Genomic DNA, 55071 nt, shown 5'->3' with positions numbered 1-55071 from the left:
AGAATGGCGAAAGCCTGTCCGACGTTGCAAGGTTGGACACGATGGTGACCGTCGTCGATGCCGCCAATCTGCTCGCCGATTACGCCTCGGCCGATTTTCTCGCCGACCGCGGCGAAACCGCAGGCGACGGGGACAACAGGACGATCGTCGACCTGCTGGTCGAGCAGATCGAATTTGCCGATGTGGTGGTGCTGAACAAGATCGGCACGGCAAGCGAGGAACAGCGCGACGCCGCGCGCAAGATCGTCGTCGGCCTCAATCCGGATATCAAACTGATCGAGGCGGATTTCGGCAAGGTTGCGCTGATGGAGGTGCTCGGCACCGGCCGTTTCGACATCGGGAGGGCCGAGACCCATCCGCTTTGGTACAAGGAACTGCACGGCTTCAGGGATCACGTGCCGGAGACCGAGGAATACGGCATTCGCTCCTTCGTTTATCGCGAGAAGCGGCCCTTCCATCCGGCAAAATTGCAGGCCTTTCTCGACAGGACATGGCCGGGCGTGGTACGCGCCAAGGGCTTCTTCTGGCTGGCGACGCGGCCGCACCATGTCGGCGAGGTCAGCCAGGCGGGCGCGATCGTCCGCACCTCCAAGATGGGCCTGTGGTGGGCTTCTGTGCCGCGCGAACAATGGCCCGAGGAACCCGGCTTCATCAGCGCCATCGGCCCCTATCTCGACCCCGTCTGGGGCGACCGCCGCCAGGAAATCGTCTTCATCGGCACTGACCCGATGGACGAGGCGTGGATCAGGAGCGAACTCGACGCCTGTCTGGTGAAAAGCGATGCCTTCACACCTGAACTCTGGCGCAACCTGCCCGACCCCTTCGCCAGCTGGAGCCGGCAGGCGGCATGAAGGCGACAGCGATCAAACCCTATCGCTGCGTCTGCGAGGAATGCGATCCATTGCCGCCGATCGAGGGGCTGCATCCGTTGACGCATGAGGCTGCCGATGAGCCGGGGCGTAAAGCAAGGGGATTGCTCGGCATTATCGCGGAGCGGGTGGTGCCATGCAGGCGGGGGTGATGAGGAGATGCTGGAGGATTGGAAAGGCGTATCACCGCTAAACACCATGCCTTTCCTTCCGGCAGCCTCGGCGTGCTTGGCACCCCCTCTGGCCTGCCGGCCATCTCCCCCAAGGGGGGAGATCGGCACGAGGCTTGACCATCGCTCCCTCTCCAACGGCATCGACAATCACCACTTGAGTTGCTTGGGGAAGCCGTCGCGCCCAGCCGATCTCCCACCTGTGGGGGAGATGGCCGGCAGGCCAGAGGGGGCCACACGGCACGTCCTCTCCTCTCTCCCCAAAACCGGAAAGGACGGCCTCCGCCGCCCTCATCCATTCCCAATCAGCGTCCGACGATAATGCTGGAGATCACCCCGCTGGTAACGCCGATCAGCAGGAAATCGTTGTCGGTGCCACCCAGCGATAGCCGCGGGGCGGAGGCGCCAAGTGGTAGCGGCGATAGTCGTTGACGTCGCGAAACTGGCGACGTTCGCGGGCATTGACGCGATATCCCTTCTTCCAATGCGGTCGCACGACGGTCTTTTTGACAATCACCTTCTTCTGGACGACGACAGGCGGGCGGCGAAAATCATCCGCGCTGGCTTGGGAGGCGATGATCGGCGAGAGAAGGAAGGAAGCGGAAAGAAGAGCTTTTTCATGTGGGGTTCCTCATGTCGGGCGCAGGATCAGATGCATGCATGGTTGGCCTCATATCTTAGTTCAATCTTATGCATTCCAGCGAACAGCCCTTTTCCCAACACGACGCAATCCACGCATTAGCTCCGAAGATGGGATTCGATTTTCTGCGGAATTGGGCGCAGATTCAAATGACGGAGCGTTGCTCCGCGCCTTCGCTCGAGCGCGGGCGCCGTTGGACCCGCCGCATGGGATCGCTCGACTTAAGAGATGATGGAGGAAATCATGCCTGGCATCAGCATGCGTTATATCGTTGACGACGTCGACGCCGCGTTGGAATTCTACACTCGGCATCTCGGCTTCTCGGTCGCGCTTCACCCGGCCCCAGGCTTCGCCATTCTGACGAGGGACGGTTTTCGTCTGCTCGTCAGCGGCACGACCGGACCGGGCGGCGCCTCCCAGGCAATGCCCGACGGACGAAAACCGGAGCCCGGCGGATGGAACCGCATCCAGATCGAAGTCGCCGACCTCCAAGCCGAAGTCACCAAGCTGCGCCAGGCGGGCGCGCATTTTCGCAACGACATAGTCCAGGGCATCGGCGGCAAGCAGATCCTGCTGGAAGACCCGGCCGGAAACCCTGTCGAGCTCTTCGAAGCGCCGAAGCGATAAGCGCCGCGGCATCGCAAGAATGGCGGCCGCGCCTTGCCAGCTCTGTGCGAGCGTGTAGTTTCGGACTCGCATCAATTCAGGGGTAAGCAAAATATGTCCGAATCCGCGGGCGGGCTCTTCGACTTTGTCGGGATACTAGCCGTGTTCTTTCTCGTCGCTGCCAATGGCTTCTTCGTCGCCGCCGAATTCGCACTGGTTTCGATGAGGCGCAGCCGTGTTGCCGAACTCGTCGCGGCCGGTCGCATGAATGCCTCCGCTCTCCAGCGCGCCATCGACAATCTCGACGCCAATCTCGCCGCCACCCAGCTCGGCATCACCATCTCGTCGCTGGCTCTGGGCTGGGTCGGCGAGCCGGCACTCGCCCACCTGATCGAACCGCTGCTCTCCTGGCTGCCTGAGCCATGGGTAACGACCGGCGCCCATACCGTCGCCATCGTCATCGCTTTCGTCATCATCACGGCGCTGCATATCGTGCTCGGCGAGCTCGCGCCCAAAAGTCTGGCGCTGCAGCGCAGCGAGGCCACCTCGCTTGCGGTCGTGCGGCCCCTCGGCCTCTTCCTGCTATTGTTCAAGCCGGCGATCTTCACCTTGAACGGCATGGGCAACCTTGTGCTGCGAGCCGTCGGCCTTCGCGCCGGAACCGGAGAATCCTCGTTCCACTCACCGCAGGAGTTGAAGCTGTTGGTCGCCGAGAGCCAGGAGGCGGGTCTTCTGAACCAGGTGCAGCAGCAACTCGTCGAGCGGGTATTCAACATCGGCGACCGGCCGATCTCCGACATCATGACACCGCGTCTCGACATCGAATGGTTCGATGCCGACGACAGCGAGGCGGAGATTCTGAAGACGATCCGAGAGTGCAGCCATGAGCAGTTGCTGGTCGCCCGCGGCTCGATCGACGAACCGATCGGCATGGTATTGAAGAAGGATCTTCTCGATCAGGTCCTCGACGGCGGCAAGGTCAGGCCGCTGGAGGTGATCAAGCAGCCACTGGTGCTGCATGAGGGTACCAAGGTCGTACGCGTCATCGACAGCTTCAAGGCATCGCCCGTACGCCTCGCCATCGTCGTCGACGAATATGGCAGTCTCGAGGGTATCGTCACCCAGACCGACCTGCTCGAGGCCATCGCCGGCGATCTGCCGGGCGCCGACGAGGAGCCCGACATCGTCGTGCGGGAAGACGGTTCGCTGCTGATCGACGCAATGATGCCGGCCTTCGATGCCTTCGAACGGCTCGGCCTCAAGGATCGCCCCGACGCCGATTTCCATACGCTGGCGGGCTTCGCGCTGCATCAGCTTCAACATATCCCGGAAGCCGGGGAAACCTTCCTCTTCGAAGACTGGCGCTTCGAGGTGCTCGACATGGACGGCATGCGCATCGACAAGATGCTCGCGACCCGCATTCCCGTCGAGGGAGCAGAGGCCTGATCAATTCATAGCCAGTGTCCAGAGCATGCCGGCGATCGCACAGCCGAAGAGCGTCGTGATAACCGAGGTCTTGAAGCGGAAGAGCGCGATGGCGGCGGCGGCGGAAAGCGCGATTGCCGCCGGTACGGCAGATTGCAGCTCTGGAATATCGAGCCGCAGGTTGCCGAAACTGACCTGCGTGACTTCGGCAAACAGCGTATGCAGGCCGAACCAGATGGCGAGGTTCAGGATGACGCCCACCACCGCCGCCGTGATCGCCGACATTGCCCCGGCAAGCGCCACATTGCCGCGCAGCTTTTCGATGAAGGGCGCGCCGAGGAATATCCAGAGGAAACAGGGCACGAAGGTCACCCATGTCGTCAGGATCGCGGCAAGGGTGGCGGCAAGCATCGGATCGAGCGAGCCGGGATTGCGAAAGGCGGCTATGAAGCCGACGAACTGGAGCACCATGATCAGCGGCCCCGGCGTGGTCTCGGCCATTCCGAGACCGTCCAGCATCTCGCCGGGTTTCAGCCAGCCGAAATGCTGCACGGCCTGCTGCGCGACATAGGCGAGCGCGGCATAGGCGCCGCCGAAGGTGACGACCGCCATCTTGCTGAAGAACAGGCCGATCTGGCTGAAGACGTCACCTTGTCCGAAGAACGCGTAAAGGGCGGCGACCGGCACCAGCCAGAGGGCGAGCAGTATAGCCGATATGCGCAGCGACCAGGCGAGGTTGGCGCGCGCATGCGCGGGAATACCCTCGCCCAGCGCCGATTCGGCATCCGACAGCACCGCGTCGCTTGCGGCCTTGTGGCCGCCGCCCGGACTAAAAGCAGCAAGCCCGAACTGGCCGCCGAGGAAACCCCCGATGCCGGCGGCCAGCACGATCAGCGGGAACGGCACGTGGAAGAAGAAGATGGCGACGAAGGCCACGGCCGCGATGGCAAGCATGACGCGGTTTCTCAGCGCGCGGCTGCCGATGCGGATGACTGCCTGCACGACGACGGCAAGGACGGCCGCCTTCAGGCCGAAGAACAGGCCGGCGACGATGCCGATGCTGCCGTAAGCCGCGTAGATATAGCTGAGGCCAAGGATCGACAGGAAGCCCGGCAGCACGAAGAGCGCGCCGGCGACGAGCCCCCCCAATGTGCGGTGCATCAGCCAGCCGATATAGACGGCGAGCTGCTGGGCCTCCGGCCCAGGAAGCAGCATGCAATAATTCAGGGCATGCAGGAAGCGGTGCTCGCCGATCCATCGCTTTTCGTCGACGATGATCCGGTGCATGACGGCGATCTGGCCGGCCGGGCCGCCGAAGCTCAAGGCGGCGACGCGCAGCCACACCCGGAAGGCCTCCCCGAACGAAACGCCGTGGTGATGCCCCTCGCCCGCATCCTTCTTGCCCGCCTGTCCGGCGGGCGCGTTCTCCGTCACATCGACCATCTCATGCCCTCTTTTTCGGCGCGGGCCAGTTGTGGGTCTCGTCGGTCGCATCACGGCACCAGCGGAAGAAGGCATCGTAGAGAAGCATTCCGGCCTCGAGTTGCTCCAGATCGTCGGAATACATTCTGGAGAGGCCGAGCGAGGCGGCAAGCAGACCGGACGCCTCGGGTGCCAGATCGAGCCTGGCCGTATCCGCCGCCCTGACGATCCGCGCCAGGCGCAAGAGCGGTTCGGACGCCAACCCGAATTCCTCGACCATCACGTCGAAGGTGCAGAGCTCGCCGCGATGGCTCCAGAACACGTCCTCGATATCGAAGGGCGCAGCTCCGAAGCGCTCGCCGACGGCGACAACCTCAGGGGCCGGCACGAACAGGAAGACAGCGCTCGGATCGACGAAGCGCCGGATCAGCCAAGGACAGGCGATGCGGTCGATTTTCGGCCGCGCCCTGGTCACCCACACGGTGCGCCCCAGCCCGTCGCGGCGCGGCAGCTTCGCCTCGGGTACCGCTGGTCCGGCCGCGGCCCAGGCTTCGAAACCGCCTTCGAGGCTTTCCGCCTCAATCCCCGCATGCCTGAGATAGGCGGCGACGCCATGGCTGAGTTTGGCTCCCCTGTGGCAGACCACGACGACGGCATCGGCATCGATGCCATCAGCCCACGACGCAACCTCGGCGTGGTCGCGCCGGATCGAGCCCGGCACCAGGCGCGGATCGAGCGCGAAATCCTCGTCCGTGCGGACGTCGATGATGCAGGGCGCACCGGGTGTTCCGATGAGGCGGCTGAGCTTGTCGGGAGATATTTCGAGAAATGACGGCATCACGCGTCCCTCCGTTGATCGGTTGTACCGGACGCGATTCTTCAGCATGTCGCCTCGTGGGGTGATCGCAACCCCAGAACCAAAGCATTGGCAAAGACACCCCGTCCTGTCAAGGACGACGCTTCCGCTGCGGTTAGGTCCGTCTATACGGCGGCTGTGCCGTACATATGACAGCCAGCGATCTCCTCAGGTGTCATCCCCCGCAATTGCCTTTCGCTGCCGCTCGAGAAGCCGCTCCAACCCCAAAAACCCCGGCAATACAAACGCTTCGCCCCCAGAATGGAACAAAAGTCCCGCTCGTCCATTTCTCACACACCGAAAGAGGAGAAAGTACCATGACGTACGACCCCAATAATGCCAACGATCCGAACCGCCCGCTGAACCCGAACCTGGACCTGCGCACGACGCCGCCGGCGCGCAGCAGCAATACGTGGGTTGTTTGGGTTGCTGCATTGGCCGTGATCGCTGTTGCTGCATTCGCCTATTCGCAGTGGAGCAGCACATCTCCCGGCACTTCGCCGGATACGACAGCCTCCACGACCCAGTCCGAGCCGGCCCCGGCTAAGCCGATCGCTCCGACCGATAACAGCGCAACGCCTGCTCCGGCACCTGCACCGGCCACCCCGCCGGCCGCTCCTGCCCAGCAGTAATCGCTGCCCGGTCGTAAGGAGCCGCGCTAGATGCCTCCTTGGCGTATCCGGCAGGACACGCCAAGGAGGATCTATGCAATGATCCCGGGAAACTGGTGACGCGCCGGCACGGCTTTTTATCTACGGCCGGCCCTTGAATAACCGCAATCGGCACTTATTTAGAGATTATTAAATTTGTCTCTGACGGCTGACCACGGATGTACTGGCAGCCGTCATTGAGACAGATCGAGGAAGGTCGGTGCGAGTTTCGCCCGGCCTTTTTTCTTGGCCTGTCGGGGAAGACCGGGCGATTTCACGCTCGCCGCGTGAAGCGCCCCTGCAGCCCGATGTTAGTTGGGAATCCTGTTGTAGAAGGATTGCGGATCGTACACGCACTCGTAGTCGAGAACGCACATCTTCCCGTCTCTATCCGTCACCGTTGCAGTGTCGTACTTGTCACCCAGATTGCATCGGGCCGGCGGATAACGGAAGCTGCGACCGCCGATGCCCATGCGCACGAAAACGGCTTTGTCCTTACGGATGATTTGCGCAAGCTCCTTGCAGCTGTGATCCCTGGCATTGACCTCTACCGCCTCGGCGGCAAGGGCTGCGGACGGAAACAACAGGGCGAAGGCCAAAAAGAGGCTTTTCATGGGAACTCCTGGGGGCGAGAGCGTGATGAACGACAAAAAACGTGAGCGGTTTTGGATGATATCCCACGCAACTGAGAACGAATTCTTCAGGGGAAATTATAGGGCGACGCCGGGTCGAACACGCAGGCATAGTCCAGAACGCAAGTCCTCCCTTCGGCATCGCCAACGCTTGTCGTGCTGCGCTTGTCGCCCATGTCGCACTGCGCCGGCGGGTAGCGGAAGCTGCGGCCGCCGAGGCCGACACGGACAAAGACCTTCTTGTTCTGCCGGATGATCTGCGCAAGCTCGCTGCAGCTGTGGTCCCCCGCTTTGACCTCCACTACGCTCGCTGCAAAGGCCGGCAGCGGCAAGGATAAAGCCACGATGAATATGACGGTTCTCATGACCCCTCCCGTTAATAGGGGAGAGATAGGGTGCGCAGGTCGACACGGCCAGTCATGCCGAAACATGCGGTCGGCCTAGAAACAAGACCATGCGCTGACGCTATTCAATCAATCTTATCAAGAGATTTGGTGGGTGATGTAGGGCTCGAACCTACGACCCGCTGATTAAGAGTCAGCTGCTCTACCAACTGAGCTAATCACCCGTTCGCGCTTGGCTGCGCGGTGTGACGGGGCGTATAAACAGGATCGGCAGGCTTGTCCAGCGCATCAGCGAAAATTCTTTGGTTAATCTCAAAGATTTTTCCGCAGCGCCGAAATGCGGCACACACTCCTAGAACTCGGAATCGATCTTCGAGAGGGATGATGCGCCAATTCAAGGTGATAGAGCGTCCCGGCTGACGGAGCGCGGCGCTCTCGCAAACTCAAAGCTCAAGTGTGCCGCTCGCCAGCCGCACCGCCTGGCCGCCGATCCGCGCGTTGGAAATCGTCCCGCCTTCGACATCGATATGCAGGTGGATGAAGGACGGACGACCCATCTCGACGCCCTGCTCAATCATGATCGGGTGGTGCCCGTCCGTAAGCCGGTCAAAATGGCGGATTGCTCCGGAGAGCGCCGCCGCCGCCGCGCCGGTGGCCGGATCTTCGACGATGCCCATGCCGCTGGCGAACATGCGCGCATGGAACTTCGCAACGTGGTTGACGCCGCCGCGGCAATAGACATAGGCCGAGGCAAGCGCGCCATCGGCGAAGGGCACGATCTTTTCCCAAAGCTGCGGATCGAATTCCACCCGCTGAGCCGTGCCGACATCGTGCACCGGAATGAGCAGAAACGGAACGCCGGCGCTCCAGACCGAGGGGACGTGATTTTCAAAGCCGATTTCGGTGACCTTCAGCGACAGCGCATCGGCGATGCCGAGCTTGTCGAGCGGCATGACGGCTTGCTGCGATTTGCGCGGCAGGTCAAATTCGGCAAAGCTCGCCTCACCCTGCCTCAGCCGCACGGCGCAACGGACCGGCCCGACGTTTTCCTCGAGCACCATGACGAGATCGAGGGCCGCTGCGCCATGAGCCCGCTCGGCCAGCGCCACCGCAGTGCCGACCGTGGGATGGCCGGCAAAGGGCAGCTCGCGGCCCGGCGTGAAGATTCTGAGCTTCGCCGCGTAGGCGGGATTGGTCGAAGGCTGCACGAAAACCGTTTCGGAGAGATTGATCTCTCGGGTGATCGCCTGCATCGCCTCGTCGCTGAGATCGTCGCCGTCGAAAACCACTGCGAGTGGGTTGCCCGCAAGCTTTCGATCGGTGAACACGTCATAGACGCTGTAGCTTCGCGCCACATCGGCCTCCTTGAATCGATCGTCGGGCCGTCAACCTGCCCGACCGTGCGACCGAGTGCAAGGCGCTAACTCGGGTAAGAACAACCCGTCGCCGGCCGGAGACGTCTGCACTCGGCAATTTGCGCGGGATCGTTAATGAAAATCGATCTTTCTCGGAAGCGCTTGGCGAGCGTGGTACCCCCCAAGGGGTCTCGAAGGACGAGGTCGGCCTCTGATTGCCGCGCGCTATGCGCCCCTCTTCCCGAAATACCAGTCAATCACCGGCAGCATCGCGATGTTATACGGATAAGCGTTCCGATCAGCCGAACGGATCGCCACCGCACCCGCGATCTCCTTGTCTTCGGCAACCAGCATGTGGGCCTCGATCCGCTCGACCATCTCGTCGGCCGTCAGGTCGAAACGGAAGAGCCTCAGCAACGTCACCGTACGCCTGGCGTGGCTGGCAAAGAGCCCCTGCCCCGCCACCGAATCGGAAAGATTAAGGCCGGTTTCCTCGAGCACCTCGCGGCGCATGTTGGCCTCAATGTCGCAGCGCCCGTCGAAGATATCCTCGGGTTCCAACGAGCCGGCGGCGAAATAGACCTGGCCGGGATTGGCGGTGTGCGCACCCATGCGGATCGCAACCAGCGCGCCGTCGGAGCTTTCGAGCACGGGATAGGCGAAGATGTGCAGCCCGCCTTGGCGCTGCGGCTGGCGGCGCCAGTACATGAAGGCGGAAAAAGGCGTGACGTAGCCCTCACCCGAAATTCCCTCCTCGCCGAGCGACAGCCGCTGCTGGAAGATCAGGCGCCCGTCGAAGAGTGCCGGGTTGGCGGCGATCTCCCTCAGCCAATTCTCGCGGATCGCCGATTCCTCGGCGGCGACGAAAGGATGAGTGCCGGGCAGGACGCGGAGATCGACGCCGGCGATGGGGAAGACCGTAGCTTCCGGCGGCCAGCCGGCGAAATCATCGGAAAAATCAGTGTTCGGAAAATTTATCTTCAAATTCGTTTTCATGGGAGATCCAGTGTGATGACGACGGGGCAATGGTCGGAGGCCTTCGGCCGGTCCCAGCCGGTACGAGGATAACGCTCCACCTCCTGCCCCGGCGGGAAGATGGTGCGGTAGGGTTGGCCGCTGCGGATGATCTCGGGCAGGCGTCCGGCATTAAGGGCGGCAAGTGCGGGCGAAAGCCAGATATAATCGAGCTGGCAGAGGTGCTGCTCCTGCGGCCCGCGCGCATGATAAAGCGTCCAGCGGTCGAGGGGCTGACGACGGCGGACGACATTTTCAGCAAAGCTGTCATGGCTGAAGACGTCGAGCGCGCTTTCGGTCTCCACCTGATGCTCGAAACGATAGCCGGCGCCACGCCGCCCAATCACGTCGACGCGCTCCTGATAGTCATTCATGTCGCCGCAGATGGCAAAGCTCTTCGAGGCTGTGTGGCCGGCGCCGAAGCGGTCCTCGATGACGCGGCGCACGGCGCGCGCCTCGGCGCGACGGAGCGGCAGTGTCGATCGCCGCCCGTCCAGGCCGTCGCGCGCACTGCCCATCGACTTGAAATGCACGACATAGAGCGAGAAAGGCCTGCCGCCGATCAGGAGGTCGAGTTCCAGGCAGTCGCGCTTGAATATCTTGTCGTCGATACGATTGGTAAGCGCCAGTTCCTCGTCGAAGAGATCGAAATCGCGATAGGTCGTCATCGCATGGCTTCTGATATCTCTAAGCTCGATCTTCTGGCCATCGCGCGTTTCCTCGCGCATCAGCACGGCGACATCGATGCCGCGGCTGTCATTGCCCTCGACCAGGAATTTCTGCCGATACCCGTTTCCGACCATGCGGAAGAGATAACCGTATTCGAACGCCTGAAGGGCGGCCATATTGTCGATTTCCTGCAGGCAGAGAATATCGGCGTCGGTATCCGCGATCGCCAGCGCCGTCATCTGCCTCGTATCATCGGTGGCGGCGATCACGCGCGCTTGCTCGAGCTGCTGGTAGACGCCCTCGCTGTTCACCTCGAAAAGCTTGATGACGCGATCCTGGCGCAGCTGGTTGCGAAAACCCGTGAAATCGAAACGGGTCAGCAGGTTTTCGACGTTGAAGGTGGCGAGGCGGAGCGACATGAGAAAGGTCCGGTTGCGCGCAGTACCATATCCGGCAATCGCCGCAGGAAAAGGTGGCAGGCCAAGAAATATGCGGACAACCGCCGTGCTGTACTATCAGGCGCCGGCTCCAAAGGGGTGTGGCGGAAATCTACGAGGTCATATAACGTCTGATATTATTTAAGTATTCTGCGTATTCGGAGCCGCAAAAATCATGACACCCAAAGAGAAAGAAATCCTCGGCGCGCTGGCGTGGATGTGCGAACAATACATAAGCGATCACAACGGCTATCTGAACCATAAGGCGATGCATGCCGGCGAACTGGCGATCGAAGTTCTAGCTGCTTACGGGCTCGTTGAGTCAACTTCTCTAGGTGATCGCTGGACTGACAAAGGCACGCTCTTACTTGACGAGTCGTAAGGCTTCAATGCTGCTATCTCTACGATAACGAGCTCGCGCCAATTCCATCAAAGCCGCCAGCCGGCGCGGATGACGACGCGCATGGCTTCGCCGGCCGCGACGACGACGCGGCTGTAGGCGCGCAGCGTCTGGCCGTTGCCGAGCGTCAGTTTGACGGCGTAACGCTCGCCCTCGAACAGCACGGACTCGACGGTCGCCGGAGCCCCCTCGCCGCCGATGATCACATCCTCCGGCCGCACCAGAATATCGGCGCCGTCGGTATTGGCGGCCTGGAGCGCATCCTGCAGCTCGTCCCACTCCAACTGGCGTTCGCAGCCCATGACAGGCAGTGTCAGGATCGCGCCGCGTCCGATCAGCCCGCCGACGATGCGCCCTTCCGGCCGCGCATAGATTTCGGCCGGCGGCGCCACCTGCAGCAGCCGGCCCTCGGACATGACGGCGATGTCGGTCGCCAGCGCCATCGCCTCGCTCTGGTCGTGGGTAACGTAGATCATCGTCGCGCGCGAGCGCTGATGGAATTCGCGAAAAGTCTGTTCCATCTCCTGCTTCAGATGCCGGTCGAGATTGGCGAGCGGCTCGTCGAGCAGCACGACGTTGGGCGATGTCACCAGACAGCGGGCGAGCGCCACACGCTGGCGCTGGCCGCCGGAGAGATCGGCCGGCCGGCGCCCGGCATGATCGGCAAGCCGCACGGTGGAAAGCGCCTCGCCGACCTTCGCCCGGTATGCCTCGCCCGAGACGCCGCGCACCTTCAGGGGATAGCCGACATTGTCGGCGACGCTCATATGCGGCCAGAGCGCATAGGACTGGAAGACCATCGCCATGTTGCGCTTCTCGGGCGGCAGCGACTGGGCGGCATCTGCCAGCAGCCGCTCACCGAGATGAATCGAGCCGTCGGAGGGCGTCTCGAAACCAGCGATCATCCGCAGCACCGTCGTCTTGCCGCAGCCGGAAGGCCCGAGCAGCGCCAGAAAACCGCCGTCGCGCACATCGAGCGAAAAGCCGCTGACGGCCGCCCGCCCGGTGCCGAAATCCTTGGCCACCTGGTTGAGGATCAGTTGCGCCACGGGACCACCCCTCTTGGCAGGCGTTTGGACAGGAGTTCCAAGAGCAGCATCAGGACGGCGACCATCAGCACGACGAGTACTGAAAGTGCCGAGGCAAGGTCGGAACTGCCGCTGTCCTCGAGATTGTAGATCGCGACGCCGAGCGTCTGGGTGCCGGCCGACCAGAGCAGCGCCGAGATCGTCAGCTCGTTGCAGGCGATGAGAAAGACGAGGATGACGGAAGCGCCGGCGGCCGGCGCGATCAGCGGCACCATGATATCGGAAAGCCTGCGGAAGAAGCCGGCGCCGGAAAGCCGTGCGGCCTCCTCCAGCGCCGGATCGAGCTGATGGAAGGCGCTGACGACGGGCTTTAGGCTGACGGCGAAGAAGGAGGAAAAATAGGCAATCAGGATGATCCAGATCGTGCCGTAGAGCGAGACATGCAGGACGGGGATCGGTGCCGCGAAGACGAGAATGAAGGAGACCGCCATGACGATGCCTGGCAGCGAATAGGGTATCTCGATCAGGCTGGAAACGATCCGCGACGCCATGTCTCTGCGTCGCGTCAGTGCATAGGCCGCAAGCACCGTCACGACAAGGAGACCAAAGGCCGTGGCGCCGGCAAGCGACAGGGAATTGATAAAGGCCGTGCGTGTCACCGCCTGCCGGAATAGGATCTCCTGAAAGGCATGCAGCGACATGGTCTTGAAGGTGAGTGGTACGCCATAAGCCGGCACCAACGCACCGGCAACAAGCGCGAAGAAGGGGGCGGCCAGCATGAAGAACAGGATCGCCCAGAGGAGCGGCGTGAAGGCGAAGCGCCAGGGGCCGAACTCGAAGACGGCACTTGCCCCCGACAGGCCGATGACGCGATAGTCGCGGCCTCTGAGCGCCCGGTCCTGGATCATCAAGCCTGCGACGGAGATCATGGCGATGATGCCGGAGAGCACGGCGACATCGCCGAAGGTACGGCTGGTGAAGGCAGAGAATTTGGTGAAGATGAGCGTCGGCAGCGTGTAGATCGAGGCCGGGATGCCGAGAATGGCGGGAATGCCGAAATTGCCGGTGCAGGAGACGAAGGAGATCGCCGCGCCGGCGGTGATGCCGGGCAGAGACAGCGGCAGGATGATGTCGCGGAACACCCTGAGGCTCGAGGCGCCGGAAAGCCGCGCGGCCTCGACGCCGTCGCGCGGCAGCGTCATCAGCCCGGCGCGCAGCGCCAGATAGACCAGCGGCGCATGCTGCACGCCATAGAGCAGCGCAATGCCGCCCACCGAATAGAGCGGCTGCGGCGAACCCAGCGGCGGCGCAAGCGAGAGCGCCTTCAACAGCGGGCTCGACGGCCCCGACATCTGCACCCAGGCAAGTGCCGTCACCTGCGGCGGGATCATCATCGGCAGCACGAGAAAGAAGCTGAGCGGCCATTTGCCCGGAAGATCGGTCAGCGTCAGCAGGAAGGCGAAGAGGCAGCCGATGGCAAGGGAAATGATCGTGCCCAAGACTGCGGTGACGATGGTGTAATAGGTGGCCTGCCAGAGTGACGGTTCGCTCAGCACATCGATGACGCCGCCGCTGGCGAAGGCCACGATCCCGACCATGGCGAGGCGGGCGAGCGGCAGCACGCTGAAGATCAGGACTGATACGACGATAAAAGGAAACAGCCAGGCGGGCTGGCTGTTTCCCGGTCTCACATATCCTTGCATGGCTGGATCAGTTCGAGCCGTAAATACCGGAGAAGGTCTTCAGATCCTGATCGGTATTTTTCAACGCTTCCGCTGCCTTGATCGGCAGGACCTTAATGGTATCGCGCGCCGGGAAACCTTCCGGCAGCTTCATGCCGTTGCGGGCCGGGATATAGCCGAGCTTCAGGAAGCCTTCCTGGCCCTTTTCCGAGAGCACGTAATCGACGAACTTCTTGGCAGCCTCTGCATTCTTGGTGCTGGCAAGGATGCCGACCGGCTCGGTGACGGCCGAAACGCCTTCGCTCGGGAAGACAAATTCGACGGGTGCGCCCTTGGCCTTCTCGCGGATCGGCAGATAGTCGACGACCATGCCGTAGGCCTTCTCGCCGGAGGCGACCGACTTCAGGACGGCGCCGTTGCCGCCGGCAGCGATCGCGCCGTTTTCGGCGAGCGCCTTGTAATAATCCCAGCCGAGGCCGGGAACTGCGGCCAGCGTCTGGGCGTGGATCAGCGCAGCACCCGAAGCGAGCGGGCTCGGCATGGTGGCGAGGCCCTTGGCCTCAGGCTTCGTCAGGTCCTTCCAGCTCGTCGGCTTCATCGCGGCCGAGGTGTTGTACATGATGCCTGTCGTGATCAGCTTGGTCGAGTAATAGTAGCCGTCGGCGTCATAGAGGCTGGCGTCGTATCCTGCGGCTTCCGGCGACTTGTAAGCGAGCAGCTTGCCGTCTTTCTTGAGGCGCTCCAGCGTCACCATGTCGGCGATGAGGAGGACGTCGGCGACCGGATTGCCGGCCTGAATCTCGGCCTGAAGCTTGGCGATGATCTTCGGCGTGCCGTCGCGCACCCAGTCGACCTTGATGTCGGGATTGGCGGCCATGAAGCCGTCGACCGTCGCCTGCGCGTCTTCGTTAGGCTGGCTGGTGTAGAGAACGAGGTCTGCGGCCGAAGCCGGAACGGCAAGGAGGCTCGCGGCGAGAAGAGCAGCGGCGGAAACGATCGTCTTCATGGGAGGGGTCCTCGGGAATTGCGTCACCCCTCCCTTATTAGGGGTCGTTGACAGAGATGTGACAGGACGCAGCGGCTGCGCCGCACTCTGCACCAATGCGCTGGCGTTACTTCGCGGCCTCTTCGATAAGTTCCGCCACCTTCTTCGGCTGCGAAACCATCACGACGTGGGAAGCGCCCTCGACCACGACGGTCCGCTTGGAGCCTGCCCGCTCGGCCATGAAGCCAAGGGCTGCCGCCGGGATGTTCTTGTCGCCGGTGCCGTAGACGAACCACGACGGCAGCTTCTTCCAAGCGGGCTCGCCGGATTTTTCGGTCAGTGCCGCTTCGGTGATCGGCCGTTGAGCCGCCGCCATCAGGGCCGCCTGTTCAGCCGGCACGTCACTTGCGAACTGGTCATGGAACTTGGCCTGGTCGATGTAGAGATCGACGCCGCCTGCGCTGAGCTTCACCGGAGCTGCAAGCGCTGCGCCCAGGGTGCCGCCGGGAAATTTACCAGCGAGGTCGGCAACCGATTCCCCGGCCTCCGGCGCGAAGGCCGCGACATAGACCAGGGACTTGACGTTGTCATGGCCGTTCGCCGCGGTCGAGATCACCTGCCCGCCGTAGGAATGGCCGACCAGGACCACAGGGCCGGCAATGCTGCCGACGACGTCGGACACATAGGCGGCGTCGCTCGAGACGCTGCGCAGCGGATTGGCGGCAGCCACGACCGAAAAGCCGTCCTTGCGGAGAATTTCAACGACGCCGTTCCAGCTGGATGAATCGGCAAAGGCGCCGTGGACGAGGACGACGGTCGGCTTGGCCGGCTGAGCGAAGGCAGCACCGGACAGAAGAGCGCCCGCCAGGGCGACAACAGCAGCAAACTTGAACATGGGTCAATTCCTTTGGTCGGTTGAGTTTCTTGGGAGCAGAAGCGCGAACCGCACGGGGCGTTCACGTGCTTTCAAGTCCCGTCTTCGTGTAATTTGTAGACGATTTATTTGTACGCGATCTAAATAGCCAGCCTCATGCGCGACGTCAATAGCTTGCAAACAGATCGCGCACAAATTATATTGATTGCAGAGGAGAGCGTGATGAAAGACACCCTAATGAATGACCTCGCCGACGTGCCGAAGATCGATGAGATGCTTTGCTTTTCAATCTATTCCGCAAGCCACGCCTTCAATCAGCTTTACCGCCCCCTGCTCGACGAGCTGGATCTGACCTATCCGCAATTCCTGGTCATGACCGCCTTGTGGGCGCGTGACGACCGCACGGTGAAGGATCTCGGCGAGACGCTTTTCCTGGATTCCAGCACCCTCACCCCGCTGCTGAAGCGGCTGGAAAATGTCGGCCTCGTCACCCGCAACCGGAATCCCGCCGACGAGCGCCAAGTGCTCTTGCGCCTGACGAAGAAGGGACACGCCCTCAAGAGCGGTGCCGCCCACGTGTTCGATTGCATCGGCAAGGCCGTCGGCCTCGACGCCGACACCGTCGGCAAGATTCGGGACACGATCGCTTCCCTCCGCGACAACATTCACAAGAAGGACAGGAACGAGACCTGACGCGAGGCGGCGCCCGTCGCGTCGTCGCCACGTCAGGACGATTTCCGTCGACAAGCCGATCGCATATTGTACGATCTGCTCGGGGCCGAGCGCCCCGCGATCAATCGCAGCCTCGGGCGGCCGCAAACTCGCCTACCCCTCACGCAGGCGTGAACACGCCGCCATTGTCATTCTATCGCGTTGAGGTACGTCAATCGCGTTCCGATGAAGGAGGAGTTTCAATGGAATATCGTCTGCTCGGCCGTTCCGGCCTGAAGGTTTCGACTTTGACCATGGGTACGATGACGTTCGGCGGCGTCGGCTGGGCAAAGATGGTCGGCGATCTCGGCGTCTCCGATGCAAAGAAAATGATCGACATGTGCATCGATGCCGGCATCAACCTGATCGACACCGCCAATATCTATTCCAATGGCGAATGCGAAAACATCATCGGCGAGGCGCTCGCCGGCAAGCGGCCGCAGGGCGTGCTGCTCGCTACCAAGGCGCGCTTCGGCATGGGCGACGGTCCGAACGACCGCGGCCTGTCGCGCTACCACCTGATCCGCGAATGCGAGGCGAGCCTCAAGCGCCTGAAGACCGACGTCATCGACCTCTACCAAGTGCATGAATGGGACGGCCAGACGCCGCTCGAAGAGACGATGGAAGCGCTCGACACGCTGATCAAGCAGGGAAAGGTGCGCTATGTCGGCTGCTCGAACTACTCCGGCTGGCACATTATGAAGGCGCTCGGCATCGCCAATGAGCATCGCTATCAGCGCTTCGTCAGCCAGCAGATCCATTACACGCTCGAAGCGCGCGATGCCGAATACGAGCTGCTGCCGATTTCGATCGACCAGGGCCTCGGCGTGCTGGTCTGGAGCCCGCTTGCCGGCGGCCTGCTTTCCGGCAAACACCGCCGCAACCAGGCCGCTCCCGAGGGAACGCGCCAGTTCGCCGGCTGGACCGAGCCGCCGATCCGCGACGAAAACCGCCTCTGGAACATCGTCGAGACGCTGGTGGCAATCGGCGAAGAGCGTGGCGTCTCGGCGGCCCAGGTGGCGCTTGCCTGGTTGATCGGCCGCAAGGCGGTCACCTCGGTCATCATCGGCGGGCGCACCGAAGCCCAGTTCCGTGACAACATCGCCGCTGCCGAGCTGAAACTCACGGATGAGGAGCGCAAGCGTCTCGACGCCGTCAGCCTGCCGCCGGTGATCTATCCCTATTGGCACCAGCTGAATACGGCGAGCGACCGGCTCGGCGAAGCCGACCTCGAGCTTTTCGGCCCGCACCTGCAGTAATAGCGAGAGAAGATCAGGCATGACACGGTGAAAGACAGGTCCTTTCCTCAGAGAAGAAGGCGGAAGCAGTTCCCTCCCCTCCCTCATTCCTGTGCTCGTCACAGGAGTCCAGCGTGCCCAAGTCCTTGGGCACGAGGGAGTCTTCACGAATAGGAGTTCAATCACGGCGCGGACGCGCCGTGGCTGGATTCCTGTGACGAGCACAGGAATGAGGGATGAGAGGGCGTGCCATGCAGCCCCTCATCTGCCTTCCGGCATCTTCTCCCCGACGGGGAGAAGCGGAATCGTCTCGTTTCCTAGAAGCGTCTGCAGTGGAAAGAGAAGCGAGCGGCTTGCTCCATCTTCTCCCCAGCGGGGGTCCGAAGGACGGGTTGAGACCCGTGGCTCAACCCCGGTCGATGGCCCGAGGGGTCGGATAGGGCCATAGGGCACAACAGTTTTGTTGCACCCCACTCCCAACACTCACCCACCAATCTCCGCGGCAATCAACTTCCCCAGCCGGCTGATCCCATCCTCGATCATCTGCTCATTCGCGCAGGAGAAGCTGACGCGGAAGGTGTTGGCGCCGGAGCCGTCGGCGAAGAAGGCTTTGCCGGGCACGAAGGCGACCTTGGCGGTCTCGAGCGATTTCGCCAGCAGCTTGGCGCCGTCCATGCCTTCCGGCAGCGTGATCCAGATGAACATGCCGCCTTCCGGCTTCGTCCAACTCGCGCCTTTGGGCATGTACTTCTCGAGCGCCGCCAGCATGCAGTCGCGGCGATGGCTGTAGGCCGCTTTAATCTTGGCGACCTGCTTGTCGAAACCGCGCACGGCGACATCGGATATCGCTATCTGATTGATCGTTGAGGAATGCAGGTCGGCCGCCTGCTTCATCAGCACCAGCTTGCGGATGACAGGCGCATTGGCGACGATGAAGCCGACGCGAAGGCCGGGCGCCAGCGTCTTGGAAAAGCTGCCGCAATAGATCGTTCGCGTGTCGTTGATATGGCCCTTCTCGGCGATCTCCAGCGCCAGGATCGGCGGGATCGGCTCGCCGTCGTAACGCAGCGACTGGTAGGCGGCATCCTCGATGACGGCAATGTCGAGCTCTTCGGCGAGCGCCAGCACCCGCTTGCGGCCGGCGAGATCGACGGTTTCGCCGGTCGGATTGGAGAAATCTGCGGAGAGATAGGCGAATTTCACCTTGCCGCCGGCAGCCGCAGCCGCCACGCGGTAGGACTCGGGCGTCCGGTTGCCGCTCGGCGTCAGTTGGTCATAGGCCGGCTCATAGGCATTGAAGGCCTGCAGCGCGCCAAGATAGGTCGGCCAGGTCACGAGCGCGGTATCATTGGGCGAAAGAAAGAGCTTTCCGAGATAATCGAGCCCCTGCTGTGAGCCGGAGACAATGAAGACATTGTCGAGCTCGCAGGGAATGCCGAGGGCGGCCATCTGCTTGACCAGCCATTCGCGCAGCGGCTTGTAGCCTTCGCTGACCGAATATTGCAGCGCCGAATTGACGGCGGCACCTGCGAAGATATCGGCATAGGCCCGCTGGAATTCCTCGGCCGGAAACAGCGCCGGATCCGGAATGCCGCCGGCAAAGGAAATAATGTCGGGCTGGTCGAGAAGCTTCAGGAGCTCGCGGATTTCGGATGCGCGCATGCGCGATGAGCGCGACGCAAACATGGTGTCCCAGTTCAGCATGGAGGTTTCCTCGTATTTTCTGTACCGCCGACAAATCATGCGGCGGAAATTATGTCAATAATGCTGACCTATTTTCTTGTAATAGCGATAAGTTGGAGATCACATATTCCAAAGCCTGGGTATGAAATTCGCGAACGTCAGTCCCGATAAGAATGAAGTTCCCGAATCGACCGATGGTGACGCCATCCTCGATCGCAGGCGCTCGATTCCGAATTTGTTGCTCGACGTCAGCCACTTCAAGCAATTATTCCTCTGATCAAGCCGAAACCGGCTGCTTCAGACCTTTCCAAAACCGGCTCGGCGGCGGTAGTGTCGCCGCCACTATTCAATTTACTATCAAGGTGCCAGCAATGACCGTGATGTCGGCCTCTCCTGAAATCAAAATCGAACTCCACAAGACCCCCGTCTCGGACGCCGACCGCATCCAGGCACTGGAGACGCCCGGCTTCGGCAAGATCTTCACGGATCACATGGTCCTGGCGCGATGGACGGCCGACAAGGGCTGGCATGATACGAAGGTTACGCCCAGGCGACCCCTGGAGCTCGATCCTGCGAGCGCCGTGCTGCATTACGCTCAGGAAATCTTCGAAGGCATGAAAGCCTACAAGGCAGACGATGGCCGGATTCTGCTCTTTCGGCCTGAAGAGAACGCACGCCGCTTCGCGCAATCGGCAACCCGCATGGCGATGCCTCCCGTGCCCGAAGAGCTCTTTTTGAAGGCGGTCGAAGCACTGGTCCGCGTCGACAAGGCCTGGATTCCGGCTGGCGACGCCAGCCTCTACCTTCGCCCCTTCATGTTCGCCAACGAGGCGTTTCTCGGCGTTCGTCCGGCTCAGGAATATATCTTCTGCATCATCGCCTCACCGGTCGGCGCCTACTTCAAGGGCGGCGCGAAGGCCGTCTCTCTTTGGGTCGAAACCGAATACACCCGTGCAGCCAGCGGCGGCACCGGCGCTGCAAAATGCGGCGGAAACTACGCAGCCAGCCTCGTGGCGCAAGCGGAAGCCGCGAAGAGGGGTTGCGATCAGGTCGTCTTCCTGGATGCCGCGGAGCATCGCTGGGTCGAAGAACTCGGCGGCATGAACGTCTTCTTCGTGATGAATGATGGATCGATGGTGACCCCGCCCCTTGGCGGCACGATCCTGCCGGGCATCACCCGGGCTTCCGTCATCGTGCTCGCGGAGGAAAGGGGCTTGCGCGTGGAGCAGCGTCCCTACTCCTTCGCGGAATGGCAGGAGGATGCCGCCAGCGGCAGGCTTGTCGAAGCGTTCGCTTGCGGCACTGCCGCGGTCCTGGCGGGCATTGGCTTGGTTCGACATGCGGGCGGCGAGTTTCTGGTCGGAGACGGACAGACCGGCAAGCTGACCAGCGAACTGCGACAGCAGCTCGTCAGTCTGCAGAAGGGCGTAACGAACGATGAGCACGGCTGGACGCGCCTCATCCCGGCCTGACATTCAGACCTTTCACGCGAACGGCGGCGCCAGCACTGACATGGTGGGCGCCGCTCTCGGCCTCGCCTTCAAAGCAGCCGGGCTGACGACAGTTCTCGAACTCGCCGACGCCGATGCAATCATTAAAGAAGACTGACCCTCATGTGACCCAAGCGCTCGACGGCGGGCGGCAACGCTTCTATCACGGGGTGGGGAATCGTAACAGGCATCAGGGACAGCTGAACCGGCACGCACGGACGGCAGGAAATTCAATGGCGAAAATGACGATCTCGCTTCCGGATAATCTGGCGGATTACATCTCGCGCCGTGTCGCAAGCGGCAGATACGACAGCGCCGACGCATTCCTGGCGGAGCTGATCGCGAAGGACCAGGACCATCGTAAGCTCGAGGACGACGAACTGCGCGAGATCCTGAGGCAGGCCGAGGAGAGCGGTATCAGCGACCGGCGCATTCCCGACATTTTGTTGGAAACGAAGGTGAAGCTGCGTGACATCAACCTATAGGCTGACCCGAACGGCCGACGCCGTACTGTCAGGCATCGACGAATATGCCAATCTACATTTCGGCGAGGCGCAGGCGGATGCCTATCTTCTTGACTGGGATCGGATTTTAATACTTCTCTCGCGCGTGCCCTCCATGGGCGATGAGTGCGACGCACTTGGCGCCGGCCTGCGCCGCCTCCTCCACATGCGTCATGTCGCCTTCTACCGGCAAATACCCGACGGCATCCTCGTCATCGACATCATCGGCGCCGACCGGCTTGCCGAAAGGCATCTCCAATCCAACCGACGATCCGGACCGGCCGCTCCCCATGCCCCATGACAGCACCTCCGCCTTCTACGACAATAACGCAGCGATATACGCCAATCGCGCGCGCAGCCTGCCGAAACAGAAGCTCGACACTTTTCTTGCCCGACTTGCGCCGGGGGCCGCGATCCTCGAACTTGGCTGCGGCGGCGGACAGGACAGTGCCTACATGCTCTCTCAAGGCTTCGATGTGACGCCAACCGACGGTTCACCCGAACTCGCGGCACAAGCCGAGGCGCGAATCGGCAGGGAGGTCAGGGTCATGCTCTTTGAGGATCTCAACGCCGAGGCCGCGTTCGACGGCATCTGGGCCGAAGCGAGCCTCCTTCATGTCCCGAGAACGACCCTGGCCGACGTCTTCGCCCGCATTCACCGCGCGCTCAGAACCGGCGGCATCCTCCACGCAAGCTTCAAGTCGGGAGAAGCCGAAGGGCATGATGGCTTCGGGCGCTATTACAACTATCCATCCGCCAATTGGCTGTCGGCGCTTCTGACGGCAGGCGGCTGGCGCAACCTCGCCGTCGAGGAAAGCGATGGCGGCGGATATGACGGCATGCCGACCCGCTGGCTCATCGTGAGTGCGCAACGATAAAGGTCGGAGCTTCGCCCCGTGTTTGGCGGCAGTCTTGGCGCCCGCCGCGCGTTCAGGCGACAACATCGTACTCCTCCCGCGCATGTCACGGGAATGACGGACGGAATTTAACTGCCTCCCTACATTGTCACTCCGGCGGTACGCGCGAAAGGCAGCAGCCGCTATTGGTCGAGGAGGCGGTTCGTAAGCCAGTGCCGCTGCAACGGAACCATCCGCTGCCTCCACGGTTGAATCGTATATCTGCGCACTTGCCTCTCGGAGCATGCCATGGCTGTACTTTCACCCGACGATAGAGACGCGGCCGCCTATCCGATACAGTCGCTCTTCGTCCCGTTCCCTTTCGTCTGCTTCACGCTTGCGCTCGCGACCGATATCGCCTTCTGGCAGAGCAACAACCTCATGTGGCAAAACTTCTCCGCCTGGCTGTTGTGCGCCGGCCTCGTCTTCGGTGTGATTGCGATCCTGGCTGGTTTGATTGACCTCGCGCGGCCCCGGACCCGTCCGTTGCGGTCGGCTTTCCCGTCTGTGCTTCTCTACCTGATCATCCTCGCCCTTGCCTTCCTGAACAGCCTTGTCCATGCCGGCGACGGATGGACTGCCGTCATGCCTTATGGACTGGCGCTCTCGGCCGTTACTTCAGCGCTTTGCCTGGTGGCAGCCGCTGTTTCCGCCCGCAAATATGCCAGATTGGCCTGGAGGGTATGATGATGAGATCCCTCATTCTCGCCACCTCGGTTCTATCGCTTTTCCTCGGATTCGGTACGTCGGCGCGGGAGGCCGAATTCGATCTGTCGCAGCAGATCGGCCCGGATCCGGTTCTGCCTGAGCCATCTTCCTCCCTGATATCTGATCTCAAAGTCGCGGAAGTGGTCGGCTGGAAGGAAGGAGAGACTCCTGCCGTTCCCGACGGCTTGAAGATCAGTGCCTATGCGAAGGGCCTTGCCAATCCACGCACGGTCCATACCCTGCCAAACGGCGACGTGCTCGTCGTCCAGTCCCGCGGCCCGACCGGCGAACCGACCTCGCGGCCGAAGGATCTCATCCGCGGCTGGATCATGTCGATCGCCCACGGTGGCAGCGGTGAACAGAAAGAGAGCAATATCATTACCCTGCTGCGTGACACCAATCGCGACGGCACCGTCGATGAACGCCATGACCTGCTGAAGAAGCTCGATTCTCCCTTCGGCCTTGCCTGGATAGACAATATGCTTTACGTCGCGACGACGAGCGCCATCCTGGCCTACCCTTACGAACTCGGACGGAACGAGGTCGCCGCGCAGCCGAAAATCCTGACGCCGCTTCCCGGCGGCCCGATTAATCATCATTGGACAAAGGATCTGGCCCTCAGCCCCGACGGCCGGACGCTCTATGTCTCGGTCGGATCGAATTCCAATATCGTTGAGAACGGGCTCGAAGCAGAAAAAGGTCGTGCAGCGGTCTGGCAGGTCGACCGGCAGACCGGCGCGGCCCGCGTTTTCGCCTCCGGTCTGCGCAACCCGAACGGCCTTGCCTTCAACCCCGAAACGGGTGCGCTCTGGGTTGTCGTCAATGAGCGTGACGAGCTCGGCCCAAACCTCGTTCCCGACTATATGACCTCTGTGGAGGACGGCGGCTTCTACGGCTGGCCTTGGAGCTACTACGGCAACCACGTCGACGCTCGCGTTCATCCGCCACGAACCGACATGGTCGAAAAGGCAATCCGACCGGACTACGCCCTGTCCAGCCATGTTGCCGCGCTCGGATTGACCTTCTCGATGAATTCCGCGCTTCCAGCCGCATACGCCAACGGCGCCTTCATCGGCGAGCACGGCAGCTGGAACCGGAATAGCTTCAATGGTTACAAAGTTGTCTTCGTACCGTTCCAGAATGGCAAGCCATCTGGCAAGGCGCAGGACGTCGTCACAGGCTTTATCCAGGGCGATCAGGCAAAAGGGCGACCGGTCGGAGTGGGGATCGATGGGACGGGAGCGTTGCTTGTTGCCGATGATGCCGGCAATACCGTTTGGCGCGTCACTTCATCCGACGGCAAAGTTACGCCGCAGCCAATTGGCACCGACCAGCTTTCCGGGAATCCGCAAAGCTCGACGAATTCGAACACGGCGCGGACTTTCGATTCGAACCCCGGCATCGGAACGGAAACGACGAATTCCACCACCCAAACCCAGGGACATCGAGCCTCGGCCGACGAGCGCTTGACGGGCCAGAAACCACTTTCCGGACCGCCGGACAAGTTTCAGCCTGTGCAGATGCAGATTGCCCCTGCGGCCGGCCCCTAAGGACTTGGTGGAGGCCCAATTCGGAAGAAGGACTGAAATGACATCCGGATAAACGCCAACGGAGGTTTGGCATGCCGACCACATCCCGGAAGTTCAAACGACTCCTAAGCGCGCTATCGCTCACCGTGGCGATCCTCCCCCTATCGCTCCAGGCGAACGCACAGGCGCCGCCTGACAAATGCGTCGCCCCGTCACAGTCAAACCAGGATCGCGATTCAGCGGATGACCATCAAGATCTCTCCAAGAAACTGGATGACTGCAACGGCGAACTCAGGCCTCCTCCCATCGGCGACACCGAAATGGTGGAACCGGCGCCCGACACCGGTAATTCGCGCATCATCCGTCCGGGAGATATGCCGCCCAACACCAATCCGTCGCACAATTCTGATGACTAAATTCACCGTCCAGAGATCTGTGTGTCGGCCGAGAAGGACCATCTCGCACACAATTGGCGGGTTTTTCTTCTTCAGCGGGAACCGAAAACCATCAAGAGGGTTCGACCACATCTGACGAAGCCGGCTCAAGCTGAACATGCCGCAGGTATCTCAAAAGCGGACGAAGACTGGAGGGGGAGATACCGAAGATCCCTTATTGACCACCTGTCTCCCTGGATGGATCGCCCGTTCGCTCGCCAGAAGCGGAATTCACCGAATGAGCCAATTGGCAGATTTGAAGAATGCCGAACTCCTCAAGCTCGCGGGGATCGGCCCCCGGTCCGTCGAGCAGATACGGTCGGCGATCAGAAAATTCAAACGTAACCGGACACACGTCTCGGCGGCGCGGTCGAAGCAATGATTGACGCTGCGGATCGGAGTACGGAATGAACGAGAAGGCTCGACTGGAAAGGGACATCGCAGCCCTGAGGCCATGGTTTCACAACCTGCGAATTAGCGGCGTACAGACCGCGCCTGATCATTTTCTTGGTGACTACCCGTCATTCAAATGGGCCCACTTTCAGCAGGTTGTGCCTGAAGATCTCCGGGGGTGCAGCGTTCTCGACATCGGCTGCAACGCCGGATTCTATTCACTTGAAATGAAAAGAAGAAATGCCGGACGGGTCGTCGGAATCGACTCCGACCCGCATTATCTCAGGCAAGCCGAGTTCGTAGCCAGACAGACAGGTGAGGATATCGAGTTCAAGCTGATGTCGGTGTACGAGGTGGAAAAACTGAAGGAGAGATTTGACCTGGTCCTTTTCATGGGTGTCCTTTATCACCTGCGGCATCCGCTGCTGGCACTCGACCTTCTGCATGAGCATGTCGTCGGCGGCCAGATGCTGTTTCAATGCATGCAGCGGGGGGAAGAGGAAGTCGCGGCACTCAGCGAAAATTACGACTTCTTCAACACGACAGTATTTGAGCAGCGCGGCTTTCCCAAAGTGTATTTCTTGGAAGAACGTTACGCTGGCGACCCCACAAATTGGTTCATTCCGAACAAGGCGGCGGTCGAAGCGATGCTGAGAAGCGCCGGGTTTGTCATTCGTGCCAATCCGGAACGGGAAGTTTATCTGGTGGAACATGGAAGCCGCCACCCGATGGCGGAACCGCCTCCGTCACTTTGCTGAAAAACTTCGGATCCAGACCGCTTCCGCAGTCAGGCTCCGATCAACTGCGGCAGGCGGTCCAGGTAGCGTTTGATGGTGCTTTCAATCCGCTCCCTCTCGGCGTCATCGACGCTCGCCCTCGCCTGCGACCACAAACCTATCTGGAAACCGAGATAACATGCCTCGAAAAGCTTGAGCACATCATCGCGCAAATCGCAGTCCGCTTCCTGAGCGACGAGATCGGCAAGACGATCACGCTCCTTACTCGAGAGTTCGAATTCCACGCAGGCGCCCACGACGTCCCAGGCAATGTCCTGACACCCGATCAGATCGTGGGCCGCGTTGTGATCGAGCGCATCCGTCTTCACGATGCGCCCGTTGGTGGTCGTCAGCCATTCCCATGGGTGAAGCCGGTTGTCCGTATCGACCCGTCGCAATCGTCCGGCTAGCCGCTCGGGCGTGCTTATCACGCATCCCAATTTTTCTGCCGTGTCCGATCCTGCCGCTTTCGCAATATTGAAAATCGCCATCTCACACAGTTTCTGAATCGACGCGCCGCCGTTTCGCGCCGGGAGGTGACGGGCACGAAAACCGAGATAACGTCCGAGGTGATCCGCGATGTCGCGCCTGCTGACAGCGCTATGGTCGAAGGGCGTTCCATCCAGCCATTCTTCGATGATAAATCCGTAACAGGTGCCGGCGATCCTAGGGATAAAGCCGGCTTCGCTCAGCAAAGAGCCTCTTCTGGCCTTGTCCGAGTCGCTCCCGCCAAGCCCGGCAAACTTGACAAGCCACGCCCCTCCTTCGGCTTCCATCAGGAATTTGCGTTTTTCCATCTGCATATAGCTCGGCGGCCAATGTGAAGGATCGCGATACCGAACCGCGCGCCATGCGCCACCGGACAGGTCCCGCCACGACGAACGCGCACCGCCGACAACATCGGCCGCCCATGTCTGCAGACGATGTTTCGGATCTTGGGCCTTGAGGGCAAGATCGTCGACGCTGACGACATGGCGTGGCCGATCTCGCCACCGGGTCCGATGCTGCTCGCTAGCCTGCGGGCCTAGTTCACCCGTGTGGCTCGGGAAAAAATGAAGCCGATCAGACGCCACGCCGTTCTCCTGCAACCAGTCCGCAACGCAGCCGAACGAGCTCCCCGATAGCCCCGGCCCTTCATCGACGATGGCGAAATCGGTTTCAGGGTCGGCAAGAATGCGCTTGGAAAGAGCCGGTGTGACGCGCACGTACCGCTCGAAGGGATGGCCAGTCGGGCGCAGCGAATAGGCCGGCTCGGCATCCAAGGCTGCAGAAACCAGAGCCGCGAGTCCGGTCCCGATGCTTCGGATCCCGATGACGACTGTTTTAGGCGTCAAGTTTGAGATCGAAGCCGCCTCGATATAGCTCTCGGGATACAAAGCATAGAAGGCGTAGCCCTCTGCGCGCTTCATTCGCACCGGATCTGCGCTGGCGAGAGATTCGAGTTTAGTTGTCCAATCCTCTGGAAAGGACAAACTGCCGGAAAATCCGTTTCGCCACGATCGCATGATCTCCCGTGCCTGCATGCGCAGAAATTTCGCGCCTGCATCCTGCAGCTCGGAGATATCGTCCGCGCCTTTTCTCCCGAATTCCTGATCGGCCAGTCCCTGAACCAGTTCTCCAGTCAGGATGAATGCTCGAACCAGGGTTTCGTGGCGCTGCCGGCTCGGCTGCATTTCGATGCACGCCATCATCATTCTTGAAATCGATGCGCGTACAGCTGCTGCGTTCTCGATGTGCTCGACATCGCCATAGACCAGCATCCGGTCCTCCTTCCTTGCAGCAATGCCTGCCCGAGCTGGTTGGATCATCGCCAGACGCGACCGAAAAAAACGGGAAGGTCGGGAACCGGCGCAGTTCCCGCTTGTTAGCTTTGTAGATGCCTCAGCAAGCAGCCCTTGGAGGGAACCATGCGTTCGAAATCCATTCGCGTTGGATTGGTGGGAGTTGGCAATTGCGCCTCGTCATTGGTTCAAGGACTTACCTACTATGATAACGCCCGGGAAAACGAGCCGGTTCCAGGTCTCATGCACATTGATCTCGGCGGATATCATGTGCACGATATTGAGATATCTGCGGCCTTCGACGTCGCCGCTTCAAAAGTAGGGCGCGATGTCGCGGAGGCGATATACGCCGAACCAAACAACACGCAACGTTTCGCAGACGTCGCTCCGCTTGGCGTCGAGGTGAAACGCGGCAGGACGATGGATGGGATAGGGAAGTATCTCCAGGATCGGATCGAGGAATCGGCGGAGCCGCCGGCGGATGTGGCGGAAATCCTCAGGCAAACCGGGACGGAGGTGCTAGTTTCCTATCTTCCCGTTGGCTCGGAAGAAGCAACCAAGTGGTATGCCGAACAGGCGCTGGCGGCAGGTTGCGCTTTTATCAATTGCATTCCGGTCTTCATAGCCTCCAAACCGGAATGGCAGCAGAAGTTCGCAGCCCGGAAGCTGCCGATCATCGGCGACGATATCAAGAGCCAGGTGGGGGCAACGATCGTCCACCGAATGCTCGTCAATCTCTTCCGCGAACGGGGCGTCCGTGTGGATCGCACCTATCAGCTCAATTTCGGCGGAAACACTGATTTTCTCAATATGCTGGAGCGCGAGCGGCTGGAATCAAAGAAGATCTCAAAGACCCAGTCGGTCACCAGCCAATTGGATATTCCGCTTCCTGCCGACGATGTACATGTCGGACCAAGTGACCACGTCCCTTGGCTCACCGATCGTAAATGGGCTTATATCAGGCTCGAGGGCACCACTTTCGGGGGCGTGCCGCTCAATGCGGAGCTCAAGCTTGAAGTGTGGGACTCGCCCAATTCAGCCGGCGTTGTCATCGATGCAATACGCTGCGCGAAACTCGCCCTCGACCGAGGCCTGGGCGGAGCTCTGACAGGGCCGTCGAGCTATTTCATGAAATCGCCGCCGCAGCAGTTCACCGATTACGAGGCCCGCCGCCGAACGCAGAATTTCATCGATGACCAGGAGGATGTTCTGCGCGGAGCTGCGGAATGACGGCAACCTTCTTCCTGGTGCGTCACGCCGCGCATGACAATGTCGGGAATTTTCTGGCGGGCCGTGCAGCCGGTATTTCGCTTGGCGAATCCGGACGCTCGCAAGTTCAGCGTCTCGGGGAGAGGCTGCGCCGAGAGGACATCAATGAGATCTACACCAGCCCGCGCGAACGAACACGGGAGACTGCAGTAGGTATCGCATCAGCCTGTGGCCTGCCTCTTCCGCAAACGGACGATGCTTTGGACGAAGTGAATTTCGGCTACTGGTCCGGAAAAACCTTCGAAGTTCTCAATGATGATCCCCTTTGGCGCCGATGGAATACCACACGCAGCCTCGTCCGCACGCCAGGAGGCGAGACGATGCTGGACGTCCAAACTCGGATTTTCGGGCTCATAGAGACATTGGCCCGTCGCGGCAACGATAGGCGCTTAGCGCTAGTGTCTCATGCCGATGTCATCAAGGCGGCTGTCAGCCATGTCCTGGGACTGCCAATCGACGCTTGGCCCAGATTTGATATTGCACCGGCCTCCGTCACCACCGTTGTGGTCGGCGACTGGGGTGCAAAAGTGATGACGCTCAACGAAGTGACCTTATAACCCGTTCGTTAAATCCTGCCCGGGGAAGTCAAATGATCGAAGCTACGATGATCTGGAACGAGCCGAACAACAAATCGCACTGGGATCCTGAGATCGATCCTGAATGGAGCCTGTTTGCGCAAATGGCAATCCTGGCGTCTGATGCCATCGCAGCCAAGAATCCGGAACTGACGAAGGTGCTCGGCGGAATATCTCCAATCGACCCCTTCTTCATCAGCCGCATGAAGAATTACGGCGTGCTCGATCACCTCGATGCCGTCGCGCTGCATGGTTTCCCCCTCGACTGGAATCTCTGGCAAATTCATGAGTGGCCGGAGAAAATCAACGAAATACGCGCCGTCACCGATCTGCCGATCTGGGTCAGCGAAGTGGGCGTCTCGACCTTCGGCGCGGAGGAAGTGCAATTGTGGGGCCTGCAACGAACTGCCGAGTTGCTCAAGGGCAAAGTCGAGCGCTGCCAATGGTACAGCCTCTACGACCTCCCTCGATCATGGGAGGCAACAACGCGTCATCGCGAAGCCGAAGGCTCCTCCTACTATCGGCACTACTATATGGGCATTCTGCGCGAAGACGGAACGCCCAAACCGGCGCTTGAGGAGTTTGCCAAACACACGCCTGATTTAGGGCTGGTGCAATGGTTCCACTTCGAAGACCCGCGGCTGGATGAGGCTGCTGCCTGGATGAGGCGGTTAGGCGTGAAATCTGTGCGCACCGGACTTTCCTGGGCGGACCGATTCCGGCCCAACGCCCTCGATTGGTTCGACCGGCAGATGCAGGCCCTCGAAGATTTCGACGTAACGGTGACGTTCTGCTTCACGCCGGAGCATAGAGGTATCGCGCCGCACCATACCAGTGCGCCCCTGGTGCCCGAAGAATTCGCCGGCTTCTGCGAAGAAATGGTCGAACGTTACGCACCACACAGAGATAGCGGATATGTGTCGCGCGTTGCCAAGTCAGCAGCCCGACTGCTGGGGGCTTGAATTACGTGCGTCCCTCGGAGCCGGCTAAACCCAGGCTCTGGGCTATCCTGCCGATCGGTCCTCGGGAATAGGCGACCCCCTGATAGCATGCCAAGGCAGCACGAGCCCACAGAATGTAAAGTCTGGGGCTTTGCAAAAAAACGGCGATCGAAAAGACGCGATGACTCCAGAAGCTGATCCAATAGCGCATGATGTAAACCGCCATGCGCTGCCGGGACAAGCCGTGTCTGCCGGGACGGACGCGTTTTCGCGGGCGCATGCCCAAACGAGGCCAGGTCAGCCGGAATGCGAGACCCTCGCGACGCTGGCGGAATCCGGCGGCCTGGGTGGCTACGACAAAGTCGGAATCGACGTAAGACAGTGCGATCCTCTTCTCAGCAATCCCCGCATGGATCACATCTAGAAGTGCTGTTGAGCGGACGATCACCACGTTCGTTCCTTTTCCATCAGAGGAGTAGGGCTCCTTCCAGGCATCCCCGAAAGCGATATCTGCGGTTTCTGCCACGACGTCGTCGCAGAAATTGCAGGCAGAATTCTGAAAAAAACCCGCACCCCAGTCCCCATCGACCAGATGCCACCAGTCCTGGGCGCACGTCTCGCCGTTTTCGAGTGTCAGCTGAGCCCGATACCAATTCGCAGGCCGATCCTGGGTTTTCTTCCTGTAGTCGAGCCGTTTAACCTTCCTGATGTCCTGCCCCATCTGCCATGCGAAGCTCTCGGCCATTCGCGCGCTTTTCATGTGGCCGCAAAACAGCCCAAGCGTGAACGCAATTCGCTCCTTCAATACTGGGTCAACGGCACAGGCCAGTCGCACCGCCTTGATGAAACAAGGAATCCCAACCACGGCATACCGGCCTGGCGCCTCGCGAATGGACTGAAGCACTCCGGAAAGCTCGACTGGATAATATCGAGATTTAGCGCCCGCCTGAAGTTCCTCCAGATCACGTGACAGCGAATAATGAAACAGGCGCCGTTCCGATTGCGGATCATCGCTCTCCTTGACGTGAGCAACACCGTCGACAAGCCCCAGGCGCAGCAGTTCCGCTGCCACCCAGGTGACCATGCCGCCGGAGCTGCCGTTCGAACGGTATTCCCCTTCCTCGACATGGCCGACAAAGGCAGCCTCGTAACGACCCAGCAGAGGGTCTCGGTTTTTCGCACCGGCAAAACATTCGGCCGTCAATTCATCCTCGTCCCGGGCCACCGGTGAAAACGGGCAAATTCGCGCAAAATCTTCATCACGGGCCTGCAACCACGTCTTCGGGCCTGCCGGCTTCATCTGCCCGTACCGGTCGAGTTCCATGTGCACATCAGGTCGCGCTGACCTTGCGACACAGGAGCCGCAGCCGATGCAGCAGCCGGAGCCTGCAATATCCTTGGGAGCGATGCCCGGCGCGAGCCGATTCTTTTGACCGGAGCTATTGCAAGGCATGGCTGAGATAGGCGTTGGATGTGTCGCGCAGCGAAGATATCCGCTGCGAAATGCCCATAGGAAGGGGACTGCCGAGGATACCATCCAGATGCGTGGGAGTCGTATCTTCGGTCAGAACATGATCTTCAGCGCGGACGAGCCGCGTTAGATCGCGAATCTTGTTGGAACGGTAATCGGAGAGGACGCATGCAAACGGCTTCTCGTTGACAAGCGAGAACACGCATCCGTGAAAAAAGTTCGTCACGACAGCCTTTGCTTCAGAAATAAAGCTGGCGAAGTCCTCCGGGCCGGCATCAATCCACTGCTTATCGGCCCAATCGTTCCGATAGCCGATGCTGACGAGCGGATAGTCCCGGTCTCCTGCCCACCGGCGCACTGCATCCTGAAACCATGTGGGAAAACTGTGGCCGTAGACGGCTATATAGGGTGCCGCCTCCCTGTCATCCCGGCTCGCCTTCATCGTCTGCGGAAATTGCAGGCAGGGGTCGAGAACGAGTTCGGGCTCTATTCCCAATGTCTCGCGGATGATCCGCTCCGAATGGAGGTCCCGGACAGAAATATGAGAGAACTTTCGCAGCTTTTCCGCCCACCCCTCCAGTCGCTCCGACGATGTCAGACTTCCAAACGTCGCGGCATAGGAGACAAGACGCCCGCATCGCAGGCCTTCTCCATAAAACACCGGATACCCGCCATACCAGGGATGGCGAAGGTTCCACACCTCGTCGCTGCCGACGACGATGAGCGAATAGTCGTCCATCGCGGCTGGGTTCTCCAAGGGAAAAGGCGATGAAAGAGGCAAGCTCGCAAACGATTGAAAGAATTTCCGGATCTTCGCTTTGTAGAGCTGGTAGTCTTTCTTCGGCGTTGCGGCAGGAAGTAGCGGTTGCAGCGCGCATTGCCATTCCGCGCGGTTCACGCGATCAGACATGTGTTCCAGAAGAACGGCTTCTACTCCCATGGACGCGAGGCCTTCAGCCAGACAGCGTGCCTGCCAATAGGAGCCATAATTTATGCAGCGATGAAAGGTAAGAATTCCGGCCTTAGACATCTGGTCCCTGAAGCAGATCGAATAGGTTCCACTAACCGACCAACTCCAGTTCCGTTCCCAACAAACCGCAGCTCGCCGCTTGGTTCGGGAGCAGCTTTCTTCAGTATGTCGCAATGAATCAGATAACCCCCAGCTCAGGCGGGGGTTATCTGCAGTCTGGAGGCTGGAGCTTTTACTCCGGCCTTTCCGTTTTGCTTCGCTGAAACAGCTTAGTTGACCGATTTGTCGACCAGCTTGTTCTTGCCGATCCAGGGCATCATGCCGCGCAGCTTGGCGCCGACTTCCTCGATCTGATGGCTGTCGTTGTTGCGGCGGATACCCTTGAAGCGGGCCGCACCCGACCGGTATTCCTGCATCCATTCGGAGGTGAACTTGCCGGTCTGGATGTCCTTGAGCACGCGCTTCATCTCAGCCTTGGTTTCTTCGGTGATGATGCGCGGGCCGGTGACGTATTCGCCCCACTCGGCCGTGTTGGAGATCGAGTAGTTCATGTTGGCGATGCCGCCTTCATAGATCAAGTCGACGATCAGCTTCACTTCGTGCAGGCACTCGAAATAGGCCATTTCAGGCGCATAGCCAGCCTCAACCAGCGTTTCGAAACCGGCGCGGATGAGCTCGACGAGACCGCCGCAGAGAACGACCTGTTCGCCGAAAAGGTCGGTTTCGCATTCTTCGCGGAAATTGGTTTCGATGATGCCGGAACGGCCGCCGCCAACGCCGCAGGCGTAGGAGAGAGCGAGTTCAAGGGCGTTGCCGGAGGCGTTCTGATGAACGGCAACGAGGCAGGGAACGCCGCCGCCCTTTTGGTATTCGCCGCGAACCGTGTGGCCCGGGCCCTTCGGGGCGATCATGACGACGTCGACGGAAGCCTTCGGCTCGATCAGGCCGAAGTGAACGTTGAGACCGTGGGCGAAAGCGATGGCAGCGCCGTCGCGGATGTTCGGAGCGATGTCCGACTTGTAGATGTCGGCCTGGAGTTCGTCCGGCGTCGCCATCATCATCAGGTCGGCCCATCCGGCGGCTTCGGCGACGGTCATGACCTTGAAGCCATCGGCCTCGGCCTTCTTGATCGTGGGCGAACCGGCCTTGAGCGCGATGGCGACGTTCTGGGCGCCGCTGTCCTTCAGGTTCAGCGCATGGGCGCGGCCCTGCGAGCCGTAGCCGATGACGGCGACCTTCTTGGCCTTGATGAGGTTGAGATCGGCATCACGATCGTAATAGACGCGCATTTGAAGTTCCTTCCCTTGTGCTTGTCCTGTTGACTGTCATTAAGGCGAAATCAGCCGAGAGCCGGCATCTCCGCCAGAACCTTCTCCGTGCCGTAAAGCCGGAGGAAGGCGGTCACCGCCCTCTCCGCCTGGCGTGCGGTATCCTTGAGGCCCGGTTCGCCGAGCAGCATGCGCACATGCAGGTCGGAAACAACAAGGCCGTAAAGCGTGTGATAGGCTTCGTCGGCATCGGCAAAACGCAGGAGCCCTGCCCTCTTGCCGGCATCGATCAGCGCCATGGCGCGCCGGTCAATCTGGCGGCGGCCGCGTTCGAGCAGGAGCTTGCCGAGCTTCGAGCCGTCGCGGTGGGATTGGCCGATCGCCAGCCGGTTCAGCGCCAGCGAGACGTCGCCGGCAAGCACTTCCAGCAGGTCGCGGGCGAAGATGACGACATGGTCGTGCAGGCTCGTCGCCGTAAGCCGTTCGCCATTGCGCTCGAAGGTGCGCACCTTGCTCGCCTGATAGGCGATCATCGCCGACAATAAGCCGTCGCGATCGCCGAACCACTTGTAGAGGCTTTCCTTCGAGCAATTGGCGGCGCGCGCAACACCGGAGGTCGTCAGCGCCTTCTCGCCGCCATCAACGAGCAGCCGCAGCGCCTGCTCCAGAACGGCGTTCTGGCGCGACGAAAATTCGCTCGGCTCAGCAATATCGACGGACACGGTCACGGCTCCCATATACGTACCGTACGGTACGGTTCGCAACCTTTATGCGGCAATCCGATCAGGCCGTCAAGCAGGCCCGGCAGATTTTTATACGGGAAAGGCTGGTGGCGCACCAGAATTGGATAGGCGGACACCGGATTGAGATTCCATAATGCTGCATAATGTCATTTGCCGGGAGCCTTCTATGTCGCGTCTACCTGCTGCTCTTCTCCTAGCCGGAGCGATGCTCCTGGCAACGACGCCCTTCACCGATCGCGCCGCCGCGCAGTCGGATAGTGAAGTCTATAACCGCATCGAGGAATTGCACGGCGATGCCGCCGGCTTCGACCGGCCGCTGCGCCAGCTCGTCCAGGCGATGCGAACCGGCGATGCCGAAACCATCGCAGGCCTTGCCGAATATCCCCTGAGCGTAAAGGCAGATGGCGAAACCTATGATGTCGAAAACGCCGAGGATTTCATCGAGAATTTCGACGATCTGGTGATGCCGGAGACCCGTCGCGCTGTCGGGCGCCAGCAATATGAGGATCTCTTCGTCAGCAGCGAAGGAGTCATGCTTGCAAATGGCGCGGTCTGGATGGGTGCAGTCTGCGACGACAACGCCTGCGAGGAAAGCCATTGGGCGATCATCGCCATCAATAACTAGTCCGCGGCATTTGTCGCGCAGCGCTGTCAGCCATTGCTGCGAAGCTTGCGCGCCAAAGTCTGAAGCTCCTTGAACGCTTCGTAACGCTTGCGGTGAAGATCTGAAATCTCGCCCTCTGACGGCTGAAGACGCTTTTCCACCTTGGTGAGCTCGCTCATTGCCTCGCCAACATCGGCAAATTGCCGGCCGGCGACAGCGCCGAGAATGGCCGCTCCCAGCAATACCGGCTCCTCGGCCTTCGTCGCCACCACTGGCTTGCCACTCGCATCGGCGAGCACCTGGCGGACGAAATCGTGCTGGCCGGCGCCGCCGCTGATGACGATGTTGTCGACGGTGACGCCCGCCTCGGCCTGTGTTTCGATGATCTGCCTGAGGCCGTAGCCGATGCCGCAAAGCCCTGCGACGTAGAGCGAGACCAGGCCGTCGAGATCCCGCTCCATGCCGAGACCGGCGATAACAGCCCGGGCATGCGGATCGGCAAAGGGCGCGCGGTTGCCGAGAAATTCGGGAACGACATGCAGCCCGGCCGCCAGCCTGACGGCGTCGGAAGAACGGCCCGCCTTGCGGGTAGCCATGTCGGCAAGCAGGACCGGCAGCGCAACGCCGGCGCTCTTCGAAAGCTCCCTCGCCTCGCTGGCCGCGGGATGGAAGGAGAGGAGATGGTCGATCGCCGCACCGGCGGCGCTCTGGCCTCCCTCGTTCAGCCAGAGGCCAGGCACCATCGCCGAATAATAGGGCCCCCAGACACCGGGCACGAAAGACGGTTCTGTCGTCGATGTCATCGTGCAGGAAGAGGTCCCGAAGACATAGGCAAGGTTGGCTCGCGGATCGGCGCCGACGGTTCCGACACCGCCCGCATGAGCATCGATCAGCCCGGCTGCCACGGCAGTTCCGGGCGTCAGCCCGAGTTCCTCCGCCGCAGCCGCGCTCAGCCCCTGGCCGAGCGCCGAACCGGGCTCGACAATGACTTTGCCGATGCGGGCAAACCCTTCCTCCGCCAGCACGCCGAGACCGATCTGATGGAAATAACCGCTGTCCCACCGCTTCTCATGAGCGAGATAGGTCCATTTGCAGGTGACCGTGCAGGTCGAGCGCGACAGATCGCCGGTTGCCCGCCAGGTGAGGAAATCCGCAAGATCGAAAAACTGCCAGGCAGCATCGAAAACCTGGGGGCGGTTTTCTTTCAGCCAGAGAAGCTTGGGCGTCTCCATCTCGGGCGAGATGCGGCCGCCGACATAGCGCAGCACGTCATGCCCGAAGGCGTTGATGCGCTCCGCCTGCGGGACGGCGCGGTGGTCCATCCAGACGATGATGTCCCGGCCCGGATCTTCCGAAGGCCCGACTGGAAGCGGCTTGCCCCCTTCGCCGAGGACGACGAGCGAGCAGGTGGCGTCGAAACCGAGCCCGACCACTGAAGCCGGATCGACGCCGGCTGCGGCGACGGCCTCTCGCACAGCCGCGCAAACGGCGCTCCAGATTTCGCTGCTCGATTGTTCGACGATGGAACCGGCTTCATGAAACAGGCTGATATTCCGCTTGGCGGAGGCAAGCATACTGCCGGCCATATCGAACAGACCGGCCCGGGCGCTGCCGGTGCCGACATCGACGCCGATGACATATTTGGCGCCGGCTTCTGCGGTATGAGATGTGTCGCTCATGATCTCTCGTTTCGGATCGGCAAGGATCGGGTTGATTAGCAGCTGCGGTCGATTTTCAATGTCTGTTGTCTGGAAAAATCCCCGCCTCCAGGGACATTACGCGGTCACGGCGACATGGCAAGGAGGCTGGCGCTGAACGCGCCCTCCGCCCGGGGCGCCATCACAGCCTCCCTCCGACTTTTTCCAGAATGGCGGGGAGCTCCCCCGCCCCAGTCGCAACGGCGGCGGCTCCAGCGGCATCAAGCACGGCGCGGCGGCCCGGCCTCGGATCGGCCGGATCGACGAATCCGATGGCCGTCATGCCTGCGGCGATTGCTGCTGCCACACCATGAACGCTGTCGTCGATCATGATGCATCTGGCCGGCCGGGCCCGGAAACGCTCGGCACAATGCAGCAGCAGATCGGGCGCCGGCTTCGGCCGGGAGACGAATTCGGCGCTGAAGACGCCTTCCCCGAAGGCGCTCCAGAGATCGAGTTTGCCCAAGCTGTTGCGCAGCCGCCGCATCGTGCTGTTCGATGCGACGCATTTAGGGCGGTCGAGACTGTTGACGACCTCGGCAATGCCGGCAATGGGCGTCAGCGAGCGCGCGAATTCCTCGAATAGATGAAGATGCCACTTTTCGAACAACGTAGCGATATCGATGATCCCGTATTCGTGCCGGCACATCTCGGCGATGATGCTTTCCGAATTGCCGGTGAACTTGACATGAGCCTGCGCTGCGGTGATCGCAATGCCTGCGCTTTGGAGCGTTTCCGCCAGGGTACGGCTGGCAATCGGTTCGCTGTCGATCAGCACGCCGTCGCAATCGAAGATCACGAGATCGACGCTGTCCATGGTGCCTGACATGCCGGGATAATCGATGCGGCTATTGAGCATGCCTCACCCCCGCGCCTGCAAGGCGAGGTCCGGACGGTCCGTGGTTATCTGTCTGATCGGTTTGGCAAGCCAATATTCGAGATCGCTCATTTCGTTCGGAACCCAGGCCCCGAGCCGGTCGAGCGGCACGAGCCTGGTGATCTCCTCCCACTTCGCCTGAAGCAGCGACTTTTCGACGGCGATGATATCCGAATATTGCATCATCAGGCTGAGGCCGCTCGCAAGGCCGAGACGCTCGGCAGACTTGGCGTCGAAGGACGACAAGGTGCGAATACCAGGGGCGACCTTGCGAATATCTGCGAGCACGTCGGGATGAAAACTCGTCAGGATCGAGCGCTCCATAAGACCAAGCCGCTCGACTGCGGCGAATGCCTTGGCGGCGAGCCCCTCGTAAGGCGTCCCATCGGCGTGGGTCTTCAGTTCGATGTGAAGCTCGAGGGGCGCATTCTTGAAGACGGCGAGGACCTCTTCCAGGGTGGGGATCGCTTCCCCGTCACTGTCCTTGAGGCTGATTTCACGATGTTTTCCCGAGCCGAGATCGGCGACCGGCCCGCGCGCATCCGTTGTGCGCTCCAGCGTCGGGTCGTGAATGACGAGCATTTCGCCCGAACGCGTCAGGTGGATGTCGAACTCCACGCCGTCGACAGGCATCTGCGCGAGTTTGCGGAAGCCCGAGAGACTGTTCTCGGGCCAGAGATTGCGGCCGCCACGGTGGCCGATGATATGCACCATCGTCTGAATATCCTTGAGATGTCGCGTGTTACTTTCCGGAGTCCACCAGTCCCTTTGTGAACCAGCGTTGCATGAAGAGAATGACAGCCGCCGGCGGCAGCATGACGAGCAGCGCAGCGCTCATCGCAATGTTCCAGGCGGGCGCGGAGTCGGAGACCGGGACGAGCTGCTTCAGCCCGAGGACGGCCGTTCCCATCTCCTTGTCGGTGGTGAAGAGCAGCGGCCACAAATACTGGTTCCAGCCATAGAGAAACAGGATGATCGATAGCGCAGCGATATTGGCGCTCGACAGCGGCAGCAGGATATCCTTGAAGAACTTCAGAGGGCCGGCGCCGTCGAGCTTGGCCGCCTCGCAAAGTTCGTCGGGAACGGTCAGGAAAAACTGCCGGAACAGGAAGGTCGCCGAGGCGGAGGCGATCAGCGGCAGGATCAGGCCAGCATAGCTGTTGACCATGTTCCATTTCAACGAGGCTTCGATGCTGTATCCGGTCAGGTTTTCGACGATACCGGACAGGCCGATCGTGCCAGCCAGCCAGCGGATCGGCCCGGCCGCATCTGCGACCGCTTCATAGGTCGGAATGATGCGGACCTCGACCGGAAGCATCAGCGACACGAAGATCAGCCAGAACGCCGTCATGCGGAACGGGAAGCGGAAATAGGTGACGCCGAACGCGGCGATCAGCGAGATCGCCAGCTTGCCGACGACGATGCCGGCGGTGACGATGATCGAATTCAGGAACAGTTGGGAGAACTCGCCCTGTTGCCAGGCGGCGGCCAGGTTTTCGAAGAAATGCGAGCCCGGCACCACCGGGAACGGCGCCTGCTGAACCTCCTGCAAGGTCAGCGAGCCGGCGACGAAGGCGAAGTAGAGCGGCAGGCAGACAAAAACCGCGCCGATCAGCAATATGGCGTGGCAGAAGATCGAAAGACCGAGATGGCGTTCGGGCATGGCTACACCTGGTAATTGACCTTGCGCTCGAGCGCGCGGAATTGAACGATGGTGAAGAGGATGGCGATCAGCATCAAAAGCACGGATTGCGCGGCCGACGAGCCGAGGTCTAGCTGCACGAAACCATCCTGATACACCTTGTAGACCAGGCTGTTCGTCGCCCCGGCCGGGCCGCCGCGGGTGACCGCGTCGATAATGCCGAAGGTTTCAAACAGGCCGTAGACGAAGTTCATCACCACGAGGAAGAAGATCGTCGGCGAGATCAGCGGAAGTGAAATCGTGAAGAAGCGCCGGACGGGTCTTGCGCCGTCGAGCTTTGCCGCTTCCAGAAGCGAGACAGGCACGGCAAGCAATGCGGCGACGAGAAAGATGTAGTCGTAGCAGACATTCTTCCAGACAGAAGCGATGGTCACCAGCAGCTGCGCATCGAAAGGCCGCCGGTTCGGATCCCATTCGAAGCCGAACCCGTGCAGAAGCTGCGCGATCGGCCCAACCGCCGGATTGAACAGGAAGGCCCAGATCACGCCCGATATGACAGGCGCGATCGCATAGGGAAGCAGGATGATGCTCTTGTAGATCCCCCTGCCTCTGATCACGAAATCGGTCGCGAAAGCAAAGAGACCGGCAAGCAGAAGCGTCGCGCAGTTCTGTGCAACGGTGAACCAGAGCGTGAACAGCGCGCTGCCGCGATATTCCGGGCTGGCGAAGAGATTGTAGAAATTTGTCAGTCCGACGAAAATCTCGGTGCCGCCGAAGGGATCGACCTGAACGAAGGCCAGCGACAGCGCCTTGTAAGAGGGAATGAAAAAGAAGAACAGCAGGATCAGCAGCTGCGGCGTAACCAGGCCGAAGGCAAGCCACGGCTTGTTGAAGTGGGCGGACTTCAATCCGCCTTCCGACGGCTGCGCGACCGAGCGGCCCGTCGACAGAAGATCGGGGATGCGAAGGCGCCGGGCGGCGCCTTCCATCTTTCCCAAGGTTCTACTTTGCTGCATGAAGCTGCTCATACTGGCGAAGGATCTGGTTTCCGCGCGCCGCCGCCGCATCCAGCGCCTGTTGCGGGGTCTTCTGGCCGGTCCAGACACCCTGGATCTCTTCCACCAGAAGCGCCATCGACTGGTTATGATTGCCGAAGCGGAAGCCGCGCGAATTGTCTGTCGGGGTACCGCGCGTGAGCTGGAGAATGGCGATCTCGCGGGTCGGGTGGTCCTTGAAGTAGCCCTCGGACTTAGCCTGCTCATAGGCTGTGTTCGTCACCGGGACATAGCCTGTCTGCTTGCTCCACCAGACCTGCGTCTTCGGTGAGGCGACGAAGTTCAGGAAGGCCGCCGCGCCGGCATATTCTTCTTCCGACTTGCCTTTGAGAACCCAGAGGGCCCCGCCGCCAATGGTGCTGTTTTTCGGCTCGATGCCTTCCTCATGCGGCAGGAACGTTGCGCTCCAGTTGAATTTCGCGCCGCTCTCGACGGCGGCATGGGCCGCGGTGGAGGCCACATAGGTTGAGCAGGTCTCGGAGGTGAACAGCTGGTCTGGCGAGAGCCCCTGCCCGGCGATCTGCAGGATGCCGGCGTCCATCCACGTCTTGAGGCGTGTCACCTGACCGACCACCAATGGGCTCTTGTTGAAGATGAATTCGGTGTCGAGGCCGCCGAAGCCATTCGCCTTGGTGCCGTAAGGCTGGTCCTGGATCGCCGCATAGTTCTCGATCAGGCTCCAGTAGAAGTCGTTCGCAAGCGCCATCTGGCACTTCGAGACACCTTTCTCCTTGATAGCGCGCAGTTGCTTGTCGAGCTCCTGCCAGGTCTCGCCCGGCTTGTCGAAGCCGGCTGCCTTGAAGTGATCGGCATTGTACCAGAAGATCGGCGTTGAGCTGTTGAAGGGCATCGCCGCCGGCTTGCCGTCGACCAGATAGAAGCCCGCGACTGGCGCGACGAAATCATTCCAGTCGACCTTGTAGCCTTCCTTCTCCATCAGCTGCGGCACCGGAATGATGGCGCCGGAATTGTACATGGTGAGGAACCCGCGCTCGGCGGCCTGGACCAGCACCGGCTGCTGATGGACGCGGTAGGCGGCCACCATCGCCGCCATGGTCTCCTCGTAATTGCCTTTGCCGATGCCGACAACCTCGTATTTGTCCTGCGAGGCGTTGAAGTCCTTAATCAGCTGGGTGGTGATTTCGGCCAAGCGGCCGCCTGCCGCATTCCACCATTCGATCTTGACGCGATCGGCGGCGCTGGCGTGGCCTGCATTCGTCAGCCCGAGCCCCACCAGTGCAGCGCCCGCCGCGAATGACCGGATTGTCCGTCCGAAACGGGATCCTATCAAAGACATTGCCGTCATTTCGTTTTCCTCTCCATTGCCTTTGTTCGCCGACCGGTGCGTGGAGCGCCGGTCAACCCCTCCCAGAGCGGCGATAAAACAAGGTTGGGGTCACTTGTTACAAATGTCAATAGCGTGTTACAAATGTATGACAACCTCGGAGGAAGGCTACCATGGCGGCTATCGAACTGATCGACCTGAAGAAGAACTACGGACCGGTTCCCGCAGTGAAAGGCATCAATCTGACTGTCGCGGACGGCGAAATGATTGTGCTGGTCGGCCCATCAGGATGCGGAAAATCGACCTTGCTGCGGATGATTGCGGGCCTCGAAGCCATAAGCTCCGGGCACCTCAGGATATCAGGCAACGACGTTGGCCAGGTCGATCCGGCCGACCGCAACATCGCGATGGTCTTCCAGAACTACGCGCTCTATCCTCACATGACCGTTCGGCAGAATCTCGAATACGGACTCAAGAACCGCCGCGTTCCTCGCCACGAGATCGACCGGCGGATCGCTGACGCCGCCGACATTCTGGAAATCGGCGAATTTCTCGAGCGACGCCCCCGTCAGCTCTCAGGCGGACAGCGCCAACGCGTCGCCATGGGCCGCGCTATCGTCCGCGATCCTGCCGCCTTCCTCTTCGACGAACCCTTGTCCAATCTGGATGCGAAGCTTCGCGTGCAAATGCGCGTCGAAATTCGGAGGTTGCAGCGGCAGCTCAAGACGACCAGTCTCTATGTGACGCACGACCAGCTCGAGGCGATGACGCTCGCCGACAGGCTTGTCGTCATGAACGGCGGCCGAATCGAGCAGATCGGGACACCGATCGAGGTGTATCGCCGGCCCGAAACCGTCTTCGTTGCCGGCTTCATCGGTTCTCCGCCGATGAACCTGATCGAACTGGATGAACTCGGCCCCAGCGACCTCGCGCTTCCGAGAGACACGGATCTCGTCGGCATCAGACCCGGTTCGATCCACCTCGGCGCCGGATCGGCGCATGATCTCCGGTTCGATGCCCATGTCGAATTGATCGAAACCGTCGGCGATGAGAACAACGTGCATCTGCGCATCGACGAAAGCCGGAAGCGCATCGTCGCGAGCGTGCCTACTGATCGACATCTGCGGGAAAACGACCGCATTTCGTGTCATGTAGGCATGGAAGCTTTGCATCCCTTCAACAAGTCGACCGGCCGGAGAACCGACTGACAGGTGAAGCGGCTGACGACGGGCCCCTGCGATTGACAAGCTCCGGGGATTTGAGATCCATGGCGTCGAAGCGGAGGCGCAGATTATCGCATGTCACAGAACAGAAGTGCTTCTTCCGCGCCCGTAGCGCTCTCGGACGAGCAGATGCAGGTGCGCGTGGTCTGGCTCTATTACATGGAGGCACGCACGCAGGGCGAAATCGCAGAAGCGCTTTCGACCAACAGGCTTCGCGTCAACAAGATCATCGCCGAGGCGCGCCGGTCCGGCCTCGTGACGATCACTCTCAATTCCCGGCTGACCTCCTGCGTCGCCCTGGAACAGCAGTTGGCGGCGGAATTCTCGCTCAATCGCGCGATCATCGTACCGACACCGGAGGACGAGGAGCTCATTCCCGTCCTGCTCGGCCAGGCGGCCGCCGATTATCTCGTCCAGTTGCTGAACGCCGGCAATATCCGCGGCGTTGGCGTCGGGTGGGGAGCGACCCTCCGCGAAATGGTGCGACATATGCCCTCGCTCAGACGGCCTGACATCTGCGTCAATTCGGTCATGGGCGGGCTGACGCACGGCATCGAAATCAATACCTTTGACATTGCAAGCGACCTTGCCCGCCAGCTCAATGCGGAATGCTCCTATCTTGCTGCACCGATCTATGCCGGCAGCCCGGAATCGCGGACGGCGATCATCCGGCAGGATGTTTTTGAATCGGCCTTTCGACAGATCGAGACCAATGACGTCATCGTGCTCAGCATCGGCGACATGACCGAGCGTTCGCTGCTGATGCGCTACGGCTTGCCACGCAACATCAACATCGAGGAGTTGCTCGCAGCCGGTGCCTGTGGTGACGTGCTCGGCCAGTTCGTCGATAAGAAGGGGCAGCCGATCGACCATGCGATAAACAGGTGCGCGATCGCTCCAGAGCTGGAAGCGCTGCGCGCCATTCCCAATGTCGTCTTCGCGTCAGGCGGGCTGAACAAGGCGCAGGCAATCGCGGCCGTGCTGCTGTCCGGTCTCGGCAACGTGTTGATTTGCGATGAAGACACGGCACGGCAAGCACAACAGCTTGCTGGCGAGCTTAGGACGAGCGGAAGTTCGTAGAGCCGAACATGCACGGCATCGGTAGCCTAGTCTAAGACGCTCTGGCGCAACCCGCCGGGATCGAGAGAGGTTCCGCCGGCATTATCTTATCGACCGCATAAAGCTTGGCGAAACCGGCATCCTCGACAAGCGTCAGTCCCGCCGGCATCGAGCTGCCGACGTAGCGGTCAGGGATATCGGCATTGGCGACGAGGATGAAATCGAAACGCCTGCGCCAATCCGAAAGATAGGGCGTAAAGCCCTCATACTGCCGCATCATTGCCGGGCATGAAAGTACGCCGATCGACACCAGATTGCCCTCGGGAACCGCGATTTCCGACCACGGCGCCAGGACGGAAAGCGGCTGTTTGCCCTTTGCCGTGAAGAGCGTCGGCACGAAAGCATGCGACAAGGGCACGGCGAGCGTCGGCAGATGCCGGAAGGTATCCAATCCCCAGGCAAAGTGCCGATTGGAATGGACAAGGCTGCTGACAGCCTCCGGTTCATGCCCCAGAGGCAGCACGGCAGCGCCGGCAGGCAGCTTTTTCAGCACAGCCTCGACAGCCGCGACATCTTTCTGCGCCAGCCACGAATTCCAGCCGATCCAGCCGGCTCGGCCGAACACCGCGAGATTGACGATCAGCGCCAGCGACAGCGCCTGCCGGCGCCTTAAATTGGCAAACGGACACACCATCGCCATGGCGACGAGCGCCGTCATGATCGGAAAGCGCCAGCTGATCCAGCCGGTGCCGAGAGCGTGTCGCGGCGAAATACAGGAAAGAAGCAACAATCCGCAGGCGGTAACGGCGAGCCCCGCATGCACTTGCATGTCCCCCGCACGTGCGGCCCGCGTGCAGATAAAGATCAGCGGCAGAATCAGCACGACGTCCACCAAGGGAACATAGGTCGTGATGGCGGAGACAAGGTTTATCAGGATCAGTATGAGGCCATCGTTCCAGGCAAGTCCAAGGCCGCTCCCGCCGCCATCCGGTAAGGCAGCAGTGCGGAGGTACAAAGCGAGTGGCGGTAGGGCGCAGGCACTGATCGCCGGCGCCAGACGGCCGGTGAGCCTCGCCAACCCCGCCTTCGATCGCAGTATGTCGATGCGCCAGGAAAATTCGAGGCCGCAGACGATCGCGATATAGAAGCCGAGCGAGAAGATGTGCATCACCGTCAGGAGCAGTGCGGCGGCGAGCCGCCAGGCAAAAATCCAGGCTGGATTTCCACCCTGCAGCCGCAGGTCGATGCACGCGAAGAACAAGGCCATGCCAAGGCCGATCTGGAAATTGATGAAGCCGCCGACCATCGTGGCGCACCAGGCAAGCGACAGCATGGCGATCTGCCAATAGTGCCGGCCGCCGAACAGCGCGCGGTGCAACCCGATCGCACCGAGCGGCGGCAACACGATCGCCAGGAAAAGCAGAACCCGCGCCAACCTGTCTGCCCCGACGAGCGGCCCCAACCAGAGGGCCAGCAGGTCGATCCCGACATTGGTGAAGGTGCGGTTCCAGTCAACCGCATAGATCTCGGGAAAAGGCTGCTCGCCGATGCCGCCGGAAAGCAGCCAAATGCGGGCGTAATGATTGGCGTAATCGAGGATCGGCGGAAAAGGAAACAGCATGACCAGAGCCGCCGCAAACGCGACGAATAGGGCGATCGCAATGGTGGAATCCTGCCTGACCGTCGATGCATCGGACCTGGCTGCGACCGCGTCGGACGTGGCGATCCGGTCCATTATCCAATCCGGCCGTTCTTTTGCGGGCGCGGCGGCTCGCCAGATGCCAGGAGCGCATCCAGCGCAGCGCGCTTGTCGCCCGCGCTCATCTCCGAAAAAGCGGCCGGCAGCTCGGCATGCTCGCTTCCGCGCAGGATGGACTCGATCATGAATATCGGCCGCCTCTTGCTTTCCTGGACGAGACGGCCGAGATATTCGCCGATGATACCGATGCAGATCAGCTGGATGGCGCTGAACGCGCTAACGGCGGCCATGATGGACGACCAGCCGGTGACCGTCTCGCCCTGTAGCCAGCGAACGAAGGTATAGACGAGCAGCGCCATCGCGATGCCGGCGCTGATCATGCCGAGCCAGGTGGCGATGCGCAGCGGCGTCGTCGAAAAGCTGGTGATCGCATCCAGCGCGAAATTGATCATCTTGCGCAGCGGATATTTCGTGGTGCCGGCAAAACGCGCGTCCCGCTCGTAAGGCAGCGCCACCTGCCGCCCGCCGATCCAGCTCACCATGCCGCGGATGAAGCGGTCGCGCTCCGGCATCGCCAGCAGGATATCGACGACGCGCCGGCGCATCAGCCGGAAATCACCAGTGTCGCGCGGAATGGTCACGGAAGCGAGCCTGGAAAGCGCGCGATAGAACAGCGAAGCGGTGGCGAGCTTGAACCAGGTTTCGCCTTCGCGGCGCGTTCGCTGGCCGTAGACGACGTCGGCGCCGCGCTCCATGATCGGCATCATCATCAAAAGCAGCTCGGGCGGATCCTGAAGATCGGCGTCGATCAGAAGAACGCGCTCGCCTCGCGAAGCCGAAAGGCCCGCCGTCGACGCCAGCTGGTGGCCGTGGTTGCGCAGGAGACGCACACCGAGCACCTGCGGCACTTTTGCCGCGAGATCCGAAATGATCTCCCAGGTGCCGTCGGACGAGCCGTCATCGACGAGGATAATCTCGAATGCATCGCCGGCAACGCTCTGGGCAGCGGCGGCCGCGCGGCGGCAGAATTCACGCAGACCCTCTTCCTCGTTGTGACAAGGCGCGACGATGGAAAGAAACGGTGCTTGCGTCATGCGGACGGCGGTGCCTGCTTGATTGATGGCGCCAGCCTAGCCGGGAAACGTCAAGCATCCTTTAATACCGCGCTTTGGCTGCAGCCACCGGCGTCTATTCCGCTGCCACCATCTCGCGCACGCCGTCGATATCGCGGGCCGGCGAAGCGCCGTAGAGGCGGCTGTATTCGCGGCTGAATTGCGAGGGACTTTGATAGCCGACGCGATGGCCGGCCGTGCCAGCGTCGAGCCGCTCGATGAGCATCAGCCGGCGTGCCTCATGCAGGCGAAGCTGCTTCTGATACTGCACCGGCGTCATCGCCGTCACCGACTTGAAGTGATGATGGAAGGACGACACGCTCATATTGACGCGCTCGGCGAGGTCTTCGATGCGCAGCGGCCGCGCGAAATTCTCCTTCAGCCATGCGACGGCGCGGGCGATCCTGTTGCTGTGACTGTCTGCCGTGGCAATGTTGATCAGCCGGGCTCCATGCGGCCCGGTCAGCACCCGGTAAAGGATTTCCTGTTCAATCAGCGGCGCCATGGCGGGAATGTCGCCTGGACGATCGAGCAAGCGCAGCAGGCGGACGGCGGCATCCATGAGTTCCGGCGGCGCGACGCTCACCACCATTCCGCGCTGCCCGTCGGTATGGGCGGCCGGGCGCGGAACATCGATGCGGCTGAGCAGCTCCAGCAGCTTTTCGGAATCAATCGCCATCCCGAGACAGAGATGCGGCACCTCGGGACTTGCCTCCGTAACCCGCCAGGCGACCGGCAGATCGAGCGAGGTCAAGAGATAATCGCCGGTGCCGTAGCTGATCATTTCCGTGCCGAGCTGCAGGCTTTTGGCCCCCTGCAGCACGAAGGCGAAGCAGGGTCGGTAGCTGCTGTGCAAGGGATCGCTGGGCTTCGACCTGCGGCTGATATGAAGATTGCCGATAGCAGTCGAGAACTCGCCGTCTCTGGGCGCAAAGCGCATCGCGAGTTCGACGATCTCCCGATAGGGGCTGAAAGGCAAGGTCATCGGCAACTCTTTCTGTCAACTATTCGACGCCAGCGGCACTGCCCTTATCTAGAGTGCCTGGACCATTTCTCAAACAGGCAGGTGCCCCACTTTTGCAGGATCGTGCAAAAAGCTGAGAGGATCGCTCTAACCCTCTCCCACCATTCCAGGCAATAGTTCGCCATCCCGCTCAACCCCCTCCCGAAAATGAAAAGGAAGGTTCCCATGCCTATCGCAAGAGGCTATGCCGCAACTGACGCTTCCAAGCCGCTGACCCCTTTCACCTTCGAACGCCGCGACCCCAGGCCCGACGATGTCGTCATCGACATCAAGTTTGCCGGCATCTGCCATTCGGACATCCACACCGTCCGCAACGAATGGAAGAACGCCGTCTATCCGATCGTGCCCGGCCATGAGATCGCCGGTATCGTTTCCGCCGTAGGCTCCGCCGTCACCAAGTTCAAGGTCGGCGACCGCGTCGGCGTCGGCTGCTTCGTCGATTCCTGCATCGGCTGCGCCGAGCGCGACCTCGACCGCGAACAGTACATGCCGGGTCTCAGCGGCACCTACAATGATTTCGAAGCCGACGGCAAGACGCGCACCCAGGGCGGCTATTCCGACTCGATCGTTGTCAAGGAAGGCTACGTCTTGTCCATCCCGGACAACCTTCCGCTCGACGCTTCCGCACCGTTGCTGTGCGCCGGCATCACACTCTATTCGCCGCTGCGCCACTGGAATGCCGGCCCCGGCAAGAAGGTCGCCATCGTCGGCATGGGTGGCCTCGGTCATATGGGCGTCAAGCTGGGTTCGGCCATGGGCGCTGAAATCACCGTTCTCTCCCAGAGCCTTTCCAAGAAGGAGGACGGTCTGAAGCTCGGCGCCAAGGAATATTACGCCACCAACGACCCGGAAACCTTCACCAAGCTCGCCGGCACGTTCGACCTGATCATCTGCACCGTCAGCGCCGAGATCGACTGGAACGCCTATCTCGGCCTTCTGAAGGTGGACGGCTCCTTCGTCGTCGTCGGCGCGCCCGAAAACCCGATCCCGGTGCACGCCTTCTCGATCATTCCCGGCCGCAAGAGCATCTCCGGCTCCATGATCGGTTCGATCAAGGAAACTCAGGAAATGCTGGATTTCTGCGGCAAGCACAACATTGTCTCCGAAATCGAGAAGATCGACATCGATCAGGTCAACGAAGCCTATGAACGCGTCCTGAAAAGCGACGTCCGCTACCGCTTCGTCATCGACATCGCCTCGCTGGCGGCCTGAGGATAATGGAAGGCGGCTCGAAAGGGCCGCCTTTTTTTGCGGCAAACTCCACCGCCCTCATGCTGAGGTGCGCAGCCCGTAGGGCGGAGCCTCGAAGCATCGCCCGCAAGTGCTGCTCCCGCCCACCGCCTAGGAGCACCCGCCCCGTAGCTGGATTCGGGCCGGCATGCCGTGTGGTACCCCTCTGCCCTGCCGGGCATCTCCCCCACAGGTGGGGAGATCGGCTGGACGCGATGGCTTCCCCAACAATTGACCGTCATGAATCGCCAAATTAGGGCGAAGCATGGCTACTTGCCGATCTCGCCCTTGTCGGGAAGATGCCCGGCAGGGCAGAGGGGGGCCACACGGCATGCCCCATCCATGACCAAAATGCGCCTCTCACACACTCCCCCGCAACCGCAGCAGATACTCCACCCCGTTGAACGGATCAGGCCCCGAACGCCGGCGCAGGCGCGGCGGCCCGGCCATCGGGGCGTGGTGATCGAAAGCGGTTTCCATGGTCCCCGCCCCGCTGGTCAGCCCCGGCAATTGCTGCTGGACGCTCCGCACCATCTGAGATGCGATAGTGCCTTCCAGCCGAGCCACGCCATCGGCGATCACGGAATCGGCCGTTGTCGCGGCCGATTTCGCAAGCAAGCTGAGCACGCCGCTCAAACTTTCCGCCGGTGCTTCGAGATGAAAGCGGTCGACTGGCTCGCAGAGCACGGTCTGCGCAGCCGATAGCGCCGTGGCCAGCACCCAGGGCGTCAGTTGCCGGAAATCGGCGGCGGTGCTTGCCGGCGAACTATGCCGGGCGGCCGTCATCGCCACATGGCAATCGATGACCTGCCAGCCGAAAGCTCCCTGCTTCAGCGTCTCGAACACGGTTTCCTCGACTGCCCGATAGAAGGCTTCTGGCATCTGGCCGACATCCACTTCCAGTGCAAAGCTATTGCCCGCCCCGGCAGGCCGCGGCTCTATCCGCAGCCCGACGGTCGCCAGGAACGGATTGGGCTCCTTGAAGAGGATCTGCAGGCCGGTTCCGATCCCCACAGGCCTCTCGGTCAGGATGACCGTGCTTTCCTCGAAGCTGGCATCGAGACTGAAATCCGTCAGCAGCGTCGATTGGATCACCTCCTTCTGCACCTCGCCATAAAGTGAGACGAACACCTCGTCCGTCTCTTCGTTGCGGCGCAGATTGATCAACGGGTCCTGTTCGGCCATCCGGTTCAGCGCTAGCTAGAGCGCCGCCTTGTCGGACGGGCGGCGGGCAAGCACGCGGGTTTCGAGTGTCGGCGGCGCAAAGTGAGCCTGCCCGCCGGAAAACCGATCGCCGCCCACTGCGTCGCCGATCCGCGCTCCGGCCAGGCCGCTGACTCGTGCGATCTGCCCGGCGCGGAGGCTCTCGGCGCCATGGATCCGGCCGTCCTCGAACAGCTGGATCGCCGTCACCCGCCCCGGGCCTTTCGGCAGATCCAGATATTGCCGGAGCCATATCGTGCCTGAGGTCAGGGAGAGATAGCACAGCTTTTCCCCGCCCCAGCCGCGCTCGATCTTGAAGATCTTGCCGGCGACCGGGCCATCCGGATCGGGGCGCCGCTCGGGCAGGATCGTCCCAATGGCCGATGCCAGAGCTGATATGCCGACACCGCTCATCGCCGCGCCCGCAAAGACGGGATGTACCAGGCCGCGCTCCACCTGCTCGGTGAGAGAGCGCCCGAGCCTTTCCTCGGTCAGCCGATCGGGAGCGAGCACATAGTCATCGAGTAGCGCCTCGTCATTTTCCCCAAGCGCCTCGCAGAGCGTCGAGAAAAGCGGCTCATCTCTCGGAGCGAGCGCCTCCACCCGGGCAAGCTTGCTGCCGGCATCGATAATCGTGGACATGGCGATCGGCCGGACCGAGAGCTGCGCGGCAAGCGCCTCCATCACCTCCTGATACCGGGCGCCGAGCCGATCGACCTTGTTGACGAAGAAGACGATGGGCACGCCGAGCCGCCGCAGCGCCCGCACCAGCACGCGCGTCTGCGCTTGCACACCTTCGACCGCGCAAACAACGACGACCGCGGCATCCAGCAATCCCAGCACCCGTTCGACCTCGGCGATGAAATCCGGGTGGCCGGGCGTGTCGATCAGATTGACAATCCTGTCGCCGATCTTAAACGACACCACCGCGGCCCGGATCGTGATACCGCGCTGCCGCTCGAGTTCGAGATTGTCCGTCTGCGTATCGCCGGTATCGACGCTGCCGAGCTTGTCGATGACGCCGGCGTTGAAAAGCAGTCTTTCGGTAAGGCTAGTCTTGCCTGCATCCACATGGGCGAGGATGCCCAGATTCAAAATTCGCATGAACCACCAACTTCTCAGAAATTCGGATGTGATTTTCGTGAGAAGTGACTCGGCGCATTGGAACCTCTGTCCGTTGTTACGGCTGGATGTGGCCCGGTGGTGGGGAGACGCGGGTCGGATGCTAAGGCTGGGTGCAGAGATATGTCAAGCTTGGGTGTATTGCATTTACGCTGCGGGTGCGCCGGGTGGTTTGCTGTGTCGGCTTGCCGTGAGGCACCCCCCTCTGCCCTGCCGGGCATCTCCCCCACAAGGGTGGAGATCGACAAGCGGTTGGATCATCGGTCCCTCTCTGCTGTATCGAATAACGATCCGGTAGTTGTTTGGGGAACAATCGCGCCCAGCCGATCTCCCCACCTGTGGGGGAGATGCCCGGCAGGGCAGAGGGGGGTGCCACACGGCGCGCCCTCTCCCGCCGTCCTTCAGCTGACGAAAAGAAGAAAACCTAACCCTCCTCCCGCATCGTCTCCCGCTGCGTGATCAGCCGGGCGCTGTGCTGGCCGCTGAGATAAATCCACAGCCAGCTCCAGGCGACGGAGAAGCGCGAGCGCGTGCCGATCAGGAAGTAGATATGGGCGAGGCCCCAAATCCACCAAGCAATCCAGCCTTTCAGCTTGATCCGGCCGAAATCGATGATCGCCGCACTCTGGCCGATCGTGGCGAGACTCCCCTGGTGCCGGTAACGGAAGGGCGCCGGCGCCGGCTTGCCCGAAAGACGCGCGCGGATGACCTTGGCGACATAAGCGCCCTGCTGCTTTGCTGCGGGTGCGATACCCGGCACCGGCTTGCCGTCCTCACGCATCACCGAGGCAGTGTCGCCGATGACGAAGACATCGGGCAGGCCGGGCGCGCTCAGATCCTTTTCGACGACCACACGACCTGCCCGGTCGGCCGGCACGCCGAGCCAGCGAGCTGCCGGCGAAGCTGTGACGCCGGCGGCCCAGACGATCGTCCGGCTCGGGATGAAGGTCTCGCCGATCTGCACGCCGTCGGCGCCGCACTCCGTCACCGGCTTGCCGAGGAGGACCTCGACCCCGAGTTTCTCAAGCGCCTTTTGCGCATAGGCCGAAAGCTCCTCGGCGAAGGTCGGCAGAACCCGCGGGCCGGCCTCGACCAGCACGACACGGGTCTTGCGCGTATCGATGTTGCGGAATTCGTTCGGCAGCGTGAAATGCGCGAGTTCGGCTATGATGCCGGCAAGCTCGACGCCGGTCGGCCCAGCGCCGACAATGGCGAAGGTGAGCAGCGCGTCGCGCACGAGCGGATCGGCCTCCAACTCCGCCTTCTCGAACGCAAGCAGCACCCGCCGGCGGATCGTGGTCGCGTCCTCCAGGGTCTTCAGGCCGGGCGCTACCGGCTCCCATTCGTCATGACCGAAATAGGCATGTGTCGCGCCGGTCGCCAACACCAGCGTGTCGTATCCGAGAGTCATGCCGTTGCGTAACGAAACCGTCTTCGCGCCGCTGTCGACATCGGCGACTTCGCCGAGCAGCACGGTCACGTCGGGCCGGTCGGCATAGAGGCGGCGGATCGGCCAGGCGATTTCCGAGGTGGAGAGAATGGTCGTCGCCACCTGATAGAGCAGCGGCTGGAAGAGATGATGGTTGCGCCGGTCGACGAGCGTGATCCTCACCCCTGCGCCCTTCAACCCGTTGACGAGCTGCAGTCCGCCGAAACCGCCGCCGACAACAACCACATGATGATCGCCCATGACCTGCCCTTCTGCGTCATTTCGCTTAGAGCCAATGTGGCCTTCGCCGCGAAGGTTGCAACCGCCGTTTCGGCATGTCTCCCCTGCGCCGATCGCAGTCGAAGAAGGCCGCCCAACGGATCGGAAGAAGTTGGGCGGCCTGAAAACAGCTCATAATGCAGACGGCGTCAGTGCCAATCAATAGGGACCGACGCACTGACGACGGGGGCCATAATAGGGCTGGTAGGTATTGTCATACGCCCGGTACGAACGATACCGGGCGTAGCACCAGCTCACGTGACTGCTGCCCCCTCCATATGCATAGGCCCGATAGGGCCGGCCATAATAGCCGCCATAGCGGTACGGCGAGCCATAATAACGGTAAGGCGAGCCGTAATAGCCGTAGGGCGAGCCGTAATAGCGGTAGGGCGAGCCGTAATAGCCGTAGGGTGAACCGTAGTACGAGCCGTAATAGGGCTGCGCCAAGGCGCCGCCGATGATGGTGCCGACGGCCAGACCGCCTAAGGCCCAGCCCCAATCCGATCCATGGTGATGATGGCCGTGATAGCCGCCTCCGTAATAGCCGCCACCCCAGTGGCCGCCGTGGCCGCGCCATCGCACATGCTCGATTTGCTGCTGCGCTTCGATCCTGGGTGGATTGATAGCCGGAAACGCCTGTGCCGGCGTGATGCCGGGGGCACCCATGATCAAGCATAACGTAACGACAGTCAGCTTTCTCATGATTGTTCTCCTCCTCCTTCAAGAAGAGGAAATATCCTCCCCTCCTCCTGAACCAAAGGTGAACATAATACATCGAAAAATGTTCCGTATCGAGAAAAATCAATTCCTATCGATGGCAGTCAGGGTAACGGCTCCTCGGGCGACCCAACCCTGCTTTTCAGCATACCGCTGTTCACCGAGCGTAACCTACGGGTATCGCCATCCCATGCTTCAACTTTTCCATCGAAATCGAAGCCGACACGTCGAAAAGTTCCAGCTTACGGACGATCTGCTTATAGATGACATCGTAATGCTCGACGCGCGGCAGCACGATCTTGAGGATGTAATCGTGATTGCCGGTCAACCGGTGCGCCTCGACGATCTCGGGAATATCTCTGATGATTCTGCGAAAA

At 61.3% G+C, this 55071-nt stretch carries 52 protein-coding genes, 1 tRNA gene and 2 pseudogenes (2 of these 55 cut by a window edge); 23 read left to right on the top strand and 32 right to left on the bottom strand.

All coding sequences use genetic code 11. From position 1 onward, the window contains the following. Positions 1-851 carry the 3' portion of a zinc metallochaperone GTPase ZigA gene (gene zigA / locus ACQ7C1_RS12010; RefSeq protein ID WP_430958411.1) on the top strand. It extends 355 nt beyond the left edge of the window, so the window shows 851 of its 1206 coding nt (coding positions 356-1206); its start codon lies beyond the left edge, outside the window; it ends in the stop codon at positions 849-851. 493 nt (positions 852-1344) lie between these two features. On the opposite strand, the pseudogene ACQ7C1_RS12005 reads toward zigA, so the two are convergent. Beyond that, positions 1345-1619 (bottom strand): annotated as a pseudogene (locus ACQ7C1_RS12005) (RcnB family protein). Positions 1620-1922: 303 nt separating this feature from the next. On the opposite strand from ACQ7C1_RS12005, the gene ACQ7C1_RS12000 reads away from it, so the two are divergent. Both ACQ7C1_RS12000 and ACQ7C1_RS11995 read left to right on the top strand, forming a co-directional pair. Continuing rightward, positions 1923-2306, top strand: coding sequence for a VOC family protein (locus ACQ7C1_RS12000; RefSeq protein WP_097598056.1), 384 nt, complete (start codon positions 1923-1925; stop codon positions 2304-2306). 93 nt (positions 2307-2399) lie between these two features. Further along, positions 2400-3731 carry a hemolysin family protein gene (locus tag ACQ7C1_RS11995; RefSeq protein ID WP_097598055.1) on the top strand — a complete coding sequence of 444 codons (1332 nt, stop codon included), beginning with the start codon at positions 2400-2402 and terminating at the stop codon, positions 3729-3731. Here the strand turns inward: ACQ7C1_RS11995 and chrA are convergent, their stop codons facing one another. Together chrA and ACQ7C1_RS11985 are read right to left on the bottom strand one after the other, a co-directional pair. Beyond that, positions 3732-5153: a chromate efflux transporter gene (gene chrA / locus ACQ7C1_RS11990; protein WP_430958410.1), complete on the bottom strand. Its 1422-nt coding sequence runs from the start codon at positions 5151-5153 to the stop codon at positions 3732-3734. It lies immediately after the preceding gene. 1 nt (position 5154) lies between these two features. Further along, a complete protein-coding gene (locus ACQ7C1_RS11985; RefSeq protein ID WP_097598053.1) occupies positions 5155-5970 on the bottom strand; it encodes a chromate resistance protein ChrB domain-containing protein in 816 nt (271 codons plus the stop codon). Positions 5971-6305: 335 nt separating this feature from the next. Between ACQ7C1_RS11985 and ACQ7C1_RS11980 the strand changes: the two genes are divergently transcribed. After that, the gene (locus ACQ7C1_RS11980) at positions 6306-6620 is read left to right on the top strand and encodes a hypothetical protein (protein ID WP_085778663.1); all 315 of its coding nucleotides are present in this window, start codon (positions 6306-6308) and stop codon (positions 6618-6620) included. Between the two features lie 329 nt (positions 6621-6949). Here ACQ7C1_RS11980 and ACQ7C1_RS11975 read toward each other — a convergent pair whose 3' ends face one another. The 6 genes from ACQ7C1_RS11975 to ACQ7C1_RS11950 form a co-directional block, all read right to left on the bottom strand. Further along, entirely contained in the window at positions 6950-7252 is a 303-nt protein-coding gene (locus tag ACQ7C1_RS11975; RefSeq protein WP_430958409.1) for a hypothetical protein, read from the bottom strand. A gap of 86 nt (positions 7253-7338) precedes the next feature. After that, positions 7339-7635, bottom strand: coding sequence for a hypothetical protein (locus ACQ7C1_RS11970; RefSeq protein ID WP_430958408.1), 297 nt, complete (start codon positions 7633-7635; stop codon positions 7339-7341). A 127-nt stretch (positions 7636-7762) separates the two neighbouring features. Continuing rightward, positions 7763-7838: transfer RNA gene (locus ACQ7C1_RS11965), tRNA-Lys, on the bottom strand. 219 nt (positions 7839-8057) lie between these two features. Further along, entirely contained in the window at positions 8058-8969 is a 912-nt protein-coding gene (locus tag ACQ7C1_RS11960; RefSeq protein ID WP_085778666.1) for a PhzF family phenazine biosynthesis protein, read from the bottom strand. Between the two features lie 225 nt (positions 8970-9194). Next, a complete protein-coding gene (locus ACQ7C1_RS11955) occupies positions 9195-9965 on the bottom strand; it encodes an NUDIX hydrolase (RefSeq protein ID WP_085778667.1) in 771 nt (256 codons plus the stop codon). After that, complete coding sequence (locus ACQ7C1_RS11950; protein WP_430958407.1) at positions 9962-11071, bottom strand: endonuclease/exonuclease/phosphatase family protein; 1110 nt, start codon at positions 11069-11071, stop codon at positions 9962-9964. The genes ACQ7C1_RS11955 and ACQ7C1_RS11950 overlap by 4 nt, the downstream gene beginning before the upstream one ends. A gap of 193 nt (positions 11072-11264) precedes the next feature. On the opposite strand from ACQ7C1_RS11950, the gene ACQ7C1_RS11945 reads away from it, so the two are divergent. Continuing rightward, complete coding sequence (locus tag ACQ7C1_RS11945; protein ID WP_430958406.1) at positions 11265-11471, top strand: hypothetical protein; 207 nt, start codon at positions 11265-11267, stop codon at positions 11469-11471. Positions 11472-11518: 47 nt separating this feature from the next. Here the strand turns inward: ACQ7C1_RS11945 and ACQ7C1_RS11940 are convergent, their stop codons facing one another. The 4 genes from ACQ7C1_RS11940 to ACQ7C1_RS11925 all read right to left on the bottom strand — a co-directional run bounded on the left by ACQ7C1_RS11940 (position 11519) and on the right by ACQ7C1_RS11925 (position 16079). After that, positions 11519-12538, bottom strand: coding sequence for an ABC transporter ATP-binding protein (locus ACQ7C1_RS11940; RefSeq protein WP_430958405.1), 1020 nt, complete (start codon positions 12536-12538; stop codon positions 11519-11521). Beyond that, positions 12526-14220 (bottom strand): ABC transporter permease, encoded by a 1695-nt coding sequence (locus ACQ7C1_RS11935; RefSeq protein ID WP_430958404.1) that lies wholly within the window; start codon positions 14218-14220, stop codon positions 12526-12528. Before ACQ7C1_RS11935 ends, ACQ7C1_RS11940 begins: the two co-directional genes overlap by 13 nt. 7 nt (positions 14221-14227) lie before the next feature. Further along, positions 14228-15205, bottom strand: a complete 978-nt coding sequence (locus ACQ7C1_RS11930; RefSeq protein ID WP_430958403.1) for an ABC transporter substrate-binding protein — start codon at positions 15203-15205, stop codon at positions 14228-14230. Between the two features lie 106 nt (positions 15206-15311). Then, on the bottom strand, positions 15312-16079 hold the full coding sequence (locus ACQ7C1_RS11925) for an alpha/beta fold hydrolase (protein ID WP_430958402.1): 768 nt from the start codon (positions 16077-16079) through the stop codon (positions 15312-15314). Between the two features lie 201 nt (positions 16080-16280). On the opposite strand from ACQ7C1_RS11925, the gene ACQ7C1_RS11920 reads away from it, so the two are divergent. Together ACQ7C1_RS11920 and ACQ7C1_RS11915 are read left to right on the top strand one after the other, a co-directional pair. Further along, on the top strand, positions 16281-16751 hold the full coding sequence (locus ACQ7C1_RS11920; protein WP_097598045.1) for a MarR family winged helix-turn-helix transcriptional regulator: 471 nt from the start codon (positions 16281-16283) through the stop codon (positions 16749-16751). 221 nt (positions 16752-16972) lie between these two features. Further along, positions 16973-18028, top strand: a complete 1056-nt coding sequence (locus tag ACQ7C1_RS11915; RefSeq protein WP_430958401.1) for an aldo/keto reductase — start codon at positions 16973-16975, stop codon at positions 18026-18028. A gap of 462 nt (positions 18029-18490) precedes the next feature. On the opposite strand, the gene ACQ7C1_RS11910 is transcribed toward ACQ7C1_RS11915, so the two are convergent. Then, the gene (locus ACQ7C1_RS11910; RefSeq protein WP_430958400.1) at positions 18491-19711 is read right to left on the bottom strand and encodes a PLP-dependent aminotransferase family protein; all 1221 of its coding nucleotides are present in this window, start codon (positions 19709-19711) and stop codon (positions 18491-18493) included. Between the two features lie 350 nt (positions 19712-20061). Here ACQ7C1_RS11910 and ACQ7C1_RS11905 point away from each other — a divergent pair, with 350 nt between their 5' ends. The 9 genes from ACQ7C1_RS11905 to ACQ7C1_RS11865 all read left to right on the top strand — a co-directional run bounded on the left by ACQ7C1_RS11905 (position 20062) and on the right by ACQ7C1_RS11865 (position 26401). After that, positions 20062-21162, top strand: coding sequence for a branched-chain amino acid aminotransferase (locus ACQ7C1_RS11905; RefSeq protein WP_085778677.1), 1101 nt, complete (start codon positions 20062-20064; stop codon positions 21160-21162). Next, a complete protein-coding gene (locus ACQ7C1_RS11900) occupies positions 21128-21298 on the top strand; it encodes a hypothetical protein (RefSeq protein WP_430958399.1) in 171 nt (56 codons plus the stop codon). Before ACQ7C1_RS11905 ends, ACQ7C1_RS11900 begins: the two co-directional genes overlap by 35 nt. Positions 21299-21413: 115 nt before the next feature. Continuing rightward, positions 21414-21665, top strand: a complete 252-nt coding sequence (locus ACQ7C1_RS11895; RefSeq protein WP_183702550.1) for a ribbon-helix-helix domain-containing protein — start codon at positions 21414-21416, stop codon at positions 21663-21665. Beyond that, entirely contained in the window at positions 21649-21984 is a 336-nt protein-coding gene (locus tag ACQ7C1_RS11890; RefSeq protein WP_085778679.1) for a type II toxin-antitoxin system RelE/ParE family toxin, read from the top strand. Before ACQ7C1_RS11895 ends, ACQ7C1_RS11890 begins: the two co-directional genes overlap by 17 nt. Next, positions 21974-22561, top strand: coding sequence for a class I SAM-dependent methyltransferase (locus tag ACQ7C1_RS11885; protein WP_430958398.1), 588 nt, complete (start codon positions 21974-21976; stop codon positions 22559-22561). Before ACQ7C1_RS11890 ends, ACQ7C1_RS11885 begins: the two co-directional genes overlap by 11 nt. A gap of 267 nt (positions 22562-22828) precedes the next feature. Continuing rightward, the gene (locus ACQ7C1_RS11880) at positions 22829-23266 is read left to right on the top strand and encodes a DUF2231 domain-containing protein (RefSeq protein ID WP_430958397.1); all 438 of its coding nucleotides are present in this window, start codon (positions 22829-22831) and stop codon (positions 23264-23266) included. Next, positions 23266-24837: a PQQ-dependent sugar dehydrogenase gene (locus ACQ7C1_RS11875; RefSeq protein ID WP_430958473.1), complete on the top strand. Its 1572-nt coding sequence runs from the start codon at positions 23266-23268 to the stop codon at positions 24835-24837. The genes ACQ7C1_RS11880 and ACQ7C1_RS11875 overlap by 1 nt, the downstream gene beginning before the upstream one ends. A gap of 71 nt (positions 24838-24908) precedes the next feature. Further along, a complete protein-coding gene (locus ACQ7C1_RS11870; protein WP_085778683.1) occupies positions 24909-25232 on the top strand; it encodes a hypothetical protein in 324 nt (107 codons plus the stop codon). Between the two features lie 425 nt (positions 25233-25657). Next, positions 25658-26401 (top strand): TIGR04290 family methyltransferase, encoded by a 744-nt coding sequence (locus ACQ7C1_RS11865; RefSeq protein WP_430958396.1) that lies wholly within the window; start codon positions 25658-25660, stop codon positions 26399-26401. Between the two features lie 29 nt (positions 26402-26430). On the opposite strand, the gene ACQ7C1_RS11860 is transcribed toward ACQ7C1_RS11865, so the two are convergent. Beyond that, complete coding sequence (locus ACQ7C1_RS11860) at positions 26431-28179, bottom strand: hypothetical protein (RefSeq protein WP_430958395.1); 1749 nt, start codon at positions 28177-28179, stop codon at positions 26431-26433. A 147-nt stretch (positions 28180-28326) separates the two neighbouring features. On the opposite strand from ACQ7C1_RS11860, the gene ACQ7C1_RS11855 reads away from it, so the two are divergent. Genes ACQ7C1_RS11855 through ACQ7C1_RS11845 form a run of 3 tightly spaced genes read left to right on the top strand, consistent with a single transcriptional unit; the run spans position 28327 to position 31006 of the window. Continuing rightward, positions 28327-29430 carry an inositol-3-phosphate synthase gene (locus tag ACQ7C1_RS11855; protein ID WP_430958394.1) on the top strand — a complete coding sequence of 368 codons (1104 nt, stop codon included), beginning with the start codon at positions 28327-28329 and terminating at the stop codon, positions 29428-29430. Then, on the top strand, positions 29427-30026 hold the full coding sequence (locus ACQ7C1_RS11850; protein WP_430958393.1) for a histidine phosphatase family protein: 600 nt from the start codon (positions 29427-29429) through the stop codon (positions 30024-30026). The genes ACQ7C1_RS11855 and ACQ7C1_RS11850 overlap by 4 nt, the downstream gene beginning before the upstream one ends. Positions 30027-30058: 32 nt before the next feature. After that, positions 30059-31006, top strand: coding sequence for a beta-xylosidase (locus tag ACQ7C1_RS11845; protein ID WP_430958392.1), 948 nt, complete (start codon positions 30059-30061; stop codon positions 31004-31006). A 1-nt stretch (position 31007) separates the two neighbouring features. Here the strand turns inward: ACQ7C1_RS11845 and ACQ7C1_RS11840 are convergent, their stop codons facing one another. The 4 genes from ACQ7C1_RS11840 to ACQ7C1_RS11825 all read right to left on the bottom strand — a co-directional run bounded on the left by ACQ7C1_RS11840 (position 31008) and on the right by ACQ7C1_RS11825 (position 35431). Then, entirely contained in the window at positions 31008-32309 is a 1302-nt protein-coding gene (locus ACQ7C1_RS11840) for a Coenzyme F420 hydrogenase/dehydrogenase, beta subunit C-terminal domain (protein ID WP_430958391.1), read from the bottom strand. Positions 32310-32424: 115 nt separating this feature from the next. Then, on the bottom strand, positions 32425-33486 hold the full coding sequence (locus tag ACQ7C1_RS11835) for a polysaccharide pyruvyl transferase family protein (protein WP_430958390.1): 1062 nt from the start codon (positions 33484-33486) through the stop codon (positions 32425-32427). Between the two features lie 209 nt (positions 33487-33695). Then, complete coding sequence (ilvC, locus tag ACQ7C1_RS11830) at positions 33696-34715, bottom strand: ketol-acid reductoisomerase (RefSeq protein ID WP_064705499.1); 1020 nt, start codon at positions 34713-34715, stop codon at positions 33696-33698. Between the two features lie 50 nt (positions 34716-34765). After that, positions 34766-35431, bottom strand: coding sequence for a TetR/AcrR family transcriptional regulator (locus tag ACQ7C1_RS11825; protein WP_176536237.1), 666 nt, complete (start codon positions 35429-35431; stop codon positions 34766-34768). A 172-nt stretch (positions 35432-35603) separates the two neighbouring features. Between ACQ7C1_RS11825 and ACQ7C1_RS11820 the strand changes: the two genes are divergently transcribed. Then, on the top strand, positions 35604-36062 hold the full coding sequence (locus ACQ7C1_RS11820) for a hypothetical protein (protein ID WP_430958389.1): 459 nt from the start codon (positions 35604-35606) through the stop codon (positions 36060-36062). A gap of 26 nt (positions 36063-36088) precedes the next feature. Here ACQ7C1_RS11820 and ACQ7C1_RS11815 read toward each other — a convergent pair whose 3' ends face one another. The 6 genes from ACQ7C1_RS11815 to ACQ7C1_RS11790 all read right to left on the bottom strand — a co-directional run bounded on the left by ACQ7C1_RS11815 (position 36089) and on the right by ACQ7C1_RS11790 (position 42618). Beyond that, the gene (locus tag ACQ7C1_RS11815; protein ID WP_430958388.1) at positions 36089-37720 is read right to left on the bottom strand and encodes an FGGY-family carbohydrate kinase; all 1632 of its coding nucleotides are present in this window, start codon (positions 37718-37720) and stop codon (positions 36089-36091) included. 160 nt (positions 37721-37880) lie between these two features. Continuing rightward, a complete protein-coding gene (locus ACQ7C1_RS11810) occupies positions 37881-38597 on the bottom strand; it encodes an HAD-IA family hydrolase (RefSeq protein ID WP_430958387.1) in 717 nt (238 codons plus the stop codon). Between the two features lie 3 nt (positions 38598-38600). Then, entirely contained in the window at positions 38601-39329 is a 729-nt protein-coding gene (locus tag ACQ7C1_RS11805) for a glycerophosphodiester phosphodiesterase family protein (RefSeq protein WP_430958386.1), read from the bottom strand. A 28-nt stretch (positions 39330-39357) separates the two neighbouring features. Beyond that, positions 39358-40278, bottom strand: coding sequence for an ABC transporter permease subunit (locus ACQ7C1_RS11800; RefSeq protein WP_097598029.1), 921 nt, complete (start codon positions 40276-40278; stop codon positions 39358-39360). 2 nt (positions 40279-40280) lie between these two features. After that, positions 40281-41246 (bottom strand): ABC transporter permease subunit, encoded by a 966-nt coding sequence (locus ACQ7C1_RS11795; protein WP_430958472.1) that lies wholly within the window; start codon positions 41244-41246, stop codon positions 40281-40283. A 13-nt stretch (positions 41247-41259) separates the two neighbouring features. Beyond that, a complete protein-coding gene (locus ACQ7C1_RS11790) occupies positions 41260-42618 on the bottom strand; it encodes an extracellular solute-binding protein (RefSeq protein ID WP_430958385.1) in 1359 nt (452 codons plus the stop codon). Between the two features lie 152 nt (positions 42619-42770). Here ACQ7C1_RS11790 and ACQ7C1_RS11785 point away from each other — a divergent pair, with 152 nt between their 5' ends. Both ACQ7C1_RS11785 and ACQ7C1_RS11780 read left to right on the top strand, forming a co-directional pair. Next, positions 42771-43805 carry a sn-glycerol-3-phosphate import ATP-binding protein UgpC gene (locus ACQ7C1_RS11785; protein WP_430958384.1) on the top strand — a complete coding sequence of 345 codons (1035 nt, stop codon included), beginning with the start codon at positions 42771-42773 and terminating at the stop codon, positions 43803-43805. Positions 43806-43895: 90 nt separating this feature from the next. Next, a complete protein-coding gene (locus tag ACQ7C1_RS11780; RefSeq protein WP_430958383.1) occupies positions 43896-44900 on the top strand; it encodes a sugar-binding transcriptional regulator in 1005 nt (334 codons plus the stop codon). 31 nt (positions 44901-44931) lie between these two features. Here ACQ7C1_RS11780 and ACQ7C1_RS11775 read toward each other — a convergent pair whose 3' ends face one another. The 3 genes from ACQ7C1_RS11775 to ACQ7C1_RS11765 all read right to left on the bottom strand — a co-directional run bounded on the left by ACQ7C1_RS11775 (position 44932) and on the right by ACQ7C1_RS11765 (position 48675). Then, a complete protein-coding gene (locus ACQ7C1_RS11775; RefSeq protein ID WP_430958382.1) occupies positions 44932-46614 on the bottom strand; it encodes a hypothetical protein in 1683 nt (560 codons plus the stop codon). After that, complete coding sequence (locus ACQ7C1_RS11770; protein ID WP_430958381.1) at positions 46614-47672, bottom strand: glycosyltransferase family 2 protein; 1059 nt, start codon at positions 47670-47672, stop codon at positions 46614-46616. Before ACQ7C1_RS11770 ends, ACQ7C1_RS11775 begins: the two co-directional genes overlap by 1 nt. Positions 47673-47766: 94 nt before the next feature. Then, positions 47767-48675: an AraC family transcriptional regulator N-terminal domain-containing protein gene (locus tag ACQ7C1_RS11765; protein ID WP_430958380.1), complete on the bottom strand. Its 909-nt coding sequence runs from the start codon at positions 48673-48675 to the stop codon at positions 47767-47769. A gap of 204 nt (positions 48676-48879) precedes the next feature. On the opposite strand from ACQ7C1_RS11765, the gene ACQ7C1_RS11760 reads away from it, so the two are divergent. Next, on the top strand, positions 48880-49926 hold the full coding sequence (locus ACQ7C1_RS11760) for an NAD(P)-dependent alcohol dehydrogenase (protein WP_430958379.1): 1047 nt from the start codon (positions 48880-48882) through the stop codon (positions 49924-49926). Positions 49927-50304: 378 nt separating this feature from the next. On the opposite strand, the pseudogene ACQ7C1_RS11755 reads toward ACQ7C1_RS11760, so the two are convergent. The 4 genes and pseudogenes from ACQ7C1_RS11755 to ACQ7C1_RS11740 form a co-directional block, all read right to left on the bottom strand. Further along, positions 50305-52251 (bottom strand): annotated as a pseudogene (locus ACQ7C1_RS11755) (GTP-binding protein). Between the two features lie 442 nt (positions 52252-52693). Beyond that, the gene (locus ACQ7C1_RS11750; protein ID WP_430958378.1) at positions 52694-53959 is read right to left on the bottom strand and encodes an NAD(P)/FAD-dependent oxidoreductase; all 1266 of its coding nucleotides are present in this window, start codon (positions 53957-53959) and stop codon (positions 52694-52696) included. Positions 53960-54136: 177 nt separating this feature from the next. Continuing rightward, on the bottom strand, positions 54137-54679 hold the full coding sequence (locus ACQ7C1_RS11745; protein WP_285191602.1) for a BA14K family protein: 543 nt from the start codon (positions 54677-54679) through the stop codon (positions 54137-54139). Between the two features lie 172 nt (positions 54680-54851). Next, positions 54852-55071 carry the 3' portion of an Lrp/AsnC family transcriptional regulator gene (locus tag ACQ7C1_RS11740; RefSeq protein ID WP_085778707.1) on the bottom strand. 245 nt of this gene lie beyond the right edge of the window, so 220 of the gene's 465 nt are visible here — the last part of the coding sequence; its start codon lies off the right edge, out of view; the stop codon is at positions 54852-54854.

Source organism: Rhizobium sp. Nf11,1, assembly GCF_050587665.1.
In the GTDB taxonomy this organism is placed as follows: Bacteria; Pseudomonadota; Alphaproteobacteria; order Rhizobiales; family Rhizobiaceae; genus Rhizobium.
This window is presented reverse-complemented; position numbering and strand designations above follow the sequence as displayed.

Bases quoted from the DNA above. Each gene is read 5' to 3' on its own strand.
- ACQ7C1_RS12000 (WP_097598056.1), top strand. From the start codon at position 1,923: ATGCCTGGCATCAGCATGCGTTATATCGTTGACGACGTCGACGCCGCG.
- ACQ7C1_RS11995 (WP_097598055.1), top strand. From the start codon at position 2,400: ATGTCCGAATCCGCGGGCGGGCTCTTCGACTTTGTCGGGATACTAGCC.
- chrA (WP_430958410.1), bottom strand. From the start codon at position 5,153: ATGGTCGATGTGACGGAGAACGCGCCCGCCGGACAGGCGGGCAAGAAG.
- ACQ7C1_RS11985 (WP_097598053.1), bottom strand. From the start codon at position 5,970: ATGCCGTCATTTCTCGAAATATCTCCCGACAAGCTCAGCCGCCTCATC.
- ACQ7C1_RS11980 (WP_085778663.1), top strand. From the start codon at position 6,306: ATGACGTACGACCCCAATAATGCCAACGATCCGAACCGCCCGCTGAAC.
- ACQ7C1_RS11975 (WP_430958409.1), bottom strand. From the start codon at position 7,252: ATGAAAAGCCTCTTTTTGGCCTTCGCCCTGTTGTTTCCGTCCGCAGCC.
- ACQ7C1_RS11970 (WP_430958408.1), bottom strand. From the start codon at position 7,635: ATGAGAACCGTCATATTCATCGTGGCTTTATCCTTGCCGCTGCCGGCC.
- ACQ7C1_RS11955 (WP_085778667.1), bottom strand. From the start codon at position 9,965: ATGAAAACGAATTTGAAGATAAATTTTCCGAACACTGATTTTTCCGAT.
- ACQ7C1_RS11950 (WP_430958407.1), bottom strand. From the start codon at position 11,071: ATGTCGCTCCGCCTCGCCACCTTCAACGTCGAAAACCTGCTGACCCGT.
- ACQ7C1_RS11945 (WP_430958406.1), top strand. From the start codon at position 11,265: ATGACACCCAAAGAGAAAGAAATCCTCGGCGCGCTGGCGTGGATGTGC.
- ACQ7C1_RS11935 (WP_430958404.1), bottom strand. From the start codon at position 14,220: ATGCAAGGATATGTGAGACCGGGAAACAGCCAGCCCGCCTGGCTGTTT.
- ACQ7C1_RS11930 (WP_430958403.1), bottom strand. From the start codon at position 15,205: ATGAAGACGATCGTTTCCGCCGCTGCTCTTCTCGCCGCGAGCCTCCTT.
- ACQ7C1_RS11925 (WP_430958402.1), bottom strand. From the start codon at position 16,079: ATGTTCAAGTTTGCTGCTGTTGTCGCCCTGGCGGGCGCTCTTCTGTCC.
- ACQ7C1_RS11920 (WP_097598045.1), top strand. From the start codon at position 16,281: ATGAAAGACACCCTAATGAATGACCTCGCCGACGTGCCGAAGATCGAT.
- ACQ7C1_RS11915 (WP_430958401.1), top strand. From the start codon at position 16,973: ATGGAATATCGTCTGCTCGGCCGTTCCGGCCTGAAGGTTTCGACTTTG.
- ACQ7C1_RS11910 (WP_430958400.1), bottom strand. From the start codon at position 19,711: ATGCTGAACTGGGACACCATGTTTGCGTCGCGCTCATCGCGCATGCGC.
- ACQ7C1_RS11905 (WP_085778677.1), top strand. From the start codon at position 20,062: ATGACCGTGATGTCGGCCTCTCCTGAAATCAAAATCGAACTCCACAAG.
- ACQ7C1_RS11900 (WP_430958399.1), top strand. From the start codon at position 21,128: ATGAGCACGGCTGGACGCGCCTCATCCCGGCCTGACATTCAGACCTTT.
- ACQ7C1_RS11895 (WP_183702550.1), top strand. From the start codon at position 21,414: ATGGCGAAAATGACGATCTCGCTTCCGGATAATCTGGCGGATTACATC.
- ACQ7C1_RS11885 (WP_430958398.1), top strand. From the start codon at position 21,974: ATGCCCCATGACAGCACCTCCGCCTTCTACGACAATAACGCAGCGATA.
- ACQ7C1_RS11880 (WP_430958397.1), top strand. From the start codon at position 22,829: ATGGCTGTACTTTCACCCGACGATAGAGACGCGGCCGCCTATCCGATA.
- ACQ7C1_RS11875 (WP_430958473.1), top strand. From the start codon at position 23,266: ATGATGAGATCCCTCATTCTCGCCACCTCGGTTCTATCGCTTTTCCTC.
- ACQ7C1_RS11870 (WP_085778683.1), top strand. From the start codon at position 24,909: ATGCCGACCACATCCCGGAAGTTCAAACGACTCCTAAGCGCGCTATCG.
- ACQ7C1_RS11865 (WP_430958396.1), top strand. From the start codon at position 25,658: ATGAACGAGAAGGCTCGACTGGAAAGGGACATCGCAGCCCTGAGGCCA.
- ACQ7C1_RS11860 (WP_430958395.1), bottom strand. From the start codon at position 28,179: ATGCTGGTCTATGGCGATGTCGAGCACATCGAGAACGCAGCAGCTGTA.
- ACQ7C1_RS11855 (WP_430958394.1), top strand. From the start codon at position 28,327: ATGCGTTCGAAATCCATTCGCGTTGGATTGGTGGGAGTTGGCAATTGC.
- ACQ7C1_RS11850 (WP_430958393.1), top strand. From the start codon at position 29,427: ATGACGGCAACCTTCTTCCTGGTGCGTCACGCCGCGCATGACAATGTC.
- ACQ7C1_RS11845 (WP_430958392.1), top strand. From the start codon at position 30,059: ATGATCGAAGCTACGATGATCTGGAACGAGCCGAACAACAAATCGCAC.
- ACQ7C1_RS11840 (WP_430958391.1), bottom strand. From the start codon at position 32,309: ATGGAACTCGACCGGTACGGGCAGATGAAGCCGGCAGGCCCGAAGACG.
- ACQ7C1_RS11835 (WP_430958390.1), bottom strand. From the start codon at position 33,486: ATGTCTAAGGCCGGAATTCTTACCTTTCATCGCTGCATAAATTATGGC.
- ilvC (WP_064705499.1), bottom strand. From the start codon at position 34,715: ATGCGCGTCTATTACGATCGTGATGCCGATCTCAACCTCATCAAGGCC.
- ACQ7C1_RS11825 (WP_176536237.1), bottom strand. From the start codon at position 35,431: ATGGGAGCCGTGACCGTGTCCGTCGATATTGCTGAGCCGAGCGAATTT.
- ACQ7C1_RS11820 (WP_430958389.1), top strand. From the start codon at position 35,604: ATGTCGCGTCTACCTGCTGCTCTTCTCCTAGCCGGAGCGATGCTCCTG.
- ACQ7C1_RS11815 (WP_430958388.1), bottom strand. From the start codon at position 37,720: ATGAGCGACACATCTCATACCGCAGAAGCCGGCGCCAAATATGTCATC.
- ACQ7C1_RS11810 (WP_430958387.1), bottom strand. From the start codon at position 38,597: ATGCTCAATAGCCGCATCGATTATCCCGGCATGTCAGGCACCATGGAC.
- ACQ7C1_RS11805 (WP_430958386.1), bottom strand. From the start codon at position 39,329: ATGGTGCATATCATCGGCCACCGTGGCGGCCGCAATCTCTGGCCCGAG.
- ACQ7C1_RS11800 (WP_097598029.1), bottom strand. From the start codon at position 40,278: ATGCCCGAACGCCATCTCGGTCTTTCGATCTTCTGCCACGCCATATTG.
- ACQ7C1_RS11795 (WP_430958472.1), bottom strand. From the start codon at position 41,246: ATGGAAGGCGCCGCCCGGCGCCTTCGCATCCCCGATCTTCTGTCGACG.
- ACQ7C1_RS11790 (WP_430958385.1), bottom strand. From the start codon at position 42,618: ATGACGGCAATGTCTTTGATAGGATCCCGTTTCGGACGGACAATCCGG.
- ACQ7C1_RS11785 (WP_430958384.1), top strand. From the start codon at position 42,771: ATGGCGGCTATCGAACTGATCGACCTGAAGAAGAACTACGGACCGGTT.
- ACQ7C1_RS11780 (WP_430958383.1), top strand. From the start codon at position 43,896: ATGTCACAGAACAGAAGTGCTTCTTCCGCGCCCGTAGCGCTCTCGGAC.
- ACQ7C1_RS11775 (WP_430958382.1), bottom strand. From the start codon at position 46,614: ATGGACCGGATCGCCACGTCCGACGCGGTCGCAGCCAGGTCCGATGCA.
- ACQ7C1_RS11770 (WP_430958381.1), bottom strand. From the start codon at position 47,672: ATGACGCAAGCACCGTTTCTTTCCATCGTCGCGCCTTGTCACAACGAG.
- ACQ7C1_RS11765 (WP_430958380.1), bottom strand. From the start codon at position 48,675: ATGACCTTGCCTTTCAGCCCCTATCGGGAGATCGTCGAACTCGCGATG.
- ACQ7C1_RS11760 (WP_430958379.1), top strand. From the start codon at position 48,880: ATGCCTATCGCAAGAGGCTATGCCGCAACTGACGCTTCCAAGCCGCTG.
- ACQ7C1_RS11750 (WP_430958378.1), bottom strand. From the start codon at position 53,959: ATGGGCGATCATCATGTGGTTGTTGTCGGCGGCGGTTTCGGCGGACTG.
- ACQ7C1_RS11745 (WP_285191602.1), bottom strand. From the start codon at position 54,679: ATGAGAAAGCTGACTGTCGTTACGTTATGCTTGATCATGGGTGCCCCC.